Source organism: Paenibacillus anseongensis, assembly GCF_009757995.1.
Taxonomy (GTDB): Bacteria; Bacillota; Bacilli; order Paenibacillales; family NBRC-103111; genus Paenibacillus_E; species Paenibacillus_E chondroitinus.
Window position 1 is genome coordinate 169,313 of record NZ_WSEM01000023.1, and the last position, 57,671, is coordinate 226,983.

Genomic DNA, 57,671 nt, shown 5'->3' on the forward strand with positions numbered 1-57,671 from the left:
CCGCGGATAAATATGTTTTTGTGACGCCGATGTGGAACTTTTCCTTTCCTCCCATCATGAAAGCCTATCTCGACTCGATATGTACAGCGGGCAAAACCTTCAAATACACAGAAAGCGGACCCGTAGGCTTGCTGCCAGGCAAAAAAGCGCTGCACATCCAAGCCCGGGGCGGCGTGTATTCAGAAGGTCCGGCGGCAGCCATGGAGATGGGCCATCGTTATATTGGCATCATTATGTCTTTCTTCGGAATCACTGACTTCCAAGGGATTTTCGTTGAGGGAACCGCTCAGTTCGCTGATAAAGCAGAGCAAATTAAAGAAGAAGCGATTGCTAAGGCCAAGGATTTGGCGAAGAGCTTCTAAAGGGAAGATTGTCGGCGAAACTACTTTTTAGGTAAAAACACTTAAATAGAGGATCACAGTTCCCTCCAACACAAAAAAAGCTAAGTAAACCGGTATACGGTCTGCTTAGCTTTTTTGGCCTATGTTTTCTTCCGACCCCGGTATTGTCCCGTTCTCAGCTCCAGAATATAAGCATCCGCGTCCAGCATCTGCTCATCCTTGGCATGCTGTACAGCAAGCTCGATATCGTATGGAACCCTCACATGCTGAAGATTAAACGTACCAGGTTCTTTGCTGTGATAATGCCCCTCCAATAGGACATAGGAAGCCTGCGTCATATCCAGCGGATTGCCTACACTACCTGTATTGAAAAGCATCCGGCCCTTGAGAATTTGCAGAAAAGCATTATGGACATCGGCATAACCTGCTACATCCGCTTCCCTGGGGTCACCGCAAGCTTCAGAGGATTCGAACATCGACAACCGGCTCTCCATAGAATCCCACGGCTGAATGCGTTCGTAGACGCTTCTTGGCGAAGCGTGGAACAATCTTACAAATTTACCGCTCATCCAAAATTCATAGGAAAAAGGCAGCTGCTTTAGATACGTCGTCCGCTCTATCCCCAGCCGTTCCTGCTGCCAAAGTAAAACCGGATCCGTTACTTGGTTTCCGATGAAATCATCCCAATTTCCTTTGATCACTACATCGCAGGATTCCCGTACACGGTCCACGACCTGTTCGGAATGCGGTCCTTTGCCGACGAGATCGCCGAGACAAATGATTTGCGTCACATTCCGCTCCTGAATATCGTGCATGACCGCTTCATATGCAGGCATATTGCCATGGATATCTGAAATAAGGGCTAGTTTCTCCATCAAGCCGCACCTGCCTTTAGATTAAAATGATTCCTCCGCTGATTATGCCGTTACTGTCACTTCCGCCTTTTTCCCCGCCCTCCGAACTAGAAACGGATACAACAGGTATAGGCCAACGACATACAGCAGCACAGCTATGTAAACGGGAAGCAAATGAATGAAATCTGTATAGCCAATATGAAAATGGACCATCAACCCTGCTGCAAAGCCTGGTATTCCACCCCACAGGAACGTCCACCACAGCCAGCTTTCGCCTTGGTTCACTCCCCAGAGCGCGGAAGCCGCAATGGCTACAGCCAAAGAAAATAAGGCGCCCCCAAAACCAGCCCTGTCGTGCGCAATAAGCGGAATCAGATGCTCGTTCCAATCGGCAAGAAGCTCAGCGGTTACACCCAGATACGCTAAGTCGGTCGGTACGAACACCTGCGTAATCCCGACAAAAGAAATAGTCAGCCCGCCGATTGCCAGACCAAACCCAAGGACGACAAAGCAGCACTGCCCCCACTGGGCTCTGTACCAGACGGCGTCATTCCGTAAGCCCGGAGGCTTCCGTGAAGGATAATCCTTCAACCCTCGCAGAGTGAGCAGCAGCATAGGGAGAAGCACAGCAGCTGCAATTGCATGCAGCGGGTCGAAATAGCCATAACCAAGATACAGAAAAAAGCTGCTGAAACCTACTGTGCATGAAGTAAGCAGCGCGGTACGAGCCCAGTGCGAGCCAAACCGCAAACCATGTGAGGCCAGTTGGTAATAAAAGATGCCTAACGAGATCATGGTCCCCGCTAAAGTAATACGGTCATGAGACATGAAATGTATAATATGCCCATTAAATCGATTTATGACACTCCGGCTCACGCCAAGGAAGGTTTCATCATAGGGCAAAAGCACGCTGGTTGAAGCGATCAGCCAAGTCAGCACGCCGCCGATCATCATGCTGATGCCGAGCAAGCTCATCCAGCCCCAATTCGCCCAAAACGACGGCGGCTCGGGCTCCTCTGTGTCACGAATGCGCTCATACAGAATCGCTTCGTTGATCCGCTTTGGCAGCCCTGGCCCCGCGTATACGAACCCGCTGTGCAGCTGCACGCTGTTCGCGCCCGCGGCCAGCAGCTCCAGCGCATCCTGCGGCTGGCTCACCGCGCCAGCCGCAACGATCGTGGCCGCCCCAGCTGCGCGGAGACGGCGAACCAGGCTCAGCTGTGCGCTGAGGAGAGCATGGCCGCCAACGCAGATGCGGCGGCTGCCCTCCTCGCGCTGCGCTTCGCCGACGACGCCCCCGCTCCAGCTGGCCGGCTGGAGCTCGCGCAGCATGCCCTCCGGCAGCTGCGGTGGGATGTACAGCAGCGCCGGCTTGCCCGCTGCTGCTGCCAACTGGCGTACCTCACGGAGGTACGCCAAAGCTTCGTCCGGTGGCCAGCCTTCGGCGAGGCCATCGATGTAGAAGCCCGCCGCGTACGGCGCCAGCTTCTCCAGCAGCTCCTGCTGCTGAAGCAGCGCTTCGCGCGGCGTGCTGCCCGGCATCGGCCGGAGCCGCACGAAGTGCGGCAGGCGATGCCCCGTGCCTTTGCGCAGCCGCTCGGCGATAGCGTCTGCGCCAGCATTGGCGTAGCCATCAGGGTACACGATGGCTTCCTGCTCGGAAACGCGCTCGATAGGCGCGTCGCAGCGCACCTCGCGCACGGTGACGGGGCCAAGCTCGATGAAGCCGATCCCGAGCTGGGCCAGCGCTTTGTGCGCGATGCCTTCGGGATCGAGCGCTCCGCTTAAGCCGACGGGGCACGGAATCGGCACTCCGGCGATTTCGTCTTGCAGCACGGCCGACTGCTCGAAATGCCCCATCGTTTTGATCACGAAGGTACCGCCAGGCATGCGGCTTAATCCGCCCATCGTGTGTAATGTAAGGTCCCGCGCGATCTTGGACGTCAAACGAAACAAAAGTGGTTTAAATATCGAATGATAAGACCAGTCAGGCATCTATGCGCTCCTGTCTCTTATAATGATATGGAAATTTGTTCATTTCTAGTATAACGCGAAAAAGATTGAAATGAATACAGACACAGATTGTTGTCTTTTCATGTGATTACAATCACACCACACCTCTTTAGTTTTTACTATACTTACCTCATAACCACCAAAACTTTCTGAAGTGAGGCGAGTCCCTATGCTAAGTCAACAATCCATCGATATCATTAAATCCACAGCTCCCGTATTAGAGATACATGGTACATCCATTACGAAACGCTTCTATGAAATGTTATTCACTTCACACCCCGAACTGCTGAATATATTTAACCATGCTAATCAAAAACAGGGCAGACAGCAAACCGCTTTGGCGAATGCCGTTTACGCCGCTGCGCTTCATATTGACCGGCTCGAAGCCATTTTGCCCGTTGTGAAACAGATCGCTCATAAACACCGCAGCCTTGGTGTGAAGCCGGAGCATTACCCGATTGTCGGCCAACATTTGCTCGGCGCCATTCAAGAGGTGCTCGGAGAAGCGGCTACGCCGGAAATTTTGCAAGCATGGGCCGAAGCCTATGGCATCATCGCGGATGCTTTCATCGGAGTTGAAGCGGATATGTATCGCCAAACAGAAACGCAAGCGGGCGGTTGGTCGGATTTTAAACGTTTTCGAATTGCTCGGAAGGTGAAGGAAAGCGATGTGATTACTTCCTTTTATCTTATGCCTGAGGACGGGGCTCCACTCCCAACATTTGAACCGGGGCAATATATCAGCGTCAAACTCGAGATTCCAGGCGACACGTATACACATATCCGCCAGTACAGCCTCTCGGACGCTCCAGGAAAGCCTTATTACCGCATTTCGGTAAAACGAGAAAATCTCATGGCCGAACGACCTGACGGGAAAGTTTCGATGTTCCTGCACAATGAAACAAAGGAAGACGATGTTGTTCTAATCTCTGCGCCAGCGGGCGATTTCACCTTGAACCAGCAGGATACCCGTCCTGTCGTGCTCATCAGCGGCGGCGTAGGACTGACACCGATGGTTAGCATGCTGCAAACATTAGCCGCAACGAATCCCGAGCGTCAAGTGACGTTCATTCATGCCGCTCAGAACAGTCAGCATCATGCCTTCAAAGGGCATGTTGAGGAACTAGCTTCACTGCATCCGGCGCTGAGCTTTTATTGGTGCTACGATAAGCCTACGACATCAGATCGGGCAGAGAACTCTTTTCATCGAGAAGGTCACGTAAGTCTGGATTGGCTTAAAAGCATTGTGCCTACGTCCGCGGCAAGCTTCTATTTCTGCGGCCCCGTGCCTTTCATGAAAGCTGTAAACAACGCCCTTCGCGAGTGGGGGATCCCGGAAGAGGACCGACACTTTGAGTTCTTCGGCCCTGCCGGAAGCTTATAATTTCGCCACTTTCTCCCTTAGAAGCCGGTTCACGGTTTCACGGCGCAGCCCGATCAATTGACCGATCTCTTCCTGTGTTAGCACTTCCGTTAAAACCGTGGTGCCCAGGTAGCTGTGCATCCATTGTTCCAACTTTTGCAGCTTCACCGTTGGGGTTACTTCGGTCAATTGATCAATCCGCTGCTGCATCATTCTTAGCTTCTCTTGCAGCTGCTGCGCAATGATTCGGAAGCGCTCTGGGTTGTGATCCAGTTCACGATACCATTCCTCGGAAGATATGGTTTCAATTTCACTAGCTACCAGTGCGACCGCCGTCCCATAATAGGGCTTGGGGCTAATCAGAGAATGGTGAGGAATCGTCTCCTCCGGCACAATGATATTCACGAGTGTGGCATGGCCGTCTTCGTGTACACGGACAATTTTGAGCAGTCCGCTTTTGAGCCGATACAAGCCTCCCGATTCTCCTTGACGAAACAACGTCTCGCCTTTGTGAAGCTTCATCCTTCAGTCTCCTCTACGCGAAAAAGCGACAGCAGTTCTTATGCTGGTCGCTTTTATTTGTTTGGTTTAAAGTTCTTTTTTTATAGCCGTTGGGGTCGGCATCATCTTGCTGAGAAACTGCGAGAAGGCTTCCGACCATCTGGAGATGACCGGCACTTGCTCGACTTTCGCGATGAGCCACACAAATATGATGAGTCCAAGCAGAGAAACCAATACGGCTACCGGTAGAGCCCAAATCGAAGTCGTATGCGCAAAAAAAGGAATAAATGACACCGACAAGATCGGAGCAGCGTTCCATTTTAAAACCTGAATAAGTGAAATCGTAATAATAGCCGTTAGAAAAAAGGAGAGCGTGCCATGACTAATGCTGTACATGACGCTTCCAAGCGTGACCGCAATAATCGCACCTAGGGTGATTCGCCCGACATCTTTAATTTGATCAACACGATGCATGAAAAGGAAGCTGAAAGCACCGAGCGTGGGATAAAAGACCATCCGGAGCGATGGAAAATGATAGGATGCCCAGTAAGCACCCATTAAATAACAGCAAATGACGAGTGAACGTAAAAGCATCGATGAGTTCCGTCCTTTATTGTAAGTCATAGGAAGAGTCATAAGAGGCTCAAAACCCTTCTTATTTTACATAAGATCGGCTAGGATGGTCAAATCCAATTTTCGTATATATTAACCACGTTAATGATTAATTAATTACCATCTATAGACACCGTCGTTGAGGCAAAAAACTTCGATACTGCAAACGATGCCGCCCCCAGAACCGTCGAACGGTCGCTCAGTTGCGAGAACTCCACGTTCAGCAGCTTCCGTGGAAGCGGCAATGAGCGTTTCTCCAACAGTTGGAGCAGCGGCTTCATGAGCCACTTCTCCGCTCCGGCCAAGCGGCCTCCGAGAATGATGAACTCGGGATTATAACCATTAATGATGTTAACGACTCCAACGCCGAGATAATACCCGAGTCGCTCGAACAGTGCAATGACCTTCTGATCGCCGGCTTCCGCCTTGCTCAGCAGCATATCGAGCTGCGCGGGCTCTCCCAGTTCCAGGCGGGCTTGCTCCAGCAGCGCGTGTTCGGACGCATACAGCTCCCAGCAGCCTAAGCTCCCGCAGCGGCATTTCGGTCCGTCATGCTGGATCGAAATGTGCCCGATCTCACCGGAGAATCCGGTTGCTCCGCGGTACAGCTCTCCCTTAATGATAATGCCGGCGCCAATCCCGATCCCGATCGAGATATACACCAGATTCGCAGTGTCTTTCCCTGTTCCAAACTGCTTCTCTCCTACAGCTCCTGCATTCGCTTCATTATCAATAACGACAGGAATGCCGAACGCTTCCTCGATATCCTTTTGCAATGGAACGTTCTCCCAGCTTAGGTTAGGAGCGAACAGCAGATTGCCGTCATCGTCGCAGATGCCCGGCACTCCAATACCGATGCCAATGATGCCGTAAGTGCTCGCCGGCGCACTGTCGATCAGGTTACGGATCGTCAACTTCAAAAGCTGAATGACGGATTCAACGGATGCGTTGTCATGTTGAACTCTTTTTTCGCTGATTACCTTGCCGGTTAAATCAGTTAAAACAGCGAGTATATCATGGACGCCAAGATCGACGCCGATGGCATATCCTGCCGTTCCATTGAACAGCAGCATCATCGGCTTACGCCCGCCGCTGGACTCGCCAGCGCCGATTTCATCGACCAGGCTGCTTTCGATCAACTCGTTCACGAGGCTGGATACCGTCGCTTTCGTAAGCCCTGTAATCTCCGCGATCCGTGCGCGGGATATAGGCGAATCCGTGCGAATATGGTGCAGCACAATGGATTTATTTATTTTTTTCACTAAGTTCAAATCGCCTGTTTGTTTCATAACTAGCCCCCACACCGCTCCAATAGCTTGTCTTTTCTTGTAATTGAACTGATTTTAACACGAATGGCATCCTCACGCACTAACTAAGTTTGTTTAATGAATTTACAAACTTTGCGAATGATGCTATGATGACTTCATAAGCATTTATAAACTCATTTTGGAGGCTGAATTCATGAGCTACTTTGATAACATCCAACAAATCAAATACGAAGGTCGCACATCGACGAACCCGCTGGCATTTAAATTTTATAACCCTGACCAAGTGATTCTAGGCAAAACGATGCGTGAACATATGCGTTTTGCAATCGCTTACTGGCACTCCTTCTCTGCTAACGGTTCCGATCCGTTCGGCAGCGGTACAGCTGTTCGCGCTTGGGATCAATATTCCGGTCTTGAACTGGCGAAAGCGCGCGTTGACGCATGTTTCGAGCTGCTGCACATCCTTGATGTAGACTACTTCGCTTTCCATGACCGCGACATCGCGCCAGAAGGCAGCACGCTGCAAGAAACGAACCAATACCTGGACGAAATCGTTGGTCTGATCAAAGACAAGATGCAAGCTTCCGGCAAAAAATTGCTTTGGAACACAGCGAATATGTTCACGAACCCTCGTTTCGTGCACGGCGCTGCTACAACTAATAATGCTGACGTTTTTGCTTATGCTGCAGCACAAGTGAAAAAGGCTTTGGATCATGCCAAAGAACTCGGCGCTGAGAACTACGTTTTCTGGGGCGGCCGTGAAGGTTATGAGACGCTGCTGAACACGGACCTGGGTCTGGAACTCGACAACCTTGCCCGCTTCCTGCACATGGCTGTTGATTATGCTAAAGAAATCGGCTACACCGGCCAATTCCTGATCGAACCTAAGCCGAAAGAGCCTTCCAAACATCAGTACGATTTCGATGCGGCTACTACGCTTTCATTCTTGCAAAAATACGACTTGCTTCCGTATTTCAAATTAAACCTGGAAGCTAACCATGCTACGTTGGCTGGACACACTTTCGAGCATGAGCTTCGCGTTGCCCGTATTAACGGCGTTCTTGGTTCCATCGATGCGAACCAAGGTGATCTATTGCTCGGCTGGGATACCGACGAGTTCCCGACTGACCTATACGCGACGACACTTGCGATGTACGAAATCCTTCTTAACGAAGGCGGAATCGGCAGAGGCGGCGTGAACTTTGACGCTAAGGTTCGCCGTACGTCCTTCGAGCCTATTGATGTGGTGTATGCTCACATCGCAGGTATGGACTCCTTCGCACGTGGCTTGCAAGTCGCTGCCAAAATGATCGAAGACCGCGTATTCGATAACATTCTCGACACGCGCTACGCTTCCTTCAAATCCGGCATCGGCGCAGATATCGTGTCCGGCAAAGCAAACTTCAAGACACTTGAAGCTTATGCGCTTGAGAACAGCCACAACATTGTTAACCAATCCGGCCGTTTGGAATTGATTAAAGCTACGGTTAATCAGTATCTGATTAACGCTTAATTACCTGCTGATTAGGCGTGCGCTACTCGCGCCGAGCAAACCATGAGACTGTCTTCGAAGGCCAGAAATGGCCTGAGGGGCAGTCTTTTTTGTCTGCGCTGTGGCTGCTGGGCAGGTTGGTTGGCGTGTTAGCTTGTGCTGGTCGACTGCCTTGTCGAGCGCCAATGGAGCTGCAAGTACCCCTTATGTTATACTTTGAGGTAGCTAGCCTGGTTGCATGCGGCTTATCCACGGGGAAGTTAAGCTTGTTTTAGTGCTGTAAGTCCCCCTATGTTGTACATTGTGCAACGGAGTTAGGGGGTTTTGCGGTTTTATTTCGCCTTCATTGTACGAAGTGCAATGAGGGCGCTGGATTTGTGCTCAAACGGTAACTTTTGAGGGCAAATCGTTGCAGAAAGTGCAATGTAGCTTATCCGAACAAGCCAATTGTGGCCAAATGGTTGTAGAAAATACAACATAGGCACTCGGAGTCGTTGCCTCAGGCACAACTCAGCTGTTACGAGGTAGCTAGCTTGGTTGCATGCGGCTTATCCACGGGGAAGTTAAGCTGGTTTTAGTGCTGTAAGTCCCCTTATGTTGTACATTGTGCAATGGAGTTAGGGGATTTTGCGGTTTTATTTTCCCTTCATTGTACGAAGTGCAATGAGGGCGCTGGATTTGTGCTCAAACGGTAACTTTCGAGGGCATTTCGTTGCAGAAAGCGCAATGTAGCTTATCCGAACAAGCCAATTGTGGCCAAATGGTTGTAGAAAGTACAACATAGGCACTCGGAGTCGTTGCCTCAGGCAAGACTCGGCTGCTACGAAATAGCTAGCTTGGTTTCTTGCGGCTATCCACGGGATAGTTAAGCTTGTTTTAGTGCTGTAGGTCCCCCCTTATGTTGTACATTGTGCAACGGAGTTAGGGGGTTTTGCGGTTTTATTTCGCCTTCATTGTACGAAGTGCAATGAGGGCGCTGGATTTGTGCTCAAACGGTAACTTTTGAGGGCAAATCGTTGCAGAAAGTGCAATGTAGCTTATCCGAACTAGCTAATTTTGGCCAAATGGTTGTAGAAAATACAACATAGGCACTCGGAGCCGTTGCCACAGGCTAGACTTGGCAATTGGAAATAGCTAGCTTGGTTGCATGCGGCTTATCCACGGGAAAGTTAAGCTTGTATTAGTGCTTTAAGTCCCCCCTTATGTTGTACATTGTGCAACGGAGTTAGGGGGTTTTGCGGTTTTCTTTCGCCTTCATTGTACGAAGTGCAATGAGGGCGCTGGATTTGTGCTCAAACGGTAACTTTTGAGGGCATTTCGTTGCAGAAAGTGCAATGTAGCTTATCCGAACTAGCTAATTTTGGCCAAATGGTTGTAGAAAGTACAACATAGGCAGACGGAGCCGTTGTCTCAGGCAAGACTCAGCTGTTACGAAGTAGCGAGCTTCGTTTCATGCGGCTATCCATGGGATAATTAAGGTTGTTTTTCAATGTTAACGAGGAACTTCCGAGCGATGACCACACTTTCATGCTGATAAACAACGTTACAGCGAAAAACATGGCGGGATCGGCCTTCCCCGCAGCAGTTAAGCTTGTTTTTCAGTGTTAACGAGGAACTTCCGAGCGATGACCACACTTTCATGCTGATAAACAACTTTACAGCGAAAAACATGGCGGGATCGGCCTTCCCGCAGCAGTTAAGCTTGTTCTACAGCATTCCCGCATAACTTCCGAGCATTGACCACACTTTCATGCTGAAAAACAACGAGCGAGAATCACCGCGCGATTACGCTCCCCGCCACAAACACGCTGCTCTACAACACTACCGCTGCACCTCCGGCTGCTTCCCCCCATCATTACGCGCAAAAAACCAATGATTAAACACAAGGGATAGCTGCAGAGTCACCCATATGCTAATGAACGTCCAATACCAGCTCCAAGTATGATATTTGATCAGCTGGGTTTGCGATTCAAGGATAACCTCAATCACCGTAATCGCTGTTGGAAAGGCCAGCACGAAGAGAAAGCGAGCCCACCCCTTTTTCACCTTCGGATAATAAATATTCAAATAAACGGCAATGATCGGATAGCCGATAAATTCAAACGTCAAACTCGAATAATTGCGCTGAAGCTCTCTAACCGGATATTCCAGCCATTTGTGTTCCACAACGATAAGGCCCAGAATCCAGCTTAAAAATTGCTGAAATAGAAACGCAACATGCGCTTTACGACGGTCGCGTTTGGGCACAAGGAGCATTCCAATGGCAGAGATCACCCACACGGCTAAGATAATGAAATAGTCTACCTTAACATTCATAACCGTCGTTCTACCCTTCCTTCTGTATCTTCCTTTGATAAAACCACTCCACATACGTTCTTACCGCATTTAAGACCAGCCATAAGAGAACCGTATGAAGGACGATATTGAAATGTACATATTTCAGAATATCCGTAAAACTGGAAACCAAAGTTAAATAGATCGCCAAGAACAAAACGATGCGAAGATGATAAAAAAACTTGATTACGCCCGAGTTCCGGCTTGGATAATACAGCGCAAACAGCGTTGAGACCATTGGGAAAAAGATGTAGTTATTAGTGAAATTACTCCCGGAGGCAGCAGGAAATTCACGAATCGGATTAGCAATGGCCTGCCATTCGACTAACAGCAAGCTCATGATCCAAGCGACCATTTGTGTAGATAAGAATAACAGAACGGCTTCCCGAGTCCGATGTTTGGGTATCTTAATCGGTATGAGAATGATGCAAACGATCCAAATGGCGATCAAAATTACCCGTTCCACTGTCATGGTACTCAGCCTTTCTGCATGAAATCTCCTATTTCCCAATATGCCCGAATTGCTTCCATTTAACCCTGAGACAAGGAGGAACGACTTCGCCGTCCTTTTAGAAAAAACTCGTTTGTCCTACAGCTCTTCGGTAACTTTTTCTACAGCTTGCAGCGGCGCGTCGTCGTAGCTCCAGGCCAAGAAGGTGAAAGCCGATGTATTGCGTTTCCGGGAATCATAGCTGTCTTCCAAATTATCGCGAATAACCTTCTGCAGAACGAACGCCGACATCGTCAGGAATAAGGCGCAGACGGCAAAATAACCTTTTACACTTAGTGATTCCTCTAACGTATATATGCCGATAAACATGGCCAGAAAAGCGCCGATAAAAGATGCCCATGCCATAAATGTAAATGCCGTTGTATTCCGTTTGCGAGTGTTGAGTATCATCTCTGAAATCCTCCTGTGGCTGCTGCTGCAACCGTTTAGTATCTTGCTCTTGATACTTAGTATAGGAGAATGGAAGCATCCCAAAAAGTACTATTTACCAATAGTACCTATCAATCACAAACGGCCACACCCAACGCCATATGTTCCCAAAACATCGTCTGGATGTACTTGGCCTCCTCTTTGGTGCAGTTGACGAGAACGACCACTTCGGTCTTCTTGCCTGGTGCTGGATGTTTCACTCCTTTCTTCTTTTTATGCAAAATATCAATAATCACCCCTATCGTGAACCCCGCTGCTGCGCCAATCAGCCCCCAAAGAATCGCTCCTCCTTTTAACACAAAACCATAAGTGGAGCCTATAACCGTGAAGGCTGTTGCCAAGGCCGCGCCCGCATCAAATAAACTAATGCCGTCCGATCCATGGATGCTGTCGAACATCCCCGGCTTGCCGGGTCTCTCCTGCAGCGGGACCGCATAGATATTTTCCTTGAGAATACCCGCTTCTTCAACAGCCGTTATCGCCAGCTCCAAATAAATGGAATGTTCAAATGATGCTATGACATGCATGGTATCCTCCTTATTTTCGAAGCGGTGATTTAGGAAATGAAAACTGTGAGGGTTGGTAGCTGCTTTTTAACATCACAGCCTGTTCATGATCAAATAGCTTGTTATATTCGACCGTATTGACGTAAGCATCATAAACAGCAAACCCATAAATAGACGGCAGAAATAGAATCCAGTGCATATGTAGAACGCTGCTCGCTCTAGATAGGTCCCAATACAAGAGATAATGAATTCCTTCAAGTAAATGGGACCAATAGGATACAAGGATCCAATTCCCAAGAACAAAGAAGGCATTAATAATACGTTGGGTATAGAGCTGCCCCATTCCCGGCATCAGCAGCGACCAGACAACGGCTAGCCAAGGGGAGCGTTTATCTAAGTAGTTTATTTCCATGCCAGACATTTTGAAGGGTTCAATCGGCGCGTTTTCCCGCCTGGCAAGCAAATAGTGATGATTCATATCCACAGCGGTGCGATAGCTATCATAGATGGAAAATAAATAAACAGGAGCATAGAGAGACATCCACCGAATGTTTAACACCTCATTGGCTCTCTCGAATTGCCCCGTGAAGGTATACACAATAGCTTCGTTCAAATGCATTTGGCTGTTAATCAGCATCTCCCAACCAATCAGCATGAAGCCGCGAAAGTACTTGGATAGCAGCAAATGTCCGAAGCCCGGGAAAGCCGCAGACCACCAAGCAATAATATAGGGATTCCGCAAATGCAGCTGGGTAATGCCTAATAAACTGACGAAAGCGATTTGACGGCGGGGTTTCTGTGGCATGTGCAGCATCCTTATGAAGAATAAGTTTCCAGTTATTCTATTATCTTCGCTGGTGTGTAAGATATGCATGCCTTTACGACAATTGTTTGTGTGTAGACATACACCCACTCGCCCGATTTGGAATATGGTAAAGAAAAAAGTAGGCTCGGATCCGGTTCCTTGCTTACGTAAGAAAGTGAGGAATCCCCATGCAAATCCACGTTGTCCAAAGAGGACAGACGTTATATCGCATTTCGCAAACATACGGTGTGTCCGTGGATACGATTGCTGCAGCCAATGAGATGACGCCCAGCCAATCACTGGTCATCGGACAGGCATTGGTCATTCCAATCGTAGGCTCGTACTATTGGGTACAGCCCGGCGAAAGCCTCTATTCCATTGCTCATAAGCTCGGTCTTGACCTCCACGAACTTGCATCTATCAATGGACTCACCCTGTATCAGCCTTTACCCGTCGGCTTCCGAATATATATCCCTCCAGCTCCCCGCACACAAGCGGAAGTTAATGCTTACTTGGAAGCAAGGGGGAACGAAGTGTCACCAGCCCTGACGCAAGCCGCCAGGGAAGCAGTTCCACATCTTACTTACTTAGCCCCTTTCTCCTTCCGCATTCAGCGGGACGGGACTTTGCAGTCTCCTCCTCTCGACGATCTTGGCGGCATCGCCTCGCAGCATGGGGCCACCCTGATGATGGTCGTGACCAACCTGGAGAAGGATCAGTTCAGTGCGGAGCTTGGGCATGTGATTCTCAAGGACGAAACCGTTCAGAACCGCTTGCTCCAAACGATTTTATCCACGGCCAAGGAGCTTGGATTCAAAGATATTCACTTCGATATAGAGCATCTATATCCGAATGATCGGGATGCCTACAACCGCTTCCTGCGGAAGGCAGCCGATCTGATCCATCAGCAAGGCTACCTGATGTCGACGGCGCTCGCGCCCAAAACAAGCGCCACCCAAGCGGGCGAGTGGTACTCCGCACACGACTATAGAGCACATGGTCAAATCGCCGACTTTGTTATCATTATGACGTACGAATGGGGCTATAGCGGAGGTCCGCCTATGGCAGTCTCCCCCATTGGTCCCGTGCGTAAAGTACTTGAGTATGCCATAAGTGAAATGCCGGCATCCAAAGTCATGATGGGCCAGAACCTGTACGGCTATGACTGGACGCTGCCTTTCGTGAAAGGCGGTCCGTTCGCCAAAGCCGTCTCCCCGCAAGCTGCGATCGATTTGGCCCGCAAATACAACGCGCAGATTTTATACGATTACTCAGCGCAGGCTCCTCACTTCAACTATTGGGATGATGCCGGCAAAGAGCATACGGTCTGGTTTGAGGATGCCCGCTCCATACAGGCAAAGTTCCGTTTGCTGAAAGAACTGGGCTTACGCGGTATCAGTTATTGGAAGTTGGGGCTTAGATTCCCTCAAAACTGGCTGCTTCTGGAGGAAAATTTCAAAGTCGTCAAACGTGGATAACAGCAGCATGAAACAGTAAAAAACCGTCAGGGACCCCTGACGGTTTTGCTATAACGGCAATGTAGGATTAATCCTCCCATTGCTCCAAGCTATCGATGATTTGATGCTGACCAGATGGCACCCAGCTCATTCTTATCCAATTCGGTATTAGATGCATTTTGAGGCTCTGAGCATCTGTGGCGCTCTGCTGGATTACTGACTGCAGCAACTGGCTGTCAGCAGGTGAGTCCTCGTAAACCAACAAATAATCGGTGCCGAAGGCCGCCAAGCTCTCAGGCGTAACTTCCTTGTCTCTTAGGTTGCGAGGCACCCAACTGCCCGGCTGCAGCCCCAACTCGGTATACAGGAGGTTGTTCAAAGGGTGATCCGACTTCCCTTGGAGACGAATCTTCCCGTCTTGCAGCCGGATCAGGGAAATCGTTCGATTGCCGATTGTATGCGACAGTCGATCCCTCGCCGCCCTGACTCTGGCCGTAAGTTGAAGGGTGTTACACCTTGCCTCCGCTTCTCTGCCGATCAACTCGGCCAAATGCATATAGGCCATTCGCCAGTCCATACTGAGACGAACAACAACCGTAGGTGCAATCTGCTTCAACTGCTCATAAAAAGGCATGTGCCTGACATCGGTGAGGATGATATCCGGGCCATACTCCCGCATTTGCTCAAGCTTAAACTCCACATGTCTCTTATCTTCCACGGTTCGCATAGACAGATACCCGCCCAACTCAAAAGCGTCTTCAACGCCCAAGGAGTGCAAACACTCCTTATATCCAAAGCAGGTGGCAGTTGCAACCTTCAATTGCTTTCTTTTTATATAGAGGGTTGGCGATAAGCCCACAGATTTTTTAAACATCCGGCTAAAATAAAACTCGCTGCCCATACCAACGGCGCTTGCGGCTACTTTGACCGAGCATCTGGGATCCTCCAGGAGGCGTTTGGCGGTATCGATGCGGATTTGGTTGAGATATTCAACCGGAGACATATTTTTGGCTTTCTTAAAGCTCCTCGAAAACGAGGAAGGCGTAAGTCCTATGAGAGCAGACAACGTTTCCAGCTTAATCTTTTCATTGTAATGCTTATGCATATAATTAAGGGTTCGCTCGATGCCGACAGCAGTCTCTTCGACCTCACGCTGTGTGGCAAACCTCTCATTGATTTCACAGATCAGGTTCTGAAAGCGTCTTTGCAAACCAGGGTCATCTACGCTCGCGTTTCTGCTCTCCTCATAGAGGCGCTCTACGTCTTTCAGCAGCGGCCTCATCATGACGGAACTCAGCTTTTCTGAAGGCTTAGCGGCCTGTGGGGAACAACGCCAGTTCCTTTTGCTTCTAGCCACGATCAACTTCCGGACTGCAAGGAGATACACCTCTATAATGTCCGACTCCTGCAACACCTCGAACGTCTGGTTTGGCATTAGCCATATACATTGCCCCGGCTTGATGGGAATCAGTTGTTGCTCCGTATAGAGATTGCCCTTGCCCTCCACCACGATGACCAGTAGTTCACTCGGACTTTTCCTTGTCTGCAAGGTATTGCGGTTGTGATACCGGCGCTTACCAATAGAAGAGAAGTATACAAAAGCGAATTCGGAACCCGATGCCGGAAACATGCACAACTTCCCCCTTGCCAATTTAAGAATGAGAATGATTATCACACACTCTATTTTATATGCTCATTCCCGGCTTGAAAAGGGTTTTAATCGTTTATTTATCAATAATCGTCAGCAGCTCCTCTGCAGGCGTGCGCTTCTGTTCAGGCGGAATGATTTCTGGATAACCAATATGCAGGACACCAACAATCTTCTCCTCCGGCTGAATACCAATGGCTTCCCGAAAATTCGCTTCATAATTATAGTGGTTCGTTTTCCAAACGACGCCAAGACCTTGTTCCCATGCGGCGAGTTGGAAATTTTGAATAAGCGCGCAAGCGGCTGCGTAGTCTTCATCCCACTGCTTTTGACGCCTATCCTCTTTCAACACCACAATTAAATGGACCGGCACCTCCAGAAAATACTCGCGTTTGCGCTTCCCATACTGTTCCCGTTCCTCATCCGAGTAAGTTTCCAGCATCGCATCGGCCAGAGCCACCCGTCCCTCTCCTTTGTACAAAAGGAAACGCCAAGGCTGTCTGTTCTCATGATTCGGCGCCCAAATCGCCACATTCAGCAGCTCCAATAGCAATTCGTCTGAAACTGGAGTGTCCTTAAACGTCCTGATCGTTCTTCTGCTTTTAATGACCTTGGCAATTGGATTGCTTTGATTCCTTGTATATTCGGATAAGCTCATATGTATGTTCCTCTCGTTCCTCGGTTTGTTTCGTCAGGCATTTCGTTTGGTATAGAGCAAATAAATGAAAAATGGCGCACCGATGGCAGAAGTAAATACCCCTACCGGCACATCTAGCGGAAGGAAAAGCGTGCGCCCCACAAGATCTGCCAGCATGACTACCGTTCCGCCGAGCAAGGCAGCGACAGGCAGCACATTTTCAAAGCTGGAGCCAACCAGCTTCCGGGCCATGTGCGGCGCAATCAGGCCAACGAAGCCCACGCCGCCCGCCACGGAGACGGCCGAACCGGCAAGCGCCACACTGATCAGCAGCAAGATCAGGCGATTTCTCTCCACGGCGCTGCCGGCACTTGCCGCGAGATCATCGCCTAGCTGGCCGATATTGATATGCCGAGCCATGATGAACGAAAGCGGGAGCAGCAGTACCGTCCATGGCAGTACAGTTAAAACATTTTCCCAGTTCGACGCGTACACCGAACCTGTCAACCATAGATAAACTTGCGCCGGGTCATTCGTCGGGCTGAACACAAGCATCATCGTTGTCGCCGCTGACATCAAGGCGGCCATGCCGACACCGACCAGAACCAGTCGAACCGGTGTGATCCCCTTTTTCCAAGAAAGAGTATAAAGAATAATGGAAACAATAGCTGCGCCCAGCATTGCTGCAACTGGCAGCCAGCGGATGCTGAAGACGCCAATGAAATACGTCAGGAACGTCACCGCACCAACGGAGGCACCACCTGTTACGCCCATAATATCTGGCGAAGCTAGCGGATTGCGAATGATGCCTTGCAGAATAGCTCCTGCCGCCGCCAAGGAAGCACCGACCAGCAAGGCTATGATGATGCGGGGGAGACGGATTTTCTGAATCACCATAGCGTGATCCTCCGCCCCCATCCCGAAGATGCTGCGAAGCACATCCAATGGAGAAATGACCATTTCCCCAAGCCCCGTACTAATGATTGCTACTGCAAGACACGCAAATAGCAGAATGAGCATAATGCGCAGGGATTTCTTATGTACCAAATAAGAGATGGCTCCGCCCTTGAATCGAATTGTGTTGTACAGCTTCATGCTTTGGCCAGCCCCTTCCTCGCGATGTAGATGAAGAACGGAACGCCGATGATTGCTGTCATAACCCCAACTGGCATTTCCTCGGGAATCGCAATAAACCGAGCGCCTATATCAGCCATCATGAGCAAAATTGCACCGAGCACCCCGCAGTAGGGAATGACCCACCGGTGGTCCAAACCTCCGAAAAACCGTGAAATATGCGGGATGACAATACCGATGAAGCCGATCGGGCCGGCAACCGATACCGAGCAGCCCGCTAGAACAACGATAAAAATACCTGCTAATGATTTGATAAAGACCGTCTTTTGCCCTAGTCCCTTCGCTGCTTCTTCCCCCATCTGCAACAAATTCATGTCCTTGGAGAGCAGCCAGGCAGCTACCCAAGCGATAGCCATATACGGCAGCACGGCTATAAGAAAATCAGGGGAACGCCCTGCAACCGTGCCCGTCAGCCAGAAGAGCACCGTACCGATTCCCTGCTGATTCAATACGAGAACGGCTTGGGTGAAAGATGCGAACAGCGCCGTCATCGCAGAGCCGGCCAGCACGATCTTAAGTGGCGTCAGGCCGTCCCTCCCGATAGATCCCAGCATGTAAACCGTGACAGCGCCTACCGCCGCTCCGATAAAAGCAATCCACATCAACGCCTGCAGTGAGGACACTGAGAATGTAACCGCAGCCAGCACAACCAGAAAGGAGGCTCCCGCATTCACGCCCAGCACGCTTGGCGACGCAAGCGGATTGCGGGTTAGTGTCTGCATCAAGGCCCCGGCAATCGCCAAGCTGGCACCAACCGCTGAGGCAATGCAAGCTCTCGGCAATCTGGTCGTGCGCAATATAATTTGCTCATTCACACTCTCGTCATAGTGAAAAATGGAGGACCATGCCGTCGCCCAATCATAGCGCGTGGTGCCAAAAAGAATGCTCGCGACGAAGCAGCCAAGCATAACAAGAATAAAAATCAGCAACCAACCGGCTCTCCATAAACTTGTTTTATTAAGGTTCATCTTGAGAGTCTCCCTATGCTCGTAAAGGAATGGGCGATCAGATCGCTCATTCCTTTACGCATTTCATTATTTAATATCAAAGTATTTGTAGAGGTCGGCCAACATGGCTTGCGCAGCCATCGAGCCTCCCGCCAAGTTCCATGTAATCGCGTCAACTTTGAAGTACTTACCGTTCTTAACACCCTTCAGATTTTTCCAGAGCGGATGCGCGGTCCAATCGTTTTGGGATTTCTCAACCGCCGGCTCTTCAGCATTCAGCCTTGTGATGTCGAATATGTAATCCCCATCCAGCGACGGCATTTGTTCCTTCGTCGTCAAATTCAGAACTGCCTTGCCCGGTTCAAGAATTTGCGCTTTCGGACGCGCCAAGCCTAATTCTTTGAAGATTGTGCCGGCAAATCCTGTTGCATAGAAGCGTGCGCTGCCGTCTCTTTCAAACCGGACGATCGACACTTCCGTTTTCGCCAGTTTGTCGCCTGCTTTTTGCTTAAATTCGGCAACCTTCTTATCCCAATCCGCGAGGATTTTGTCCCCTTCTTCTTTCATGTACAAAGCGTCAGAGGCATACTTCAAATTTGCTTTCCAGTCGAAAATTTCTTCTGTAATAATCGTTGGCGCAATGCTGTTAAGCTGCGGGTAAAGCTTCTCATGACGGGCTTTCGTCCCGATGATCAGATCCGGCTTAAGCGCAATGATCGCCTCGACGTTCGGCTGCGTCTCTTCTCCAAGATCCTTCACACCATCCATTTTGGCGCGAAGATAGTTATACCAAGGCTTCTCTTCCCAAGACTGAACCGAACCTACCGGCTTCACACCCAGATGAGCGGTAATATCCGTCATGCCGTTGAACAAAACGACAACGCGCTCAGGCTTTTTCTTCAGCGTCACGGTACCCATCGCGTGCTTAATCGTTTTCTCTCCCGCAGTTGCTGCCGGAGCGGCAGGGCTGCTTGCGCTTTCCTTCGTTGTTGTTGCGGATGTGCCGCAGGCCGATAGTGCAAATGTCAGCACTAAGGCAAGTACAATTTGCAATGCTCTCATTTTCTTTCTTCCTCCTTGTTCTGCAAGGCAACCAAAGACGATGATCGAGTCATCTTTATTTGAATGCGAATGCTAGCCCCTTTTATTTAATTGATAATAATTATCATTATCATTATAATTGTATCATTTCGCATTGTACATATCCGATTTTATCTATTTTCTTGTCTTATTCTCTCTCGAGTGTCCCGGCGTGTGAGTGAGCAGCTCCAATTCAGGACTGCGCAAAAAATAAAGGACAGAATGCCAGTTAATAAACTGACGTTCTGCCCTTCTGCGCTCCGTTTATACACGGAAACGGCCAACTGCTTCCCGAAGCTGTCCTGCCATGTCGGACAACATCCTGGAGGAGGTGGAGATCTCCTCCATCATGGCGAGCTGCTCTTCATTAGCTGCAGCTGAATCCTGGCTCGCAGCCGCCCCTATGTTCGCAGACTCCGTAACGTGCTCCATATGCGTAACGACTTCGTCGCTGCGGGTTGTAACTTGGGCGATCGCTGCGCTCACATCCTCCACTTTCATTAAGACTCCGCCAAAAGCTTGTTTCATCGACAGCAGCGAGTCGTTCACCTGTTGTGAAGCGATCACGCCATCTTCCGTCAGCTTCATCCCTTGACACATCGCCGTATCCACCTCCCCGGCCTTGTCTTCAATCTCACGAAGAAGACTTGCAATCTGTTTCGCCGCATCATTCGTTTGTCCAGACAGCTTCTGCACCTCTCCCGCTACAATGCTGAATCCTTTGCCGGCCTCCCCTGCTCTGGCTGCCTCGATAGAAGCATTCAATGCCAGCATATTGGTTTGCTTCGCGATTTCCGTAATGACGCGAATGATGGAACCTATTTGGCCACAGCTGTCACGCAGTTCGTTCGCAATCGTCCCTGCCGCCGAAACTTTGTCAGAAACGAGCCCAATCCGCTCCCGCATTCTCCCTACAGCCTCCATTCCGGCTAATGACACCTGATCTGCCGATTCGGCCAACTGCGCCATATGACGGCTGTCCGCGCTAATAGCAGCCATTTCCTCCTTCACAACTTGAATGGTAAATAACGTCTCTGTAACAATAGCCACTTGCTCCTGAATGCCTTGCGACAAAGAGTCTGTTGAAACAGCGATCGTTTCCGCAGCCAGCTTGCTTTGCTCCGCATGGCTTGCGAACTGCTCCGCCTGCTGGGTGAGGACCTGTGCACCCTGCTGAACATTTCCAATAAACGCCCTCAGGCTGATTAACATGGATTGGAACGAGCGCTGCAAATTGCCAACCTCATCCTTCGAAACAGCCCCCTCAATGGACAGAGAAAGGTTCCCCGCCTCCGCTTCGGCCATGAGTCTCTGCATAACATGCATCGGTCTGACAATGAGTGCTGATAACCATCTTCCAATCACATAAAAGATGCCGATCGCACAAACCGAGGATATGATCAATGTCCAGATCAGATGTCGGTACTGCTGGTTGCGCTCTTTGTTTATCGCCTCCGATGTTTCCAAACGGTCGTTCAGCAAGCTCTCCACATAACCGTGGATGTCTTCCATCTTGCTTTTGATATGTGTTTTATAGTGTTGATAAGCCTCTTGAGTTTGCCCTGATGCCGACAGAGACTCCACTTTTCGCTGATCTTCCTCGTAAGAGATTAGCGCCTCTTTTAACTTGGATATCCATAAGATCCCTACAGGCTCCCCTTCCAAAGATGCTTCGTAATCTTTCAATAATTGATTGGTTTTGACACGCGTCTTGCTGATCTCATTATCTAGTACATCCTTGTAGTGGTTATCCGGTGTTAAGACATGCTCCAGGAGCCTGTCGTTTATGGTATGAACGTTACTCTCCACTTCATTGATCCAAGTTGTTGGCAAATAATCGCTTTGGTACATCTTTTCCGCTTTTTTGTTGATTTCACTGAGAAAAAAGAAGCTCGTCACCGTCAGAACGATGAGGAAAACTACAGCCAACACATTCAACGCCAATATTTTCATGCTAATTTTCAAGTTTCCAACGATGCTTATAAATCTGATCTTCTTCATTTTCTCATCTCCCCTGAGTAATCTGCTTTTAAATATACAGGTCATTCAAAAAGTAGACAATAAACACAACTAATTTTTATTTATTTTATTTTTATTAATTGTTTTAAGTTGTTTTATGAAAAAATGAAATTTCTTTTATCATCCCAAGGTTAAAATTCGGTAGATATTGTGACAGCTATTCATTTCGAGTCTTGATTATCCGATACTAATTAGGTTCCCAGTTTTTCATTCATAACTTAATTACGGAACGATATCGGAGGGATTATTAACGTGAGGTTTAGACACAGCAAGTGGTTATCCTTGGTATTCATTTTCATTTTAGCCAGTCAATCTTTAATCGCAGGAAACGCCTTTGCCGCTGATGAGATTTCCAAACTCGTCCTGAACAAGAATGAGCTTGCTTTGCAAGTTGGGGATACTGCGAATCTAACAGCAACCGCTATTTTCGTAAGTGGATCTACCGAGAATGCAACGGTCAAAACGGATTGGAATTCCGGTACGACAGACGTTGCTTCCGTTTATGCAGGTGTAGTAACAGCCAAAAAAGAAGGTAAAGCTGTAATTACCGCTACATATATGGGTAAAACCGAAATCGTGAATGTCACTGTAAGCAAAAAAGTAAAATCGTTAACGACAGACAAACGCTCTCTCGAGCTGCGTCTGAATGGCACAGATCAACTATTAATTACCGCTTATTACGATGACGGCACATCCGAGGATGTGACGAGTAAAGCAGACTACACGGTAGATACAAGCTCCATCGTTACGGTTACCAACGGTTTGGTCAAAGGACAAAATCCAGGCAGCGCAAACGTAACGGTCAAATATATGAATCAATCCCTGACGGTACCTGTTGATGTTGAGGTTGTCCGCCGTATTGACGCGGAGAGCTCAACCGTTTCCTTGCTTTTAAACGGAACAGCTGACATTAAAATAATGGCAACTTATCCAAACGGCGATATGGCCGACGTTTCAGAGAAAGTGGTTTGGACGACAGATAAACCTAATGTCGCCGACGCTATCAAAGGTAAAGTTACAGGCTACAGCGTGGGAACAGCCAACCTGACAGCAACTTACGGCACCAAATCTACGACAATTACGGTTGACGTGGATAGCACGCTCAAACTCGAATTAGATAAACAGAATTTGCTTCTGAAGAAAGATACTACTGGCGTATTGAAATTAACCGCTACGTATGCCGACGGCAAAACGGAAGATATCACAGATCGCGCCGAGTGGGCGTCCAGTGATGCGGATATCGTTCAAGTTTCAAAAGGTAAGCTCTCTGCAATCGCGATCGGCGAAGCGAAGATTTACGCGAAATACGGAGATAAAGCTGTTGTAGCCAATGTAGACGTGGAAGTTCCGCGCCGCTTGGTTGTAGATACCGATCTTGTTTCCTTACAGACAGGACAAGAGCAGCTTCTGGTCCTTCACGCTACCTATGCCGACGGCACAAGCGCAGTCGTTACGGATAACGCCGACTGGAGCGTAGATGATGAGAACGTAGCTTTCGTTATCAAAGGAAAAGTCACAACTTACAAACCTGGTGTCGCTACAATAACTGCGAAATACGGCGGCAAAACAACAACTACGAAAGTGGAAGTTGATATCCCTACAATTATCAAACCAAGCAAAAAAACCGTTAATCTACAAATCGGCGGTTCCGATAAAGTCACTTTGATGGCCTCTTTCAAGGACGGCCGCGAGGTGGATGTTACGAACAAAGCGGAGTGGACAACCAGCTCCAAGGACATTGCGGAAGCACAGAATGGCGAAATCTTCGGTCTTGCTACAGGCGCAGCGACCATTACGGCGAAATATGGAACGCGCACAGCGGTCATTCAAGTGTCTGTTGGCGTATTGAAAAGCCTTACGGTCAGCCAAGAGAAGCTGATTATGAAAAAAGGCGACACAGTGAACTTGAAAGCCGAAGCGCTTTACACGGATGAAACGAAAAAAGATGTGACTTCCGACGTGATCTGGACAAGCAGCAATGCGAAAACCGCGACGGTTGACGGCGGAGTCGTGAAAGCTATAGCTTCTGGGGAAGCTACATTGACAGCTCAACTAGACAGCAAAACAGTTACGATCCCGGTTCAAATCGATATGGCAAGTGATCTAACGGCGAATGTACCTAATCTTGTTTTTGACATGAATGAAACACGCACGATTGTTTTGACGGCTACCGATTCCTCAGGCGCATCGCGTACAGTTACTAATGATGCAGAGTGGAAAACAAGCAATAACGCAATTGTATCGGTATCCAAAGGGGTTGTAACTCCGGTATCACGAGGGAAAGCAACCATTACGGCAACTTACGGCGGCAAAAGCGTTTCGATTCCGGTTGAAATCGGCGTAGTTGCAGGACTCACGGCAGACAAGACGTTCATCGTCACAAAACGAGGCGATCAAGTCCAAATTAAATTGACAGCAACGCTGTCGAACGGCACAACGAAAGATGTCACAGAATCGGCGACATGGAAAGTTAGTGCCTATAAGCTGGGTACCGTGACAAATGGACTTTTCACACCTACAGCTTCTGGTAAAACAACGATTACCGGGTCCTTCGGTGGCAAAATGGTTGCGATTCCTGTGGAAATCGACTCCTTGAAATATTTGAAAACCGATGTGGTCAAAGTTGAGCTCAAAGAAGGCGGCACAGCCAACATTAACGCTCTAGCCACATACACGGACGGATCTGAAGAAGATGTAACGAAACCAGCTTTGTGGACATCGTCGAACATCATGATCGCAGATGTGAAAGACGGCATCATCAAAGCAACCGGTAAAGGAACAGCAAGAATTACGGTGACGTATTCCAACATGAGAACAACGGTTCAAGTGACGGTTACTAAATAGTACAAAGGGCTATCCTCAAGTAGATGTTTCTACTTCTGGGTAGCCTTTTTTTGCGTCATAACACTCGCCTGCTTTCCATATTTTGTACTATACTAAATAGGTACTTATTTGTTCATGAGAGGGTTGATATTATGTTTGGTAAAGTAGCGGCTGATATTCTGGGGTTAAGTGATGTAGGTTCCGTGATTAAGCCTGAAAATTACGATAAGGTCGATGCCGATGATTACGTTATGCATGAGGATAACGAGAAAATTTTCTTTTTGATTAAATCCAAATCGGATGAATACTGCTTCACGAACCAAGCATTAATTCATCTCGACGGCACTAGCGCCATAAGCAAGAAACGGGTGCTGAACCGCTACCCTTACAGCAAATATGCTCTTTCCCAAGTCTCTTTCGAAACAGCAGGTACGGTCGATCTCGATGTGGAGATCAAATTCGTGCTGGGTTCTGTCCATTTCTCGATTGATGTACACAAAAAGCATGTTGAAGAACTGAAAGACTTGTATAAAGCTCTGTTTAAAGTTTCCGAAATCACACAGGAAAACGAGCACTTCCTTGATTACGCGAAGCAAAGTATCGAGCTGGCTTCCGCCACATTAAACCGTACGACGAAAACCGAGGGGCAGAAGCTCTCTGAGGAATTTAAGCAGGTGAATCAAGGTGCTTTCGACTGGCTTGTGAGCACGCATAAGCAGTACAAAGTCAAGGATTTCGGCTTCGTTTTTGAGAAATTCATTAATCAATAAGATTGTTCTCATTTATTAAATACATATGTTTTCAGGCATTGGGGAAGCTAATCCTACCTGCATTAACAGGCCACTATTTAAGACGTGCTTGGAGGTATGGAACATGTTTCCCCGATTTATGAAACTGGCTTTGATTTCATTTTTGTGCATCACCGTCCTGCTTGGGGCTCATCATTATCGTAAGCATCCTCATAATCAGCAAATGATCTCATCTGCTGAAAGCTGGGAGGCGGCCAAGCAAGGTTCGCCCACTTTTTATCAGACCAATCCATTCGGTATGCCTGGGGCAGAGGCAAGACTGCATATGACTACGGATATGAAGCAACATGCCGCGGCATATGGACTTACACCGCCAACCTCAATGAAAGCATTAATGGTCCCTACCCAGGACAAAGCAAATAAGGGCTGGGGCGGATGGAGCTATATCGGCCTGTTGGGACTGCTGGGGCTGCTCGGTATCCGAAGCCGTTCGGAGTCTTCTTATTCGGAATAAGCCATTCTAGGAGCACTGTTCCCGGTTTCGGGAGGCAGGCTCTTTTTCATTTGCGAACACATTGCGGACAAATGTTTATGTGTTGGACTTTTGTCCTAAACTGATATAAACTAGAGATAGTCTACGATCGAAAGGAGTCATTTCATGGATCGTGAACAGCAAATTTTAGCGCTCATTCGTCAAAACCCATTCATCTCTCAGCATGAAATGGCCAGCATCATCGGCATTTCCCGATCCGCTGTCGCCGGCTACATCGCGGCCCTGACTAAGAAAGGGACGATCCGTGGGCGTGCATACGTGACCTCAGATGAGAATACGGTCATGTGTATCGGCGGTGCGAACCTAGACAGCAAAGCAACTAGCAAGCAAGCCATCCGTCTGGCCTCTTCGAATCCAGTCACGGTGACGGAGTCCTGCGGCGGCGTTGCGCGTAATATCGCGGAGACTCTGGCGGGACTAGCTTGCCAGGCGGCGCTGCTCACGGTTGTTGGCGATGATAAGGCCGGCCAATGGGTGTTAGAAGAAACGCGAAAGCGCGGCGTTGATGTCAGTCAAGCCATCGTACTCCAAGGTGAGAACACCGGGACGTACACGGCGCTGCTCGACGCGACAGGCGAGATGTTTCTCGCTTTTGCCAATATGGACATCTACGATAAATGTACACCTGCTTTGCTGCGTGACAAATGGCCGCATGTGGCTTCAGCCAAGCTCATCATTGCGGATACGAATTTGCCCGCCGAGACGCTTGCCGAGCTGATTGATCGATGCAAAGAAGAAAACCTTCCGCTATTTATCGATCCTGTGTCTTCGGAAAAGGCCAAAAAGCTCCCGCAAGATCTGCACGGCGTAACGGCTATTTTCCCTAATTGGGAAGAGGCTTGTCAGCTGGCAGGTATCGCGCCCGGCAGCAGCAGCAACAACTGCGATTACAGCACGATTGCAGGAGCGATCCGCGCTCGCGGCGTCCGCCATGTCTTTATTACGCTCGGCAGTCAAGGCGTCATATATGCTGGCGAGGAAGGCGAGCGGCACTTCCCCCCTATTCCCACCAAGGTTGTGGAGGTCACAGGTGCAGGTGATGCTTTTGTCGCCGGTATTGCTTACGGGGTCATGCGGCAATCCACCTATATGGAATCGTGTATGTATGGCCTTACTGCTTCACATATTACACTTCAAACCGATCAATCTGTCGCGAGCGAGCTAACGGAAGAACGACTGCAACAAACCCTACTTCACTTGACCAAAGGAGACGAATCCCAATGATGAATACAACTTACCTAACGTTTACTGATGAAGTGAAAGACGCTTTGGCGAATAATAAACCTGTTGTTGCCTTAGAAACTACAATTATTTCCCACGGGATGCCTTACCCGCAAAATATAGAAATGGCCAAAAAGGTCGAACAAATCATCCGCGATAACGGTGCCGTTCCGGCTACGATTGGCATCATGGACGGTAAAATCAAAATCGGCTTAAACGAGCAGGAGCTCGAAGCTTTCGCGACGAACCCTCACGTGGAAAAAGTCAGCCGCCGCGACTTCCCTTACATCCTCTCGTCGGGGCAAATCGGCGCGACAACCGTCGCAGCCACAATGATCGGCGCTGCGCTTGCGGGCATCGAAGTGTTCGCTACCGGCGGCATTGGCGGCGTACACCGCGAAGGCGAAGTGACGATGGACGTCTCCGCCGATTTGACTGAACTGGCACAGACGAACGTTGCCGTTGTCTGCGCAGGCGTGAAGTCCATTCTCGATATTGGGCGCACGCTTGAATATTTGGAAACCCACGGCGTTCCCGTAGTTGGCTACAAAACGAGCGAGTTCCCGTCCTTCTACGCCCGCGAAAGCGGCTACGGCGTAGACTTCCGCCTCGATGAGGCAGCCGACGTTGCGGCCATGCTTCGCACGAAGTGGGAGCTCGGCCTTGCCGGCGGCGCCATCATCGCCAACCCGGTCCCTGCGGAATCCGCCATGGACCATGTTGAGATCGAAAGCTTCATCCAGCAGGCGCTTGCTGAAGCCAAAGATCAGAACGTGACCGGCAAGAAGGTCACGCCTTTCCTGCTAGCGCGCATCAAGCAGCTGACCGAAGGTCGCAGCCTGGAGACGAACATCGCGCTCGTGTACCACAATGCAGAAACCGCTGCGAAGGTTGCGGTTGCCCTCAAGAGCAAATAAACAAAACCCTCCATGCCCACGATCATCGTGGACATGGAGGGTTTTCTATTTGTCAGCGAAGACTACTCGCTGACCCAAATCGTTTTCTGCTCGAACGGAGTACGCGCTGCCTTTGCCGACGGCGCCATGTCCGGGTAGCCAAGGTAGACGAACCCGACGAGCTCCTCTTTCGCGCCGAGGCCGAAAACTTCGCGCATCTTCGCATGATAGGTCGGCGCTCCCGTCCGCCAGATCGCACCCAGACCGAGTGCGTGCGCGGTCAGGAGCATATTTTGTACGGCGGAGTGTGCAGCAGCGTACTCTTCGATCTCCGGCACAACGGCTTGTGCCGAAGGCGTAACCGCCACGGCGATGACCACCGGCGCGCGGAAGGCTTTCTTCATCTGAGCGCCTTTCAGCGCAGCCAGCTCTTCCTCCGTCAATGCCGGGTCGGCTTCAGACGCCGCGACCTCCGCGTACCCTTTTCCCAGCAGCCCACGGCCTTCGCCCGTCATGACCCAAAACCGCCACGGTTCCGTATGGCCATGGTTTGGCGCCCAAGCGCCTGCTTCCAATATCTCTTCAATCAGCGCTTTGTCAACAGAGTCCATCTTGACTTTCCCGATACTTCGGCGATTGCGGATTGCTTCTTTCAATTCCATGTTTCTCCACTCCACTCTTAAAATTACACTTCATTAATGTACCTACTCTAAGTCTATTGTTATATGTACGATCCTGCAACAGCAAACATACAGGTCACTCAAAAATAATGAAATAGATAATAAGACAATAAGAAAACTAACGGATCGGGGAATCTCCCTCTCCACCAGGCTTGGGTATCTCGTGAGAATTTCTTTGGGAAGCTAAGCGTAACTACAGAAACTTTTTTAGCCATATTGACGTCTATGATAGAGGAAAGTGAAAAAAACAGCGGAATTTTCTTCACTTTTAGCACTCTCGTTCTTCGACTGCCAAGAATTTGACAATGACAATGGCTATCAGGCAAGCTATAGTTATAGCAACAGAACGAACAAGAATGCTTGCTAGAATCATATATTCATACCTAGGAGGTACTACATCTAAATGAAAAAATTAACGATGATTGCGACAGCTGCTATGGCTTTCTCTTTATTAACATCTTCTGTCCTAACACACCCTGCTTCTGCAGCTGGCAAAACGAGTGCTGACTTCACTGATTTAGCCAATGTTGATGCTTCATTAAAAGCAAAAATCGATGCTATGTTGGCATCCGATATATTCGAAGGCGTGTCCGACGACACGTTCGGTATTACGCAGAATATGACTCGCGCCCAATTTGCAAAAGTAGCAACGCTGATTTACGACATTCCTGTCGATCTTACTGTTAAGGTGTCCAGCTTTACTGATGTTCATGCGGACGATTCCGCTAACGGTTGGGCGATTCCTTACATCGAAGCTGCGAAAAAAGCTGGATTGATCGACGGTGTGACAGATACAACCTTCGTTCCTGGCGATTCCGTTACTGCGGGTCAACTCGACACATTGCTGCTTAAAGGACTAGGAAAAACCGTTTCCGTAACAGGCACGCCTTGGTACGCGGACGCTGTGAAACAGGCAACAGAACTTGGCATTCACCCAACTGGAAAATCCGGTGATCAAGCTGCTAACCGCGCTGACCTTGTTACTAGCTCTTACGTAGCACAGCAAGCTTTTGACACTGATAACCAAGCACTTATTTCGATTACAAAAGTTCAAGCTTCATCTGACAATAAACAGGTTCAGGTTACACTGAATAAAAAAGTGGACGCAGCGAAAGCAACATTCACACTTAAAAATAGTACAACAACAGTTCCTGCAACAACAACTTGGTCGACAGACGGTCTTACAGCAACGCTTGCGGTTGACACTGCGCTTGCTACGGGAGACTATACTGTAACACTAGGCGGACTTGACGCAGCTACGATTAAAACAGCTACTGGAAGCTTCAGCGTAGCGGCTCCTATTGACAATGGTAATATTACAATCGAAGATAAGTACACATTGGCAGCTGTCATCGATAGCGGTCTAACAGATTCCGCAACTGACCCGATCACGAAAGCAATTGCCGAGGATCCAACACAAAGTAAATTCGCTAAAGAAATTAAAATTCAAGTGAAAAACGCTAGCGGCGACATTGTTGCTGTTCCGGGGATTGTTCAATCCGTATTCTCATCTAACACGGGTATTGCTAAAGTAGGTCTTACTGCTGACCATCACGCCTACGTACTCGGCAACAAAGCTGGTACAGCGGATGTCACTGTGGTTGTCAAAATCGGGAACAACGATTCCAAACAATTGCACGTACCGGTTACGGTTACGAATGATTCGATTAGTGTGAAACAAATTAAAGCCGATGAAACTTCCATCAAGAAAACGATGACGGTTAGTAACGGCGTCTACACAGCTGACATTAATCCATATACAGAAATGGATCTTACTCTAACAGATAATTTTGGTATCGAATATGAAAAAAATGAGATTGCAGATTACAACTTTGGACTAGGCACACTTATTGTCGCTAAAGCTATTAAAGGTGACGGAGTTAACCCTGTAGGTACGGTAACGGTTGGCGACAATGGGCTCGTTCATGTTGAAGGAAACGTCGTTTCTTTTGAATTATCCATTGTAGCTCCATCCGGCCAACAAGCCGTAAGCTATGTAACACTAAAACGCAACTAATCATACGTTCAAAATGGGCTGCCCGAGTAGTTTAACTACTTTGTGGCTGCCTTTTTTTGCGTTCTGCGCCTCACATGCACCAACGCGCCCATTAAACATATATTGCTAATGCATGCGCAAGCTCAACTTCTGAAGAAAAGGGGTCCGTCCCATGTACAACTACCCTGCTTATTTCTTTCATCAACAGCCTTTATACCCGCATTCCGCGACTGTGTCCGCTTCGCCTTATACGCGACTATCTGGCCAATATGAACACCAAGATCAGTCGGAAGTTTGGACAGGTTGGGAGCAGCATTACCCACATTTCCTTACAAATCCGGTCATTCCTCGTGATTATCCAACGGTTGATTCTAAAATTTTATCCAACTCGATTGCCTCTTCTCATCATCTGCTGAAGGACGCTTCTCTTCTCATTCAAAAGCTATCTGAACCCGCCATCGCTCACGAGCTAATGACACATGCCCAACAGGGAAATCAAAAAGAAGTGGATCGTATTGTCCACTCCTTCGGCGTTAAATCTGCTATTGTGACTAGTTATTCACCAAGCTCCGTGAAGTTTACGATTGACCCGCAAACCCCTGACACCCCCTGCTGTGAAGTAACCTTAGCACTCAAATGGGGGCAATAGCCGACTTCCTTTATCGGACGTCGAAAGCATTCCAAATCGGCCATGCTGTCCCCGCCCAAAATGCGAATATAACAAGAAGCAGCCAGTACATCAGATAATAAATATCTAACTTGGAGTAGCTGGATTGATAATAATAAGTGCGTTTGGTTTGTGTGGAAAAACGCTTCGCTTCCATGGCCACAGCTGTCCGATGAGCGCGGCGGATACTCTGCGCAAGAAGCGGTATCGCATACATGCGCATCACTGTGTACCAGCCTGTCAGCCAGCTGCGTCTCTGCTTCCTGCCCCGCACCTTAAGCGCGTAGCGCAGCGTCTGGAACTCCTCGAGCATAAGCGGCAGCATGCGCAATGCGGCAAGGAAGCTGTAAGCGTACTTCGGCGCGACCTTCCACTGCTGCATCAGCGCATAAAACAGGGCAACAGGACGTGTCGTCAGGCTGAACAGCAAGCCGACAGCCGCCACCTGTAAGCCGCGGAAGCCCAGATGCAGACCGCGGTAAAAGCTTTCTTCCGTGATTCGGATGAATCCGAAACGAAACCACTCTGTGTCCCCGCTGCCGAACATCATCATCCCCGCAGCGGAGGAGATAAAGATGAGCAGGAACGGCGAAGCATACAGCAGCAGGCGCCGCATCGGCTGCCCTGAATAAACGAACAGCGGCACCAGCGCGCCCGCTGTTAAATACATCATCGTATTCAGATTATGCGTGAATACCACAAGAACAAAGAGAAGCAGGGATAGGACAAGCTTCACTCCCGGATTAACCCGATGCAGCCAGGTTTCACGATACGTGAACGTTATTTGCATACCATCGGCGCTCCTTCCTCGGTGTGTGCTGCGGAAGTCGCAGACTGCTCCGTCACACGACCGGCCTCAACCTGCCAAACGCGCGTGGCACAGCGTTGGACGATCTCCTCATCGTGCGTCACCATCACGATGACGGTCCCGCCTGCGCGCAGCCGTTCCAGCTGCTCCAGCATGCGCAGCGTACCGCGTGCGTCGAGCCCGAAGGTGGGCTCATCGAGCAGCAGGATACGCGGGCTGCGGACCATCGCCGAAGCTACGCTTAAGCGGCGCTTCTGGCCCATCGAGAGCTGGAAGGGATGCCGCTTGCGCAGCGCGAGCAGATCGTACTGCCGCAGCAGCTCCTCCAGAGCAGCCTGCTGGGCGTCCTTCCCTCCCTCCGCCTCCGGCAGGGAGTAGAGCAGTTCCTCTTCCACCGAATTCGTCACGAACTGGAATTCGGGGTTTTGGAACACGAAACCGACTTGCTCCGCAAGCTGCTCGATTTTGCTGCCCTTCACGCCGTCGATCCAGCAGCTGCCCTTGGTCGGGATGAGCCGCATGATGGCGAGCAGGAGCGAGCTTTTGCCCGCACCGTTGGCACCGATGATCGCGATCCAGTCACCGGGATAGACGCTCAAGTTATCCACAGAGGTCTTGATCTGTCCGCCGCGAAGCCCGGTAAAATCGCGAAAGGACATGATCGGCTGCCGGTTCTCAGCATCAGCTTCGACTTCCGCGGGCAACTTGCTCCTGCTTAAGCGTTCCATGTTGAGTTCGTTCCAAACGCCCGGATACCAAATCCCGTAGTCCGCAAGCTGCTTTTTGTACCTATTGAATACGGCTTGTGGTGAACCATCAGCCAGAATCTCTCCTTCCGGAGAGATGACTATCAGACGGTCGATGAGATCGAGAATACCACCGATTTTATGCTCCACAATGACCAAGGTTTTGTCCGCGCTAATGGACCGGATCGTTTCCCAAACAAGCCCCGTGCCCTCCTCATCCAATAACGCCGTAGGCTCATCTAGAAAAAGCACTTCTGGCTCCAAAGCAAGGACGCTTGCAATCGCCAACCGCTGCTTCATTCCCTGCGACAATTGGTTGATTAAGGTGTGATCGTCTTCCAACTGCAAACCCACTAAGCTCAGATAATGCGCGATCCGTTCCGGCATTTCCTCACGGGGGATTTGCCTATTTTCCAATACGAAAGCAATTTCCTCATCCACATATGGCATGCAAAACTGAGCGTCCGGATCTTGAAACACGTACCCCCAGCGGCTTGGTGTGACAAGCTTATCCGCTTTCAGCGGAATCTCGATAATATCGGGGACGATCCCACTCAGCACTTGGAGCAGTGTCGATTTCCCGCAACCGCTTGGCCCGAGCAGCAGCACTTTTTCCCCCGGCATCACCGAAAAGGAAACCCCTTGAAATAACAGGGGAACCTCGTTACCCGGATATTTTAAGCGCAGATTGGTAACCCCAATGCCCTCGCTCATAGGCATTACCCGAGTACATCGTAATCGTTCTTTGAAACCGGTCGAACCAAGTTCAACACGCCAGTGCGAGCTAATGCTTTAGCCAAGTAATAGGCGAATACACCAGCTATAATGGCGGAGCCTGCAAGACGAAGCCCAATAAATAAGCAATAATTCCAGAATGTTAGCTGATCGATATAGCCATAATACTTATCTACAAGCAAAGAAAGCGCTGCGGATGCGAAGGACGCTAGAACGGTTACACCCACATTCGCCCGGCGATACAAGAAAAACGCGAAGACCAGCTCTGCGCCAAGCCCTTGAAGAATGCCATACGCAAGCGTCGATACTCCCCATGATCCTCCAAAAAGAGCCTCAATCGTCGCGGCTGCAACTTCAGCTAATAAGGCGACGCCTGGTTTACGAATAACGAGGAAAGCAAATGTAGCCGCCATGAACCACATGCCGTAGCTTAACTGCTCCGCGTGCAGACCGATCGGTTTTAGAAGATCATACATAGGTCCCCATATGCGATAAATCACCCCAAATACCGCCGCGATCACGATGGTGACCAAAATATCGGTCAATTTTAACCCTTTTGCTCCTGTTCCTTTTTGTGCCATTTCTTCTTCCCACTCCTTTTCCTGGATACCTTTTTTGTTAAAATGAGATAGGCGAACACGACAAAAAAAGCCTACCGGGATGCGGCAGGCATAAAATTAGTGCAGAAAGAGGCACTCCAATTCTCTACGCTGGCATTACCCAGATCAGATTAACGGTCAGTGGCATAGGGCCACTATCTCAGCCTGACTTCATCAAGCACCCGTGTTGCTATTCATTTGGCTTAACTGTAGCGGATTACTCGATATTTGGCAATGCCTTTGGAGAAATTATTTATCCATCAAAAGTTTTAAATCCAGTGTTAATCCATATAACTGGCGGATGCTGTCAACAATATCTTCCACCCGTTTCTGCTGTACTTCCGCGCTAGCAAGCACTTGCTGCACGGATGCGGCGGACTCTTCCGTTATCGCTGCCACGGATGTCATCTCCTCGGCCACCTTCTGGGAAGACAATTGCAACTGCTGGTTCATGCGCTGCAAATTCTCCGCTTGCTCCATGACCTCAGCTGTATTCGTGTTAATAACCTCGAATAACTGATCAACACTTTCCGCTGATTTTCTGCCCGATTCTACTGCCAGTTTGCCGATGGCGACCTTCTCAACTGCGGTCTCCACTTTCTGCTGAATGGAGCCTAGAATCTCCGAGATATCCGTTGAAGCTACATGAGCGTTCATTGCAAGCTTCCGAATCTCACCGGCAACTACGGCAAACCCTTTGCCATGTTCCCCGGCTCGAGCTGCCTCGATGGACGCATTGAGCGACAGAAGATTCGTTTGATTCGCGATATCGGCAATCGTTGTCACGATATTTCCGATTTTCACATTTTCTTCGTTCACTTCATTCATGATGCTCGACGTTTCCGTTACGATCACAGTAATATCCTTGATTTTATGCGTCAGATCTTCCATCTGGCTCTTGCCTTCATTCGTCATGCGGGCTGTATCCCGGGATCTGCTGCTCATCGTGTTCGATGCGGAAGAGGTCATCTCCACCGTCTCATTTACATCTTGGATAGCCGTTGTAATGTCTGTAATGGAAGTGGCTTGAGATTCAATGCCGATGGAAATTTCCTGAAAAGCCGCAACGACTTCTTCTGTGATTCTGCCTGTCACGGAGGCATTTTCATGAAGCGTATTACTGGAAGTTCCCAGCGCCTCTGTTGTCGTACGGACGCCTGCCAGAACCTCTTCTGTCTTCATCCGTGATACCTCGGACTCCCTAGCACTCTGGGCTACACGGCTTAATAATCGGAATCCTATCTGGCCTTGACCTATTAGCGTAATGATGATTAGAACATAAAAAGCATTGATAGCAATATAGTCAATTGGACCCGACAACGTGGAACAGAAATAGTTCAAATTAACGATTCCGATAACGCCATTAAGCAATAACGGCTTATAATCCATATACAAGGAGACCAGCGCTAAACTTAAATACAAGATAAGCATGCTGGACAAAGCGTGATTATGCGTCATGAAGAAATATGAAATCACATTAAGGCCTATGGCAATGATATATTTGGTGTAAGTGACCCCGATTTTCCTCCAGATCAGCAGCGTGCAAATGACCGCAATAGGCGCTCCAAAAGTCAGCAGCGTCATAACAACTCCCATGGATCTATAGGAAGCCCCCATTCCTAACACCAAACAAGCCCATAACAGCTTCACCATTAACCCGTTTCTTTTATGTAGTTCCAGCATTTGTGCTGTCATTTGGTCATCCCCCCTCTTTTCTATAAATTTTTCTACAAAAATAGACATTTACTTACATGATTCAACAATTGAAAGGGAAAATCCTCCTTTTTTTATGCCCAAAACGGGATCTTTACAAAGAATTTGACTTCTTGCCACTATCGAAACTACAATATGTAGTGTATGACGGATTATTAACGTAAAGGAGCTCATATCAAATGGATACTACCACCATGCAGAACGGGTCAAATCTTACTGCAATTTTGCTTTATATAGGGGCAGCACTCTTCATTTTGGCCGTCATTGGTTACGCGCTTGCCGCGAAGACGAACAAAGCGAACACGAGCAAGCTGAAAAAAGCCGAGAAGCAGGCTCTGCACAAAAAGCACAAGACTTGGATGCTGCTGTCTCATGCTCTTATCATTTTAGCGGTTTGCTCTTTAGGAACTTCTCTGATCCAGACCTCATCCAACAAATATAGCGTCGAAAAACTTAATTACAATGCGCCTATCGAAGTTACGACGGATAAGGATTACGGGCGCAATCATGATGAAGGTATGCTGACCTACGAGATGAAAATCCCAACTTCAGGCACGCATAGCCCGCATGATTTAAAGTTTGGTTTTTACAAGGAAAGACCGACATATGCGATGCTTGTCCATAACCTGGAGCACGGCGACATCATCATCTACTACCATCCCGATGCGCCTCAAGAACTCAAGGATCGCCTCGACTATTTGAGCCATTTCAAACAAGCTGGCGCCGGTGTGCTAGCTGTACCTAACCCGGATGTGCCCAGCGATAAAGAGGTTGTCGTAACCGCCTGGACGAAAACGATGCAGCTTCCTAAGTTTGACGAAGCCAGCGTGGGAACCTTCATTTACCAGTATATCGATAAAGGTCCTGAGAAGATCCCGCCTGAAGTGCGCCGTGGCGGCGGAACGATGTAATCGATCCAAGTAGACGAGCTCCCGTTATTTACGGACGTTTTCGCGGTCGGAGACAAGATCCGTCGGCACGAGTCCGGTCAACCTTTTAAACACACGATAAAAATAGGACGCGTCATTGTACCCGATGAAATCGGATATTTCCGTCACCGTTAGCGCCGAATGCCTGAGCATGTAGACAGCGGTTTTGATCCTGGCTGCATGCACGAATTCACTGATCGTCTGTCCCGTCACTTTGCGAAAAAGGGTCGCCGCGTAGTTCGGCGATCTGCTAATGCAGGCACCCAGTTCCTCCTTGGTGACATGCTCCCGGTAGTGGTTCTGGATGTAGCTCTTCATCTGCTCGACTAGTTGCAGCGTAGCGCTTGTTGCAGCTTCTTGGTCCCACTCTCTATGCAAGTAAACGAACAGCTCTGTTAGCAGCGCTTCACACAGCGTCTGATAATAGGGCTGTTTGTCCTGCCATTGCTGATGGATATGTCGCAGCCGGTCTAGAATCAGTTCATATTTGCTCGTAAATCGACTCGTGGCGCTGGACAGCTTAAAAAGTGGAAATGACGCTTGAGCTTGAACGGCTCTCGGATCAAATCGAACGACATATTTTTCGTGCAGCATGGTTGGAACACTTCGTCCGTAAAAGGGAATACTGCTCGGGATGAGCAGCCATTGCCCTTTCTCCAGTACCTGCTTCTTTTCCTCGATCCAATAAACGCAGCGGCCGTATGTAACAAGTACAAGCGTCCAATCGTCGCATCCCTCCTGTGATTCCCCGTACCAATTGCTGCCTTTATCATACGTGTAACTTGTTACCTTCATTTTCCACCACCTGAATACTATTTTTCATATAGCATACTATATTTCATGGAATTTTGTCGAAATAAGGCATATAATGAAGCCAAAATTGATTCGTCCACAACGAAAGGAAGTCCTAAACAATGCGTAAAACGAAAATCATTTGTACCATGGGACCTGCTTGCGATTCCGTCCCGACTCTAAAGGAACTCATTCGCTCCGGTATGAGCGTTGCCCGACTTAATATGGCTCATGGCGATTTGGATGAGCACCGCGGACGCATTCAGCGCGTTCGTCAAGCGGCTCAGGAGTTAGGTGTTGTCGTTCCAATTCTGATGGATATCAAAGGACCGGAAATCCGCATCGGACAACTGAAAGATGCTTCCTATGATTTGAAAGCCGGCGATCGCATCGTCCTGACAACAGAACAAATCGTTGGCGACGGTAACCGCGTTTCCGTGAATTACCCTGGCCTCCCGCAGGACGTTAAGCCAGGCAACCTTGTGCTTATCGATGACGGCTCCATTGAGCTTCGCGTTGAATCCATCGATGGCACGGAAGTGATCTGCAGCGTCTTGAATCAAAGTGTTCTGAAGCAGCGTAAAGGCGTTAACTTGCCAGGTGTTCGCACCTCTCTGCCAGGTGTCACTGAGCGTGACGTGATGCACATCAAATTCGGTATCGAAGAGAACATCTCCATCGTCGCGATGTCGTTCGTTCGTAACGGGAACGATGTTCAGGAAGTTCGCGGCATTCTGGAGCAGCATGGCGCAGGCAATACGCCGATTATCTCCAAGATTGAGAATGAAGAAGGCATGACGAACTTCGCTTCGATCCTTGAGGCATCCGATGGCATCATGGTTGCCCGCGGTGATCTTGGGGTTGAAATTCCGACAGAAGAAGTACCTATCGCGCAAAAAGATATGATCCGTGCTTGTAACCTAGCCGGCAAACCGGTTATTACAGCAACGCAAATGCTGGATTCCATGCAGCGTAACCCGCGTCCGACACGCGCAGAAGTGAGCGATGTCGCGAACGCCGTGCTTGACGGCAGTGACATGGTCATGCTTTCCGGCGAAACCGCTGCAGGCAAATATCCCGTCGAGTCCGTGACGATGATGGCGACCATTGCCGAGCGCGTTGAGCAGACGATGGAGCGCAGCTCCATGATCGATGCACAGCTGCAATCGAACAACGAAGTGACGGAAGTGCTGTGCCAAGCGGTTGTATCTTCCGCGAATAAGCTGAAGGCAGCGGCGATTCTGACGCCGACAGAGAGCGGTTTTACCGCACGGATGATCGCCAAGTACCGTCCGGAGGCGCCGATTATTGCGGTAACGTCCAACGAGTACGCGATCAACCTGCTTAGCATGGTTCAGGGCGTAATCCCGATCCATGGCGAGTTCTGCGAGTCGACGGATGCGATGATTCGCTCCGCTATCGGACATGCCGAAACGCTTGGCTACGTGAAAAAAGGCGACCTTACCGTTGTTTCCGCAGGTGTTCCTGTGGGGAAATCGGGAACGACCAACCTGTTGAAGGTTGAGCGGGTTTAAGTGATCTATAATCAAGAAAAGACGCCTTATGGGTGTCTTTTCTTGCTTTTAATAACCTCAGCCAAGGGGCACATTAACGGTAACTTCATCATGCACTTTTAACGGGAGGCTCCATGATTATCCGACTTGGATTCGTATCGATTGCGCTCGCGATTTTTAATAATACACCTAGCTCGACGTTTACGTACAAGCTGTTCTCGCAGCGTCCGCGCGAGGAAGCCATTCAGCGTGCAATTGATATCGGACGCAAAAACCTCGAAGCCACGCAGCGCATCCTCTTTTACAATGCCGCTCATGGCATTCGTTTGTTTCGTCTCTCATCATCGCTCATTCCGCTCGCCACGCATCCGGATGTGCAAATAGACGTAGCCGGCGAATACCAAAAAGAGCTCAAAAGGCTCGGCGACTTCGCCAAGGCGCATGACATTCGCCTCAGCATGCATCCCAACCAGTTCACGCTGCTGAACGGGAGCGATTCGGTCGTAGCGGCGGCGATTCAGGACTTACGCTACCATGCTGCGATTCTCGACGGGATGGGACTGGATGAATCGGCCATCATCAACATCCACGTCGGAGGCGTGTACGGCGACAAAGCAGCCGCGACAGAGCGGCTGTTTGCGAAGGTCCCCGAGGTGCCGGATCATATTATGCGGCGGCTTACTTTTGAAAATGACGATAAAACCTACACCCTCGAGGAAACCCTCGCCGTGAGCCAGCGGCTGCAGCGTCCCTGCATGTTGGATTTGCATCATGATTGGTGCAACCCTTCGGAGGCCACACCTCAGGAACTGCTCCCGCAGATCGCGAAGACTTGGGGCGAGGTCCCCATGAAAATCCATATTTCTTCTCCGAAGTCCCCAAAGGATACGAAGGAGTTTCGCTCCCATGCTGACTACATAGAGCCGGAGCAGCTGATCGCTTTCCTCAAAAGCTGCAAGGAAGCAGGTCTGGAGCGAGTCGACGTCATGATAGAGGCGAAAATGAAGGATCTATCCTTATTCCGGCTGGCGGAGCAGCTCGGCAAGATCCGGGGGATTAAGCGGATTGATGGCGGCATTTTAGAGTGGTAGGTATGGCAGAGAAAACCGTAGAACAAAGAAAGACCGTAGAACGGGGCGGATTCCGCTTGGTTCTACGGTTTTTTGGGTTCGGTTGAGCCCTGGGTTTAGGCAACTGTGGCGCTCAACGCCGATTACTCCCGTTATTTTCCTCGTCTGATTCACTTTTTGCGCAGATAGATGGATTTTCTACCGCTAATTTGTTCGAAACCAACTATTTTCCGGAAAACCGACGTTTTACATGAAGCTTCTCTAGTTATTCCGTTTCCTGAGCTGATGCAGCTCGGATTAGAGGTAGATTGTCCAGTTATATCAGTTAGACTGCATCTCTGGGAGTCAAGGGTGTGGAGCTTCTCCCTAGAAGTCGGAGCGTTACCACACAGTCCTATCCTTCTTATCCTGCAAGTCCTGTTTATCCTGCCTCTCCGGTTTATCCTGCCTGTCCCGCTCCAACGGAACCATATGAACATGCTCCTGCATCTTCACATGCTTCAGGGCATTGATCTCCCCCCCGATAATGATGAGGAGCGCGGAAATGTAGAACCAAGTCATAAGGACAATAATTCCCCCGACACTGCCGTAAGTGGCGCTATAATTCGTAAAGTTATTCACGTAAAAGGAGAAGCCCAGACCTGTCCCCTGCCAGCCAAGGGAGGCGAATAACGCGCCGGGGAGCACACTTTTACACGTCAGACAAGTGTTCGGAGCTATGTAATAAATGCCTGTGAAAACAATGAACAGGATAATGAAGTTAAGTATCCAGCGAAGATTGTTCCAAACGTTAACCTTCGTTGCCGCCAGATGAACATGCGCCTGTACCCAGTCGCCGATCCAATGGCCGAAAACACTCAGAAGCAGCGCAGAAGCAATAACAATAAGCATGCCTAGCGTCAGCATAACTGCCAAAAAACGCGAGTGAATAAAGCTTTTGCGCTCAGGCAAGCCGTAGGCTTTATTCACGGCTATGACGATCGCGTTCATCGCTGCGCTGGCGCTCACCAAGGCCAGGATTAGTCCGAAGGACAGGGTCCCTCCTCTTTTTACATCGAGCAGATTGGTCAGAGTATCCTCAAGCCAGCTGGAAACGGCACCTGGTATGTAGTCTTTGATTAGCGCCACCACATCGTCAGAGGAGAATGGCAAGTACCCGAGCAAGCTCAGAATAAAGAGTAGAAACGGAAACAGCGACAGCAGGAAATAGTAGGCGCACTGTGCAGCCAGCCCTGTAGCATCGTGCTTTTGGAATTGGTGCCAGAGCAATTTTAAGTTAGATATAACCATTGGCGGAGTTATCCTTTCATTGCTCAAGAATTGTGATAAAATAGGTAGTTCAGTCCTGCAAGGAACAGGTGATTACCAATTAATGAACTCTCTTTCTATTTACCCTACTCCAATAAGCTCTAAACCGGCCGCTGAGCGAAAGATTCCGCATGCGCAGATGGCCCGGTTAACGAATAGCTCGGATTTTGTGCCCGACGAGGATCGGGATGCTTATTTTTTCCGCGATTTGGAACGCCATCGCATTTTGTTGAATGAAGCGCAGGTACAAGCTGTGCGCCATTTCAAGGGTCCTCTTCTCACGTTAGCGGGAGCAGGCTCTGGCAAAACAACCGTGCTGGTATGCCGAGTCGCTTATTTGCTGCGCGTTCACCGGGTGCATCCGTCGAATGTGCTGCTCATTACTTTTTCGAAAAAAGCCGCTGAAGAAATGCGGGAGCGCCTCGCTTCCCTGCCCGGCCTGGATGCGAGTATGACTCACTCGATGCAAGTGAGGACGTTTCATGCTTTCTGCCTCCGGTTGCTGCGAATGAATGGGTTCAATCAGGAGATTCTGAGCGACGGCCGTTATCAGCAGATTGTTTTCAAACGCATCATGCTGAGCATGGGACTCCAGGATACCTACCAACCCGAGGTTCTCATCTCCATCCTCTCCTCCTACAAAATGCAGCTGATCAACGTCAGCGACCTTCCCGAAGAGACGGAAGAAGATCAGGAGATGAAGCGAATTTTTCTGCAATATGAACAGTGGAAAATGGAGCAGATGAAGATCGATTTCGACGATATTTTGATTCTCGCGTACCAACTGCTGAAGGACAATGGAGATATCCTGCGCTCGCTGGAGCGGAAGTTTTCCTATATCAGCGTCGATGAGTTTCAAGATACAAATACCGTACAGTATGAAATTATTAAAATGATTGCTCGAAATCATCAAAATTTGATGGTTGTCGGAGATGATGATCAGACCATTTATTCGTTTAATGGAGCTCGGAATGAATTTATTTTGCAATTCCATGAACAGTATCCTACTGCGACGACCGTCACGCTCGATATTAACTATCGATCCACTTCGAGTATCGTGGGACTGGGCAATGCCATTATTCGGCATAACGTTCAGCGCAAGAGCAAGACACTGCTTGCCACCAAACAAAGTGAAACGAAACCGTTGTATGTGAGGCCTGCCAGCAGCGATGACGAAGCCGATTGGCTGATCAACGATATCCGCGTTAAGGTCGCTGAAGGTGGCTGCGCGTTTGGGGATTTTGCCATTCTGTACCGCACGCAAAGCAATAGCAGGGCCATTATTGAGCAGTTGATTCTGCATAATCTGCCTTTTGTCGACTATGGCAGCAGCGATTCTTTCTATGAACAATGGATGGTCAAGCCGATTATCGATCATCTTCGGATCGCTCATGAACGCCGCAATTTTGAAGCGATAGAGGGTGTCCTACCTTCATTATATATAGGGCGTGACCAAGGCATGCGGATTATTCAGGAGCAGGAGGCGATGCAGGCTAAAAAGTGGCCGCTGATCCACCTGCTGGGCTTACCGCAGCTGAAGGATTTTCAGAAAGAAAAGCTTAAAAGCCGCATCCGTCTGATCAAGTCGCTTGCCGAAATGAAGCCGCTGGAAGCCATCCAGGCGATCCGCAAAGACTTCTACGACGCCTTCCTGGAGACGAATAAGCGCAGCAAGCTGACGCATCACCGGGAAATGCTGAAGGAGACGCTCGACGAGCTCGAGTCCTCTGCCAAGCGTTTCGATTCGGTGGAGCAGTTCCTTTATTTTATCCATGAAGTCGCAGAAAAACGCACGGAAATGAGCGCACTGCCAAAAGACCATGCCGCGAACAAAATTTCGCTCATGACGATTCACAAATCGAAAGGCCTAGAGTTCAAGGTGGTCTACTTGCTCTGTGCGATCGAGGGCAACATGCCGCATAGCTCGGCACTGGAAGCAAACCAGCTGAACGATGTTCAGCTGGCCGGCGTCACCGCGCGCGACAAAACCGCCGCTGCGCTGGAGGAAGAACGGCGACTCGCCTACGTCGCCGTCACGCGCGCCAAGGCCGAGCTGCTGATCAGCTCGCCGGCGTATTATCGCGGGAAGAAGGCGGAGCTTTCCCGCTTCCTGCTGTCCGCGTTCCCTGACGCGGACGGGATGGTCAGCCGCAAGCCTGTGGCGGCGGCTGTGACGAAGGCAGCCGCGCCGCGGACGGCGGCTGCGAAGCCAACCGCGACGGAGTCGGTCGCGGCGTGGGTTTGCGGCCAGGCCGGCTGCAAGGCCTGGTCGCGCATTTCTTCGCCGCAGGAATCGCGGCGAACGGCGAAGGCGTGCCCATTGTGCGGCGCGGCCATGGTCAAGGGCAGCAGGCTCGTCCCGCTCGCCCGCTAGCCCGTGGCGGCTTGCATGATATGCCCCCTGCTTGGTTAGAATACATCCGTATCTGACCAGTTGGAGGGGATCATTTTGATCAAAAGATTCAATCGCTTGGCTATTGAACTGCCGCAGCCGACAACAGCCGATCCAAACGCAGCCGCCGCTGTACAAGAGCTGCTTGGCGGTAAATTCGGAGAAATGTCCACGCTGAACAATTACATGTTTCAGTCGTTTAATTTCAAGAATAAGACAAAGTTGAAACCCTTCTACGACCTTATTTCCAGCATTACTGCTGAGGAATTCGGCCATGTTGAGCTTGTTTCACACACGATTAACCTGTGTTTGGCCGGTGCAACGAAACCCGGTGATCCGGATTCAACACCTTTGGCCGCTGCCAAGGATGTGCGCAATACGCAGCATTTCATCTTTGCCGGTCAAAATGCGCTTCCCGTGGACTCCATGGGCAAAGCATGGACTGGCGAGAATGTGTTCAACAGCGGCAATCTCATCCTCGATTTGCTGCACAACTTTTTCTTGGAGTGCGGAGCCCGCACACACAAGATGCGCGTCTACGAAATGACCACGCACCCCGTCGCTCGCGCGATGATCGGCTACTTGCTGGTTCGGGGAGGCGTTCACGTTGTCGCTTACGCCAAAGCGCTTGAAGTGGCTACCGGTGCTGACGTGACCAAGCTCATCCCCATTCCGAGCCTGGATAACAGAGCGTTCAACGAAACTCGCAAGTATGAGGAAAAAGGGGTTCACCGGGTCTTGTACCGCTTCAGCGATGAGGACTACCGCGACCTGGAACAGATCTGGAAAGGCACACACCCTGAAGACGGTGGCGATTTGATCGTCAAAGAGGGCATCCCGGAAGGCGGCCCGATTCCAGAGTATGCAGATACCCCGGAAGAGTTCGCCCCTGGCATATTCCCGGAGGACTTCATGAAAATTGCTGCAAGACTTCAGCAGTCTGCTGGCATTCACGTATAAACGGGGACGATACAGCTTGAGGAACTACAGGCCACTATTCTAGCAAATTCAGCCCGTTTCCGCGTTCAGCGGAACTACCGGGCCTTATTTGACCGCCTCAGCCCGTTTTCTTTAAGAAAACGGATAAATAACGGCCCACAGTTCCCCTCCACGCGAAAAAGAGCCTATTTCGATGAAATAGTGCCCTGTAGTTCCCCTCGTTGGGGTGGAAGGAACCATCATTCGAGCTTTCGCCGATGCGCTTTTACGGACAGACTTCCCCGTCCCCTTGGCCCTCCCTTGGTTGGGCTTTCACCAACTAGATAATACGTGCTGCTGGGCATGCCAAACTGAATCAAAGGTAAGCTTCGCTTACCCCAGAATATAATAAAAAGGACGAAGCAGGAATCAGCCTGCCTCGTCCTTTTATTTTATTTAAACAAGCTCTCTCAAAGCTTGAAGCGCCGCATCATAATTCGGATGCTCTTTCATTTCAGTTAAATATTCAACATAACGAACTGTATTGTCAGCATCTACAAGGAAGATGGCCCGTTGATCAAGCTGGATCTCTTTAATCAATACGCCATACGCTTGGCCGAAGTTACGATGTTTGTAATCGGACAGTGTGATGACTTTATCAATTCCGGCAGCCCCGCAGAAACGGCTTTGCGCAAAAGGAAGATCCACAGAAATCGTCAGGATGACAACATTATCCCCCAGTTTATCTGCTTCCACATTGAATCGGCGCGTCTGCGCATCGCAAGTTGCCGTGTCTACGGAAGGAACAACGGAAATCAGCTTGATTTTACCCGCATAATCCGAGAGGCTCACCTCTGTCATAAGATCCTTATTCACCGTAAAATCAGGTGCTTTATCGCCAACTTTAATCTCCGGCCCTATTAGAGTGACTGGGTTTCCTCCAACTGTTGCTACTCCTGTGCGCTCTTGTACTTGTGTCATGATAGTTCCTCCTGGTTGGTTGGTGTAGTTTATATGTTTTGATGCTGGAAAAAGGGATTAAGCTTGCTCAATGACAGCTTTAAGTTTCTCTTTGGGTTGCACGCCTACCAGCTGATCCACCACTTGCCCATCTTTGAAAACCAGCAAAGTTGGAATGCTCATGACGTTATATTTAGCAGCGGACTCCGGATTATCGTCCACGTTGATTTTTACAATTTTGGCTTTGTCGCCAACCTCGTTAGAGAGTTCATCCAAGATCGGAGCGATCATTTTACAAGGGCCGCACCATGGTGCCCAGAAATCGACGAGTACAGTTCCACTACTTGTTTCACTTTGAAAGGTTGCATCGGAAATTTGATTAACTGACATGGTTAATTCCTCCTAGGATTTAAGTTGTTTGATGGTTATTTGCTGCTGACAAGAGCAGCAGCATGTTCAGAAATATATCGCTCAGCATCGAGGGCCGCCATAGCACCGCTGCCTGCTGAAGTGATAGCTTGTCGGTAAATGTGATCTTGCACGTCGCCGCAGGCAAATACGCCTGGTATTGCTGTTTTGGAAGTTCCCGGGATGACCTGCAGATAACCCAGTTCGTCGGTTGGCAGTTGCCCACCTAAGAATCCTGTATTCGGCGTATGCCCGATTGCAAGGAAAATGCCATCTGCTTCAAGCAATTCTTCTTCGCCTGTTTCGTTGTTGCGCACTTTAAGTCCTTTGACCCCAAGCGGTCCTGCCTCTACTTCCAGTGGGGTGCGGTTCAGGCTCCAGACCACTTTCTCATTGCCGCGGGCGTGATCCTGCATGATTTTCGACGCCTTCAGATCATCACGACGATGCACAACGCGTACTTCGGAAGCGAATCTGGTCAAAAATTGTGCCTCTTCCATAGCGGTATCCCCGCCGCCAATCACGATAATTTTCTTATTCCTGAAGAAAAATCCGTCACAAGTTGCGCAAGTGCTGACACCTTTTCCGATGTTCTCGGATTCGCCAGGGATGCCCAGCTTCTTAGCCGAAGCGCCTGTAGAGATAATGATAGAATCCGCAGTCAGTTGACCCCCACCTTCTAAAAATAACGTGAATGGCCGTTTCGACATATCCACTTCTGTTACGCGCCCCGATTGAATCTTAGCGCCGAAGCGCAGCGCCTGCTTCCTCATGTTGTCCATCAGTTCAGGACCCATAATACCGTCCGGGAACCCTGGGAAGTTATCCACTTCCGTTGTAGTGGTTAGTTGACCGCCAGGCTGTATGCCTTCGATGACAAGCGGCTCAATGCTCGCTCTCGCTAAATAGATCGCAGCCGTTAATCCGGCCGGGCCTGTTCCGATGATGATCGCTTTGTGGTGCATACAAAATGCCTCCTTTTATTGATCGATATTGGTTGAATGCATATTGTTGATTGTGCTTGTTGTCGATTTCGTATTTCTTGCCTCTTAATTCTTACTTCTTATTTCTAATTTCTCACCGTTGTTTTGTTAGCAAATTAATTTGATGCAAACCTTATGAACAGATCATATCAATTTCATTTAAATTTGTCAACAATTAAATTGCATGCAAATTAAATTCAAAATAGAAACCTTTTCTCCTTCCAGAAACCGGTTAAGCCTTCATAAAACATTCAGTTAGACTTCATGTGGGCTTCAGATTCCATAGGCATAATAGAAGCATGTCATCCAGAGACACACATTGAAGGGAGCAATTATGAATAAAACACAAATTAGATCTAATCGCACATGGAAATGGGTATCAGCTGTCCTGCTGATCTGCCTTATCGCATATATCGCTTTCTACCCACCAACTAAGCACGCTGCGGGCAGCGCGGGGACAGTAGAGCCCGTCGCCAAAGTCAATGGCGTCAGCATCAATTCCGAACAGTTATATCAAGCTATGCTCGCTAGCGGCGGTCAGCAGACTCTTGATTCCATGATTTCCGAGGAGCTCATTAATCAAGAAGGTCAAAAAGCAGGCATCACCGTCACCGACGAAGATGTTGATAAAGAAGTTGCCAATGTAAAAGGCTCTTATGGTTCTGACGCTGAGTTCCAGCAAGCACTCACTTCTTACGGTATGACCATCGACGATCTCAAGAAAAGCATGAAGTCGCAGGTCCTTTTGAAAAAAATATTAACGCCTCAAATCACAATCACAGATGATGAAATCAAAAAATATTACGATGAAAACCTCGAAACCTTGAAGGTTCCTGAGCAAGTTCAAGCCTCTCATATCTCCGTAGCGACGAAAGAAGAGGCAGATGCTATTGTAGCCGATTTGAAAAATGGGGCCGACTTTGCCACGATAGCTAAAAGCAAATCTTTAGACACAGCTACCAAAGATAATGGCGGATCTCTTGGCTACATCTCTAGCGGCAATATGGACGAAGCTTTCGATACCGCGGCCTTTGCTTTAAAAGTTGGCGAAACCAGCGGCGCTGTTAAGACAAGCACGGGTTACGACATCATTAAAGTAACAGACCATAAAGCAGCTTCTACCCCTACCATGGAGGAGAAAAGAGAGGATATTAAGTCGGCGATCACGACTCAGAAACTGGCTTCCCTCTCCACCACATGGCTGCAGGATAAAAAATCGCAGTCGACGGTAGAGAACTATTTAAGCAAGCCTGCAGGAGCTTAATGGATTCTTCCATCTATTCCACTGAACGTGGAGCCAGAGGCGGCTGCCTCCACGAACAGCAGCAAAAAAGGATGCCCAAGGGGCATCCTTTTTCATTTTACGGTGTACGAGTTTTCATCTCGTCCAAGCTCTTGAACTGATAGCCTTGACTTCTGGCGTCGTCAATGATTTTGGCGAGTGCCTCCGTGTTATCTTTGGATACGGAATGCAGCAAAATCACCGCGCCAGGATGCAGCTGCGCCATCACATTTCTATACGCATACTCCCAGCCCTTTTGCTGCTTGGGCTCCCAGTCGCGGTACGCAATGGACCAGAACACGTTCGTGTAGCCCATCTGCTGGCTGACGGCTAGCGACTGACCGTTGAAGATGCCCCGCGGCGTGCGCAAATAATGCATCTCCTTCTGCCCAGTGACCGCGCTCACGCCATCCCTCACTTGATCGAGCTCTTTCTTGATCCGCTCAGCGGAAATTTGGCTCATGTCGGGATGGCTCCAAGAATGGTTGCCAATCAAGTGGCCCTCTTGCGCCATGCGCTTAAGCAGCTCCGGCTCGGTTTTGATATAATGGCCGGTCACAAAAAAGATCGCTGGCACTTGCTTTTCTTTTAGCACGTCCAGAATTTTGCCTGTATACCCCTGCTCATAACCATTATCAAACGTCAGGTACAATTCTTTGACCGTTAGATCACCTGTAAAAATAGCTCCATGCTGCTTCAACAGATTCTTGAAGCCTTCTTCATCAATGGAGGGACGTTGTCCTTTGGTGCTTTTTTTGAAGCCGAAATGATAAGACCCGTCAGCGGATACGAGCATGGCCTGTCCGAACAGCATCGCCATCACGACGGTAAGGATACGGATGTAATTCACGGGTGCAGATTCACTCCTTGCCTTCTGTGGTTGAGTTCAGCCTTCATAGACTGTTACTAATATTCCACAGAAAAGGCTGGAGTAGGCGTGATTCGAGCAGGGTAATATTGGATATTAGGTACGAAAGAGCTAATCGATTCAATCAATGATTTCCCCAAAAATCTCCACGATATCCGCGCGGAACGAATGCCCCACCAGCTTTTGAATTTCGGCATAGGCTTCACGTTGGGACATCTCTTGCCTGTAGGAACGCGGCGTCGTTAGCGCCAGGAATACTTCCACTAATCCTAGCATCTGCGATAGCAGCGGGATTTGGTCCCCAGCAAGCTGATACGGGTAGCCGGTGCCGTCCACTTTTTCATGATGATACAGGAATGCCTTCTCCACCTCTTGAAAGTCAGGGATGCCTTCGCATAATTCCTTGGCCATGTAGCAGTGCTCCTGGACAACTTCGAATTCGAATTCGGACAACTTGCCTTCCTTCTCGAACATATAATCCGGCAGTTTGACCCTGCTAACAAAATGCAGAAGCGACAGCAGATCAATTTCCCATTCCTGCACGCGCAATCCCCCATAAGCCTTCACCAGTGATTTGAGCAGCATGCTCATCTCTCCGATTTCTTTCCGCGACGTCTGGGTTTTCCGCTCGCCAACGGGAATAAAACTTTGCAGAAGGTTAATCACCTGCTGTTTCTGCTGCTGGAAAGCCAAAGCTTCGACACGTTTTTTGAACTGGTTGCGTGAAACAAGGATGACTCCTCCCAAGATCGCACTTCCAAATGTATACACACCTCTGGTTATGGCAGCAATAATCGGTGAAATGTCTCCAACTATAACAGAAGTTGGCCCGAATATAGTGAGAAGCACGACGTACATCATAACAATGAGGCAGCCGTATACATATATTTTGGAATCTACCAGCAAACTAAGCAAAATGGGACAAAAGGCAATCGCCACCCACATGTGCCACAAGGACAAAGGGTTGTACAGCGTAGTCACGACAACAACAACGAAGATGATCAATGGAGATATGAGCTTTGTATACACATTCTCTTTGGGCAAGTTCTTTTGAATGACAAGAATTCCCCAACAGAAAAGCGACGCCGTGAGCGAAGTTACCATATAAAGATATGATTCCGAGTCTCGGATAACAAGCCAGTAGAGCATCCCGCCAATCGTGCATAACGAAGCCATACTTGCAATGATGAACATCATCAGTTGATCGACGGGCTGATTCCCGAGGCGCTGCAAGTTCATATAAGCGAACTCCTTTTGGAGACTGGATAGGTTCCGAACTCTTTGCATTGGAAATAAGAAATTCCTTTCATAACCTCATCAATGGTCGACAATATGACCTCTGGGCTCGTATCCTTCATTAAATAACCGTCCACACCGGCTTGGAAGGCACGATAAATATCCTCACTTTCATCAAATGCGGTCAGGATAATGATTTTCATCTGCGGATAGATGCTCTTAAGCGCCTTCGCACCATCAATAATCGGTATGCCTGGCATTTTGAGATCCGTCAGCAGCAGATCCGGCACGAATGAGAGGGCGTGCTCAATCGCTTCACTGCCATTGGCAGCTTCGCCCATTACCGTGTAAGCACCACAGCTGCCCAGCAGCATGCGGAGACCTGCCCTTACGATGGAACTGTCATCGGCAATAATGACTTTATGCATAAGCTGTGCTCCTTTCGCGCGGTATATATGCGGTAACTGTTGTTCCCATAGCTTCCTCAGATTGGAATGTAATTGAGCCATTCAAAGCCCTAATCCGGCTCTCCATACCGCCTAATCCAAACCTTCCCTCTTGATGCCTGTCCACGGACTTCATTCCGATTCCGTCATCCTTAATCATTACCGTCCATTGCACGCTCGTAACCTCAATCGTAACGTGGAGATGCTTCGCTTTTGCGTGTTTGATGACGTTATTGGCCGCTTCTTCCACCAAGTGATAAATCGCGCCTTCAACGTCCACCTGTTCTTGCGAAACCCAACCGATATGTTCAAAAATTGGCTTTACCCCCGTGTGTTCTGTGATGCGCTGCAGCATTTTTTCAATCGCGTAATGGAGATTCAGCGTTCTCTTTTCATCCTTAAGCTCGGTAATGAATTGCCGGATATCGCGGTGGCTTTCCTTCACCTTCTTCTCGATCTCGGTTACGTAAGGAAGCATTTCATCACGCGCATGCGCAGGTAGGGCATTCTTCAACTGAAACAGCTGAATAGAGATGAAGAACAGCTCTTGTGTGATGCCGTCATGAATGTTTTGTGCAATCGTATTGCGCTCTATCGCGACCGCGGCTTCCTCTGCTTCCAGCAGCTCCTCGTCGCTGAAATGAATGGCTTCCAGCCTTATAAGAAGGAACTGGATGTACATTTTGTGCAGGATAGATAATTCATTTTTCTCCGCCTTCACCAACAGCCAGCCATAGGATTTCCCGCCCCGATCGAGCAGCGTCTGGATGTACAGCGACTCTAATTCACCTGTAGGAGATGGTAATTGGGCATACATCCTCTGACCGTGCAGCGACGTATTTTGCTTCATATAGTTCGTGAAATAGGTATGTTTCCAGCTCAGCGCTTTCTCGTTCTGTCTATCGCTTTCCATACAGAGAATGACTTCACGCTCATCCAAAATTTTCTTGAGCAGCCCTTCTAAATAAAGAATGCCCCCCTGCTTCCTCGGCTGTCGAGCCATAAAACGAGAGGAATAAATCATCACCAGCTTGCGGTATTGTTTACGTACTGCTTGGATGGTGTAATGTGCAAAACTTATCAAACAAAAGTAACCGAGAACAACAAAGCTATAATCAAAATGGTTCAGCAGATAGATGTACGCAGCCCTCTCAGAAGTCAGCGCAAAGATGAACGGGAGTAAAAGCGCATAACAAAAAGAGATCCGGTAATACCCCCGCCATGTCACAAACCGTTTGACCATTAATAGACCGGTAAAACAGTAGATTAAGAACGGTGAGGACAACCCTCCTGTTAGCCAAAGCAGGTAAATTCCAAAACCGATATCAACAGCAGATGCTGCAATCGCGGCTTTTTTACCCATTTTAAAAAGATATAACAGACTGTAGGCCGTGTGAAAAAGAACCGCCGCCAACAACAATCCCGGCGTCACGTTCCCCGATTTGGTATAAATCAGGAGCCCCATCAACAGCAGCACCCATCTGCCTCCAAAAAATACATACAAGCTCGATTTGGTAGTTAGAAACATCGACAAATACTCCTAAACTTTATCAATTCTTAATGGTCTTTCGACTACATTTGTTATACAATGAAGCAGTCAACAACAATCATAGGTAAAAAGCACTAGGAAATTATACCTAGTTTCAGTATAGCATAGATCGCATCAATTTGGAGGGAAACCAATCGATGAATATGATTATCCTTGATGACCATCCGCTTGTTCGCAAAGGTATTTGCACCATTGTTTCATCTGGTCAGTTCATGAATATTGTTGGGGAAGCAGCGAATACGACGGAGGCTTTACGACTTCTGGATCAGACGAACCCCGATCTTGTGCTCGTAGATTTGAATCTGGGGAATGAGAACGGCATCGACTTCATACAAGAGGCACGCAGGGCTGGACATGCTTGTAAATATATCATTTTAACTTCATCCATCACGCAAAGTGAGCTTCAGCTCGCACAGTCTATGCAAATTGAAGGCGTCTGTTTAAAGGAAGCGTTTCCAGAAGATTTGTTATACGGTATTGAAGTTGTCGCTCGCGGTCGTAAGTACTATGATCCGGTATTAATGGGGTCGATTATGGAGCATAAATCAGGCAGAGAAAAGCAAGAGTTGTCTGAACTGACTCCCAAAGAACTTGAAGTGTTGATGTCGCTCGGTAAAGGCCGCTCGAACAAGGAAATTGCTAACGCCCTCTATATCACGGAGTTCACCGTCAAGAAGCACGTGAGCCAGGTTCTGGCCAAGTTAGAGCTAGCGGATCGGACGCAAGCCGCCTTATATGCCTTGTCCAAAGGGTTAGTTCAATTCGAAATGCAGCGTTAATTACCTATACATAAAGGAAGATCCGCCGGGATAACCCGCCGGATCTTTTTTTGGCTTTACAGGTCAAGAGGCTCCGCAATCCGATGCATCGGCAGCAGCGAGAAGATGGCATAACCTTTCACATCTTTGATGTGTACAGGACCCAGCGAGGGGTCACGGCTATCCTTGCTTTCTCCCAAGTTGCGATTGTCTCCAACTACGAACAGGTAGCCGCTTGGAATCGTCTGTACGTCCATATTTTCCGATTTGCCGGCTGTATACAGCTCAGGCAGCGGTGTTTCGTTAACGTAGATGACGCCATCTCGAATGAATATGCGATCGCCTTGAACGGCAATGACACGTTTTATAATGCTGAATTCTAAGCGGTCATCCTTGATAACGACCACATCGCCGTACTTTGGCGTTTTAAAAAATAGCGATACTTTATTCATTAGCAGAACATTGCCGCTTTGCAGCGTTGGATTCATGGAATTACCGGAAACCCTCGTCAGTCCTATCATGTTATTAATCAATATAAAGGCTAGAGAGAGCAGTAAAATGAATCGAACCCAACCCCAGAATTCACTTTTATGCCTAGTCGCTGCCGGCTTCTTACGTGCCAAAACTTCATCTGCCATGATGCTTTCCCACCCTCGCTAACTTTCTTGCTAAATTATGATCGATTGTACGCGACATGATTTACACTTGCATCTTACTTCTGCTGCTGCCCATAGACATCCGAAATGACAGTCGGAGGTTGGATCTCCGGTTGTGCCGCAGGTGGTACTGAAGGTGGTACTGAAGGTGGTACTACTGACGGCGGTACTACAGGCGGTGCTGCAGGCGGTATCGCTGGTGCGCTAGGTGGCGGCGCTACCAAAATGATAGGCGGGCTCTGCGTGAAAACCACAGCCGGCGGTACATAGCTGCCTGCTAATGAGTCCATGGCATCTTTAGCGCTGTCGAGAATGGTTTGCAGCTTATCCAAAATTTGTTTGCGGTCCTGCTCCGTTTTGACCTCCGTGCCGGCAAGCAGGCTTTGTGCATGCTGCTCGAGTGCCTGCAGATGAAGCTGTTTCTGCGTATCTGTGAAAGATTGAAGACTTCTAGTGGATGCTTCAAGTCGAAGCTGCAATTCTTTCTTTAACATTTCCTTCTGCGCATCCGTCTCTGATTTCATGGATTGATCCAATCCTTGGATGACCTGCTCCGTCTTCTTGTTAAACCAAGAAGCCATTGCACCGGCAATATCCATATCCGCATAGGAAATTCCAGCGGACGCCGTGAGAACGACAGTTAAAGAAACAATTCCGGCTGCGACAATTCGCTTGGACTTCATCTTACGCTTCTTCTCATTTCTGCTCATCATGTCCATTCCTCCCTTTTCTCAAAGTAAGCGTATGGCCCCGAAACCGGGGCCCGTCCGCTTAAGGCATTTTATTATTTCAAACCGTTAAGTACGATGTTCTCCAGAGCTGTTTTACCAGAAGCTTCAAGAGCGTCGCCTTTATCCGTAATTGTTTTAATGTTAGCTGCTTCCAGATCATCAGCAAGCTTTTGAAGTTCTGCCAATTTAGCTGCAATTTTAGCTGTTAAGTTATCTTTAATTTCTTTGGATGCTGCTGTTCTTTCTTGGCTCAGCAAGTTGTTAAGCTCTGTTTTTGTCGTTTCAATTTTTGTAGTCAATGTCGCCGCCGCTTGCGTTTGCGTTGTTGCAACGCCAGCTTCCAGAGCATTCAAGGATTTTTTGCCTTGCTCGTTTACATCGTGGATGATGTCTAGTTTGCCGGCAAATCCAAGGCCATCGATAACACCATTGTTAAAGTTGTTGGCATCACTTACGACTTTGTCGTACTCGCCAGGCATGTTAGCTACAATGCTTCCTTTTTTCGCGTCAATGGCATTGGAGTACGTCGTTACTTGACCGTTGATAGCGCCTTGCGTTTGTGTCGTTTCTGTTGTGCCTGCTGTTTTTACATCATTCACAGCACCATTGTTGATCGCTTTATAATCCGAAACCATCTTGTCGTTATTGGAAGCAACGAAGCTTGCAACGTCTCCAGCTACTAAAGCTTTTGTTACTTTAGTGGCGCTGTTATACCAGCTTTGAAGCTGACCGCCAGCGTCTGTTGCTGCAAAAGCTGTTCCCATACCCGCTACTAATCCTGTTGCGATAACCCCAACTGCTAATTTACTTTTCAATGCTTTCATCGTTCATCAATCTCCCTTGGCATCATTTTATTTGTTGAATCATAATTCACAAAGATGGTCTACTTCCCTGATGTTAACGTTAATTCCCGAAGCACCTGAACAGCCAACTCATCTACTTCACGGTCCAGCTTCTCATTCGAAGCAAGGACATACTTGTCAAATTGCGCCGGCCCTTCGGTCTTCGTCAGCTCTTCCGCTATGCTTTCAATTTGACTTGCGTAGTCTTGGCTAACCGCCTCTACGCGGTTCCTCGCTTGTTGGCTCCGAGCGCCCTGAACCTGCCTCAGTCTGGCGGCATTGCTTGAGAGCATCTCATCTACCCCTGCTTGCATGGCTTGTCTGCTTTCGTTCAAAGCACGCATAGCTTTGCTGTCCACTTCGCTCTTGCCCGTCTGAAAACTCGCCTTATACCAGTTTTGCAGCGGCAAACTTGCATCGGAGTAGGCATAGGCCGTACTCATGATGAGGAAAGTCGAGAGGCTCAATGAACCGATCATCACTTTTCGTTTAAAACGGATCATCGCGCTGCCCTGCCTCCTTCGTGTTCTGCACTTGCTTACAAATTTATTGTAGCTCAGCATACACTTTGCGCCTTCCCACACAAGAGTAATTTATTACTGCTACATTGGTGGGGGGTCGATGGTATACTTTCGTACCAGATCGAAGAGAAACTTCATTTACAAGAATGAAGCGCCACGATGGGCACTGAAACCACTTGGGTATCCGGACTTGCGGTCGGCGCGTTGATCGGACTGAGTATCTCTCTGAAAATCGGCATGAATTACCTATTCGAAAACGCGAAGCTCCCTCTATACTTCATCACCGTCGGCTACCACCTGGTGGCCTATGTCATCGGCGGCATCATTATAGGTGCTTGGCAAGGGTAGAAAAAACGATAAAGAGCCATCCCTTCGTGATCTTGCTTGCAAGATTGGGGGATAGCTTTTTTTTTCTTTTTCCGTGATTCAATCACGATCAATTGGTGTAATAAGGTAAGTCCCCAAGCCATATCGCGAACCCCTGCATATACTGGAGCAGGACCCTTTTGGGAACACAACCTCCAGCTGAATCCAACAGCTGGACTATAACCTGTCTACGGTGGTATCTATGATGGAAAAACAACTTTTAGCCGCAAAATATGACCTGCTCCACGTTCTTGGGCTAGCTTCCGAGGAAGACATCTACAATGCCCAATATAATGGGCTGTCACTGGCCGATATCGCTGAGGCGAATAAGGTCGATGTGCAAAAAGTAATTGATCTTCAGCTCGCTGAGCTCATCGAACAGCTCAACGAGCGCCTGTCCAGCGGCAGTATCACACCTGAGCAGTACTACGCTCAACAAGCCGAACTGCCCGAAATTATTATTAGAAGCGTCTACGCCTTATAATCACGCGAGAGCCGTCTCGAAAGTAGAGATTTCTACTTTTGAGACGGTTTTTTTCATGTTTACTGGCTCGCCAAGGTTAAAATGCCACAAACCCCACCCATAGCAGCTCATTCGCTAGTCCCCCAAGTAGCCACCTTTCGACAGATTCAGCCGGAACTCGCCCTCATTTGCAAATTTTCTCCACTTGTTGCAAGCCCCTTTCTGTGTCACTATCAAAGAAAGCATTTTCTAGGATTGGAAAGGATTCCGAATATGAATTTTCAACAGCTTATCCCCCTCGTCCCGCTCATTGAGCAGATCGAGACGTGCAGCACCTCCCTTACACTCGGATGTCCAGCTGGCATGTACCAGCTTATTATTGTTCGTCGCGGTCATATAACGCTGCATCAGAATAACCAGGAACCATCGGTTTGTTCGCAAGCCTATGCCTGCCATCCCGAGCATGGTCCCTACACTATACAAGTTCCCAAAACCAAAACCGCCGAATACATCGTTATCACCTACAGGATGATACCTGACGG

Annotated in this window: 56 protein-coding genes, 1 pseudogene and 1 riboswitch (2 of these 58 running past the window's edge); of the genes and pseudogenes, 22 read left to right on the plus strand and 35 right to left on the minus strand. The window is 49.0% G+C overall.

The genetic code is table 11. The features are described from left to right. On the plus strand, window positions 1–362 hold the 3' portion of the coding sequence (locus GON05_RS27140; protein WP_157323603.1) for an FMN-dependent NADH-azoreductase. The gene continues 274 nt to the left of window position 1, outside the view; 362 of the gene's 636 nt are visible here — the last part of the coding sequence; its start codon lies off the left edge, out of view; the stop codon is at window positions 360–362. A gap of 119 nt (window positions 363–481) precedes the next feature. Here the strand turns inward: GON05_RS27140 and GON05_RS27145 are convergent, their stop codons facing one another. Next, a complete protein-coding gene (locus tag GON05_RS27145) occupies window positions 482–1,216 on the minus strand; it encodes a metallophosphoesterase family protein (RefSeq protein WP_157323789.1) in 735 nt (244 codons plus the stop codon). Window positions 1,217–1,258: 42 nt separating this feature from the next. Continuing rightward, window positions 1,259–2,752, minus strand: a complete 1,494-nt coding sequence (locus GON05_RS27150; protein ID WP_338114198.1) for a beta/alpha barrel domain-containing protein — start codon at window positions 2,750–2,752, stop codon at window positions 1,259–1,261. A 3-nt stretch (window positions 2,753–2,755) separates the two neighbouring features. Between GON05_RS27150 and GON05_RS39475 the strand changes: the two genes are divergently transcribed. Together GON05_RS39475 and hmpA are read left to right on the plus strand one after the other, a co-directional pair. Next, window positions 2,756–2,983: a hypothetical protein gene (locus GON05_RS39475; RefSeq protein WP_246239496.1), complete on the plus strand. Its 228-nt coding sequence runs from the start codon at window positions 2,756–2,758 to the stop codon at window positions 2,981–2,983. A gap of 394 nt (window positions 2,984–3,377) precedes the next feature. After that, window positions 3,378–4,592, plus strand: a complete 1,215-nt coding sequence (gene hmpA / locus GON05_RS27155) for an NO-inducible flavohemoprotein (protein ID WP_157323606.1) — start codon at window positions 3,378–3,380, stop codon at window positions 4,590–4,592. Here the strand turns inward: hmpA and GON05_RS27160 are convergent. From GON05_RS27160 to GON05_RS27170, 3 genes are all read right to left on the minus strand, one after another. Further along, window positions 4,587–5,093 carry a Crp/Fnr family transcriptional regulator gene (locus GON05_RS27160; RefSeq protein ID WP_157323608.1) on the minus strand — a complete coding sequence of 169 codons (507 nt, stop codon included), beginning with the start codon at window positions 5,091–5,093 and terminating at the stop codon, window positions 4,587–4,589. The genes hmpA and GON05_RS27160 overlap by 6 nt on opposite strands. Window positions 5,094–5,159: 66 nt before the next feature. Continuing rightward, window positions 5,160–5,666 carry a hypothetical protein gene (locus GON05_RS27165; RefSeq protein ID WP_181646603.1) on the minus strand — a complete coding sequence of 169 codons (507 nt, stop codon included), beginning with the start codon at window positions 5,664–5,666 and terminating at the stop codon, window positions 5,160–5,162. Window positions 5,667–5,797: 131 nt separating this feature from the next. Beyond that, window positions 5,798–6,973: an ROK family transcriptional regulator gene (locus tag GON05_RS27170; RefSeq protein ID WP_157323612.1), complete on the minus strand. Its 1,176-nt coding sequence runs from the start codon at window positions 6,971–6,973 to the stop codon at window positions 5,798–5,800. A gap of 172 nt (window positions 6,974–7,145) precedes the next feature. On the opposite strand from GON05_RS27170, the gene xylA reads away from it, so the two are divergent. Then, window positions 7,146–8,465 carry a xylose isomerase gene (gene xylA, locus GON05_RS27175; protein ID WP_157323614.1) on the plus strand — a complete coding sequence of 440 codons (1,320 nt, stop codon included), beginning with the start codon at window positions 7,146–7,148 and terminating at the stop codon, window positions 8,463–8,465. A 1,800-nt stretch (window positions 8,466–10,265) separates the two neighbouring features. Here the strand turns inward: xylA and GON05_RS27180 are convergent. The 5 genes from GON05_RS27180 to GON05_RS39085 form a co-directional block, all read right to left on the minus strand. Continuing rightward, a complete protein-coding gene (locus GON05_RS27180) occupies window positions 10,266–10,760 on the minus strand; it encodes a CBO0543 family protein (protein ID WP_157323616.1) in 495 nt (164 codons plus the stop codon). Between the two features lie 10 nt (window positions 10,761–10,770). Continuing rightward, window positions 10,771–11,250 carry a CBO0543 family protein gene (locus GON05_RS27185; protein ID WP_157323618.1) on the minus strand — a complete coding sequence of 160 codons (480 nt, stop codon included), beginning with the start codon at window positions 11,248–11,250 and terminating at the stop codon, window positions 10,771–10,773. A 117-nt stretch (window positions 11,251–11,367) separates the two neighbouring features. Next, entirely contained in the window at window positions 11,368–11,679 is a 312-nt protein-coding gene (locus GON05_RS27190) for a YiaA/YiaB family inner membrane protein (protein WP_157323620.1), read from the minus strand. A 110-nt stretch (window positions 11,680–11,789) separates the two neighbouring features. Continuing rightward, complete coding sequence (locus GON05_RS39080) at window positions 11,790–12,245, minus strand: hypothetical protein (RefSeq protein ID WP_220138884.1); 456 nt, start codon at window positions 12,243–12,245, stop codon at window positions 11,790–11,792. 10 nt (window positions 12,246–12,255) lie between these two features. Beyond that, window positions 12,256–13,029: a hypothetical protein gene (locus tag GON05_RS39085; RefSeq protein ID WP_246239505.1), complete on the minus strand. Its 774-nt coding sequence runs from the start codon at window positions 13,027–13,029 to the stop codon at window positions 12,256–12,258. Between the two features lie 188 nt (window positions 13,030–13,217). Here GON05_RS39085 and GON05_RS27200 point away from each other — a divergent pair, with 188 nt between their 5' ends. Further along, window positions 13,218–14,507, plus strand: coding sequence for a glycoside hydrolase family 18 protein (locus tag GON05_RS27200; RefSeq protein ID WP_157323622.1), 1,290 nt, complete (start codon window positions 13,218–13,220; stop codon window positions 14,505–14,507). 67 nt (window positions 14,508–14,574) lie between these two features. Here GON05_RS27200 and GON05_RS27205 read toward each other — a convergent pair whose 3' ends face one another. The 6 genes from GON05_RS27205 to GON05_RS27230 all read right to left on the minus strand — a co-directional run bounded on the left by GON05_RS27205 (window position 14,575) and on the right by GON05_RS27230 (window position 21,933). After that, window positions 14,575–16,116 carry a helix-turn-helix domain-containing protein gene (locus GON05_RS27205; protein WP_157323624.1) on the minus strand — a complete coding sequence of 514 codons (1,542 nt, stop codon included), beginning with the start codon at window positions 16,114–16,116 and terminating at the stop codon, window positions 14,575–14,577. 94 nt (window positions 16,117–16,210) lie between these two features. After that, window positions 16,211–16,792, minus strand: coding sequence for a nitroreductase family protein (locus tag GON05_RS27210; protein ID WP_157323626.1), 582 nt, complete (start codon window positions 16,790–16,792; stop codon window positions 16,211–16,213). A 33-nt stretch (window positions 16,793–16,825) separates the two neighbouring features. Continuing rightward, the gene (locus tag GON05_RS27215; RefSeq protein ID WP_157323628.1) at window positions 16,826–17,866 is read right to left on the minus strand and encodes a FecCD family ABC transporter permease; all 1,041 of its coding nucleotides are present in this window, start codon (window positions 17,864–17,866) and stop codon (window positions 16,826–16,828) included. After that, a complete protein-coding gene (locus GON05_RS27220; protein WP_157323629.1) occupies window positions 17,863–18,873 on the minus strand; it encodes a FecCD family ABC transporter permease in 1,011 nt (336 codons plus the stop codon). Before GON05_RS27220 ends, GON05_RS27215 begins: the two co-directional genes overlap by 4 nt. Before the next feature lie 66 nt (window positions 18,874–18,939). Next, window positions 18,940–19,914 carry an ABC transporter substrate-binding protein gene (locus tag GON05_RS27225; protein ID WP_157323631.1) on the minus strand — a complete coding sequence of 325 codons (975 nt, stop codon included), beginning with the start codon at window positions 19,912–19,914 and terminating at the stop codon, window positions 18,940–18,942. 282 nt (window positions 19,915–20,196) lie between these two features. Next, entirely contained in the window at window positions 20,197–21,933 is a 1,737-nt protein-coding gene (locus tag GON05_RS27230; RefSeq protein WP_181646604.1) for a methyl-accepting chemotaxis protein, read from the minus strand. A 270-nt stretch (window positions 21,934–22,203) separates the two neighbouring features. Here GON05_RS27230 and GON05_RS27235 point away from each other — a divergent pair, with 270 nt between their 5' ends. The 5 genes from GON05_RS27235 (at window position 22,204) to GON05_RS27255 (ending at window position 28,214) form a co-directional block, all read left to right on the plus strand. After that, complete coding sequence (locus tag GON05_RS27235; RefSeq protein ID WP_181646605.1) at window positions 22,204–24,795, plus strand: Ig-like domain-containing protein; 2,592 nt, start codon at window positions 22,204–22,206, stop codon at window positions 24,793–24,795. Between the two features lie 131 nt (window positions 24,796–24,926). Next, window positions 24,927–25,544: a PH domain-containing protein gene (locus GON05_RS27240; protein WP_157323636.1), complete on the plus strand. Its 618-nt coding sequence runs from the start codon at window positions 24,927–24,929 to the stop codon at window positions 25,542–25,544. A gap of 103 nt (window positions 25,545–25,647) precedes the next feature. Further along, window positions 25,648–26,037, plus strand: a complete 390-nt coding sequence (locus tag GON05_RS27245; protein ID WP_127457053.1) for a hypothetical protein — start codon at window positions 25,648–25,650, stop codon at window positions 26,035–26,037. Window positions 26,038–26,181: 144 nt separating this feature from the next. Beyond that, complete coding sequence (locus GON05_RS27250; protein ID WP_157323638.1) at window positions 26,182–27,300, plus strand: carbohydrate kinase; 1,119 nt, start codon at window positions 26,182–26,184, stop codon at window positions 27,298–27,300. After that, window positions 27,300–28,214, plus strand: coding sequence for a pseudouridine-5'-phosphate glycosidase (locus tag GON05_RS27255; RefSeq protein WP_127457108.1), 915 nt, complete (start codon window positions 27,300–27,302; stop codon window positions 28,212–28,214). Before GON05_RS27250 ends, GON05_RS27255 begins: the two co-directional genes overlap by 1 nt. Before the next feature lie 62 nt (window positions 28,215–28,276). Here GON05_RS27255 and GON05_RS27260 read toward each other — a convergent pair whose 3' ends face one another. Further along, entirely contained in the window at window positions 28,277–28,855 is a 579-nt protein-coding gene (locus tag GON05_RS27260; protein WP_157323639.1) for a nitroreductase family protein, read from the minus strand. A 421-nt stretch (window positions 28,856–29,276) separates the two neighbouring features. On the opposite strand from GON05_RS27260, the gene GON05_RS27265 reads away from it, so the two are divergent. Both GON05_RS27265 and GON05_RS27270 read left to right on the plus strand, forming a co-directional pair. Further along, complete coding sequence (locus GON05_RS27265; RefSeq protein WP_157323640.1) at window positions 29,277–30,890, plus strand: S-layer homology domain-containing protein; 1,614 nt, start codon at window positions 29,277–29,279, stop codon at window positions 30,888–30,890. A gap of 151 nt (window positions 30,891–31,041) precedes the next feature. Next, complete coding sequence (locus GON05_RS27270; RefSeq protein WP_157323642.1) at window positions 31,042–31,518, plus strand: YuzC family spore coat inner layer protein; 477 nt, start codon at window positions 31,042–31,044, stop codon at window positions 31,516–31,518. 10 nt (window positions 31,519–31,528) lie between these two features. On the opposite strand, the gene GON05_RS27275 is transcribed toward GON05_RS27270, so the two are convergent. From GON05_RS27275 to GON05_RS27290, 5 genes and pseudogenes are all read right to left on the minus strand, one after another. Beyond that, window positions 31,529–32,326, minus strand: coding sequence for an energy-coupling factor transporter transmembrane component T family protein (locus tag GON05_RS27275; RefSeq protein WP_157323644.1), 798 nt, complete (start codon window positions 32,324–32,326; stop codon window positions 31,529–31,531). Next, a complete protein-coding gene (locus GON05_RS40135; protein WP_420819860.1) occupies window positions 32,317–33,072 on the minus strand; it encodes an ABC transporter ATP-binding protein in 756 nt (251 codons plus the stop codon). The genes GON05_RS27275 and GON05_RS40135 overlap by 10 nt, the downstream gene beginning before the upstream one ends. A gap of 255 nt (window positions 33,073–33,327) precedes the next feature. Next, window positions 33,328–33,726, minus strand: a pseudogene (locus GON05_RS40140) (ABC transporter ATP-binding protein); the annotation flags it as partial. Between the two features lie 83 nt (window positions 33,727–33,809). Next, a complete protein-coding gene (locus GON05_RS27285; RefSeq protein WP_127457059.1) occupies window positions 33,810–34,406 on the minus strand; it encodes an ECF transporter S component in 597 nt (198 codons plus the stop codon). A gap of 104 nt (window positions 34,407–34,510) precedes the next feature. Further along, window positions 34,511–34,620, minus strand: a riboswitch (TPP riboswitch). A 53-nt stretch (window positions 34,621–34,673) separates the two neighbouring features. Continuing rightward, window positions 34,674–36,119 (minus strand): methyl-accepting chemotaxis protein, encoded by a 1,446-nt coding sequence (locus tag GON05_RS27290; protein ID WP_157323646.1) that lies wholly within the window; start codon window positions 36,117–36,119, stop codon window positions 34,674–34,676. Window positions 36,120–36,316: 197 nt separating this feature from the next. Here GON05_RS27290 and GON05_RS27295 point away from each other — a divergent pair, with 197 nt between their 5' ends. Next, window positions 36,317–37,048: a DUF3105 domain-containing protein gene (locus tag GON05_RS27295; RefSeq protein WP_157323648.1), complete on the plus strand. Its 732-nt coding sequence runs from the start codon at window positions 36,317–36,319 to the stop codon at window positions 37,046–37,048. A 24-nt stretch (window positions 37,049–37,072) separates the two neighbouring features. Here GON05_RS27295 and GON05_RS27300 read toward each other — a convergent pair whose 3' ends face one another. Further along, the gene (locus GON05_RS27300; protein ID WP_157323650.1) at window positions 37,073–37,861 is read right to left on the minus strand and encodes an AraC family transcriptional regulator; all 789 of its coding nucleotides are present in this window, start codon (window positions 37,859–37,861) and stop codon (window positions 37,073–37,075) included. Window positions 37,862–37,980: 119 nt separating this feature from the next. Between GON05_RS27300 and pyk the strand changes: the two genes are divergently transcribed. Together pyk and uvsE are read left to right on the plus strand one after the other, a co-directional pair. Further along, window positions 37,981–39,393 carry a pyruvate kinase gene (gene pyk, locus GON05_RS27305; RefSeq protein WP_157323652.1) on the plus strand — a complete coding sequence of 471 codons (1,413 nt, stop codon included), beginning with the start codon at window positions 37,981–37,983 and terminating at the stop codon, window positions 39,391–39,393. A 113-nt stretch (window positions 39,394–39,506) separates the two neighbouring features. Next, a complete protein-coding gene (uvsE, locus tag GON05_RS27310; protein WP_157323654.1) occupies window positions 39,507–40,463 on the plus strand; it encodes a UV DNA damage repair endonuclease UvsE in 957 nt (318 codons plus the stop codon). Between the two features lie 360 nt (window positions 40,464–40,823). Here the strand turns inward: uvsE and GON05_RS27315 are convergent, their stop codons facing one another. Then, window positions 40,824–41,732, minus strand: coding sequence for a YihY/virulence factor BrkB family protein (locus GON05_RS27315; protein ID WP_157323656.1), 909 nt, complete (start codon window positions 41,730–41,732; stop codon window positions 40,824–40,826). Window positions 41,733–41,751: 19 nt separating this feature from the next. Here GON05_RS27315 and GON05_RS27320 point away from each other — a divergent pair, with 19 nt between their 5' ends. Further along, window positions 41,752–44,124, plus strand: coding sequence for a UvrD-helicase domain-containing protein (locus tag GON05_RS27320; RefSeq protein WP_246239507.1), 2,373 nt, complete (start codon window positions 41,752–41,754; stop codon window positions 44,122–44,124). A gap of 75 nt (window positions 44,125–44,199) precedes the next feature. Continuing rightward, window positions 44,200–45,102, plus strand: a complete 903-nt coding sequence (locus GON05_RS27325; RefSeq protein WP_157323658.1) for a manganese catalase family protein — start codon at window positions 44,200–44,202, stop codon at window positions 45,100–45,102. A gap of 414 nt (window positions 45,103–45,516) precedes the next feature. Here the strand turns inward: GON05_RS27325 and tpx are convergent, their stop codons facing one another. The 3 genes from tpx to trxB are packed head-to-tail and all read right to left on the minus strand — an operon-like array spanning window position 45,517 to window position 47,393. Further along, window positions 45,517–46,041, minus strand: coding sequence for a thiol peroxidase (gene tpx, locus GON05_RS27330; RefSeq protein WP_127457067.1), 525 nt, complete (start codon window positions 46,039–46,041; stop codon window positions 45,517–45,519). Between the two features lie 57 nt (window positions 46,042–46,098). Next, a complete protein-coding gene (gene trxA, locus GON05_RS27335; RefSeq protein ID WP_127457068.1) occupies window positions 46,099–46,410 on the minus strand; it encodes a thioredoxin in 312 nt (103 codons plus the stop codon). Between the two features lie 35 nt (window positions 46,411–46,445). Then, complete coding sequence (gene trxB, locus GON05_RS27340) at window positions 46,446–47,393, minus strand: thioredoxin-disulfide reductase (protein WP_157323660.1); 948 nt, start codon at window positions 47,391–47,393, stop codon at window positions 46,446–46,448. 352 nt (window positions 47,394–47,745) lie between these two features. Between trxB and GON05_RS27345 the strand changes: the two genes are divergently transcribed. Further along, window positions 47,746–48,675, plus strand: a complete 930-nt coding sequence (locus GON05_RS27345) for a peptidyl-prolyl cis-trans isomerase (RefSeq protein ID WP_157323662.1) — start codon at window positions 47,746–47,748, stop codon at window positions 48,673–48,675. A 97-nt stretch (window positions 48,676–48,772) separates the two neighbouring features. On the opposite strand, the gene pdaA is transcribed toward GON05_RS27345, so the two are convergent. The 4 genes from pdaA to GON05_RS27365 form a co-directional block, all read right to left on the minus strand. Further along, window positions 48,773–49,513 carry a delta-lactam-biosynthetic de-N-acetylase gene (gene pdaA, locus GON05_RS27350; protein WP_157323793.1) on the minus strand — a complete coding sequence of 247 codons (741 nt, stop codon included), beginning with the start codon at window positions 49,511–49,513 and terminating at the stop codon, window positions 48,773–48,775. A 168-nt stretch (window positions 49,514–49,681) separates the two neighbouring features. Then, complete coding sequence (locus GON05_RS27355; RefSeq protein WP_157323664.1) at window positions 49,682–50,800, minus strand: HD-GYP domain-containing protein; 1,119 nt, start codon at window positions 50,798–50,800, stop codon at window positions 49,682–49,684. Then, complete coding sequence (locus GON05_RS27360) at window positions 50,797–51,225, minus strand: response regulator (RefSeq protein WP_157323665.1); 429 nt, start codon at window positions 51,223–51,225, stop codon at window positions 50,797–50,799. Before GON05_RS27360 ends, GON05_RS27355 begins: the two co-directional genes overlap by 4 nt. Further along, window positions 51,218–52,771, minus strand: a complete 1,554-nt coding sequence (locus GON05_RS27365) for a sensor histidine kinase (RefSeq protein WP_157323667.1) — start codon at window positions 52,769–52,771, stop codon at window positions 51,218–51,220. Before GON05_RS27365 ends, GON05_RS27360 begins: the two co-directional genes overlap by 8 nt. Window positions 52,772–52,929: 158 nt before the next feature. On the opposite strand from GON05_RS27365, the gene GON05_RS27370 reads away from it, so the two are divergent. Further along, entirely contained in the window at window positions 52,930–53,571 is a 642-nt protein-coding gene (locus tag GON05_RS27370) for a response regulator (protein WP_127457074.1), read from the plus strand. A 56-nt stretch (window positions 53,572–53,627) separates the two neighbouring features. Here GON05_RS27370 and lepB read toward each other — a convergent pair whose 3' ends face one another. The 4 genes from lepB to GON05_RS27390 form a co-directional block, all read right to left on the minus strand. Then, on the minus strand, window positions 53,628–54,188 hold the full coding sequence (lepB, locus tag GON05_RS27375; RefSeq protein ID WP_157323669.1) for a signal peptidase I: 561 nt from the start codon (window positions 54,186–54,188) through the stop codon (window positions 53,628–53,630). A gap of 74 nt (window positions 54,189–54,262) precedes the next feature. Further along, the gene (locus GON05_RS27380; RefSeq protein ID WP_157323671.1) at window positions 54,263–54,919 is read right to left on the minus strand and encodes a hypothetical protein; all 657 of its coding nucleotides are present in this window, start codon (window positions 54,917–54,919) and stop codon (window positions 54,263–54,265) included. A gap of 71 nt (window positions 54,920–54,990) precedes the next feature. Then, window positions 54,991–55,761: a hypothetical protein gene (locus tag GON05_RS27385; protein WP_157323673.1), complete on the minus strand. Its 771-nt coding sequence runs from the start codon at window positions 55,759–55,761 to the stop codon at window positions 54,991–54,993. Window positions 55,762–55,820: 59 nt separating this feature from the next. Then, window positions 55,821–56,282 carry a hypothetical protein gene (locus tag GON05_RS27390; protein WP_157323675.1) on the minus strand — a complete coding sequence of 154 codons (462 nt, stop codon included), beginning with the start codon at window positions 56,280–56,282 and terminating at the stop codon, window positions 55,821–55,823. A gap of 177 nt (window positions 56,283–56,459) precedes the next feature. On the opposite strand from GON05_RS27390, the gene GON05_RS27395 reads away from it, so the two are divergent. From GON05_RS27395 to GON05_RS27405, 3 genes are all read left to right on the plus strand, one after another. Next, window positions 56,460–56,648 carry a DUF1761 family protein gene (locus GON05_RS27395; RefSeq protein WP_157323677.1) on the plus strand — a complete coding sequence of 63 codons (189 nt, stop codon included), beginning with the start codon at window positions 56,460–56,462 and terminating at the stop codon, window positions 56,646–56,648. A gap of 223 nt (window positions 56,649–56,871) precedes the next feature. Beyond that, on the plus strand, window positions 56,872–57,150 hold the full coding sequence (locus GON05_RS27400; protein ID WP_157323679.1) for a hypothetical protein: 279 nt from the start codon (window positions 56,872–56,874) through the stop codon (window positions 57,148–57,150). 252 nt (window positions 57,151–57,402) lie between these two features. Further along, on the plus strand, window positions 57,403–57,671 hold the 5' end (the start) of the coding sequence (locus tag GON05_RS27405) for an AraC family transcriptional regulator (protein WP_157323681.1). Its footprint extends 529 nt past the window's final position; 269 of the gene's 798 nt are visible here — the first part of the coding sequence; it begins with the start codon at window positions 57,403–57,405; its stop codon lies beyond the right edge, outside the window.

Coding starts and splice junctions, on each gene's coding strand:
- GON05_RS27190 (WP_157323620.1), bottom strand. CDS start 11,679: ATGATACTCAACACTCGCAAACGGAATACAACGGCATTTACATTTATG.
- GON05_RS27205 (WP_157323624.1), bottom strand. CDS start 16,116: ATGTTTCCGGCATCGGGTTCCGAATTCGCTTTTGTATACTTCTCTTCT.
- GON05_RS27275 (WP_157323644.1), bottom strand. CDS start 32,326: ATGCAAATAACGTTCACGTATCGTGAAACCTGGCTGCATCGGGTTAAT.
- GON05_RS27160 (WP_157323608.1), bottom strand. CDS start 5,093: ATGAAGCTTCACAAAGGCGAGACGTTGTTTCGTCAAGGAGAATCGGGA.
- GON05_RS27225 (WP_157323631.1), bottom strand. CDS start 19,914: ATGAGAGCATTGCAAATTGTACTTGCCTTAGTGCTGACATTTGCACTA.
- pyk (WP_157323652.1), top strand. CDS start 37,981: ATGCGTAAAACGAAAATCATTTGTACCATGGGACCTGCTTGCGATTCC.
- GON05_RS27355 (WP_157323664.1), bottom strand. CDS start 50,800: ATGAACTTGCAGCGCCTCGGGAATCAGCCCGTCGATCAACTGATGATG.
- GON05_RS27210 (WP_157323626.1), bottom strand. CDS start 16,792: ATGAGCTTATCCGAATATACAAGGAATCAAAGCAATCCAATTGCCAAG.
- hmpA (WP_157323606.1), top strand. CDS start 3,378: ATGCTAAGTCAACAATCCATCGATATCATTAAATCCACAGCTCCCGTA.
- GON05_RS27380 (WP_157323671.1), bottom strand. CDS start 54,919: ATGATGAGCAGAAATGAGAAGAAGCGTAAGATGAAGTCCAAGCGAATT.
- GON05_RS27240 (WP_157323636.1), top strand. CDS start 24,927: ATGTTTGGTAAAGTAGCGGCTGATATTCTGGGGTTAAGTGATGTAGGT.
- GON05_RS27315 (WP_157323656.1), bottom strand. CDS start 41,732: ATGGTTATATCTAACTTAAAATTGCTCTGGCACCAATTCCAAAAGCAC.
- GON05_RS27180 (WP_157323616.1), bottom strand. CDS start 10,760: ATGAATGTTAAGGTAGACTATTTCATTATCTTAGCCGTGTGGGTGATC.
- GON05_RS27400 (WP_157323679.1), top strand. CDS start 56,872: ATGGAAAAACAACTTTTAGCCGCAAAATATGACCTGCTCCACGTTCTT.
- GON05_RS27360 (WP_157323665.1), bottom strand. CDS start 51,225: ATGCATAAAGTCATTATTGCCGATGACAGTTCCATCGTAAGGGCAGGT.
- GON05_RS27265 (WP_157323640.1), top strand. CDS start 29,277: ATGAAAAAATTAACGATGATTGCGACAGCTGCTATGGCTTTCTCTTTA.
- GON05_RS27220 (WP_157323629.1), bottom strand. CDS start 18,873: ATGAACCTTAATAAAACAAGTTTATGGAGAGCCGGTTGGTTGCTGATT.
- GON05_RS27170 (WP_157323612.1), bottom strand. CDS start 6,973: ATGAAACAAACAGGCGATTTGAACTTAGTGAAAAAAATAAATAAATCC.
- GON05_RS27395 (WP_157323677.1), top strand. CDS start 56,460: ATGGGCACTGAAACCACTTGGGTATCCGGACTTGCGGTCGGCGCGTTG.
- xylA (WP_157323614.1), top strand. CDS start 7,146: ATGAGCTACTTTGATAACATCCAACAAATCAAATACGAAGGTCGCACA.
- GON05_RS27230 (WP_181646604.1), bottom strand. CDS start 21,933: ATGAAGAAGATCAGATTTATAAGCATCGTTGGAAACTTGAAAATTAGC.
- GON05_RS27255 (WP_127457108.1), top strand. CDS start 27,300: ATGAATACAACTTACCTAACGTTTACTGATGAAGTGAAAGACGCTTTG.
- GON05_RS27390 (WP_157323675.1), bottom strand. CDS start 56,282: ATGATCCGTTTTAAACGAAAAGTGATGATCGGTTCATTGAGCCTCTCG.
- GON05_RS39080 (WP_220138884.1), bottom strand. CDS start 12,245: ATGCATGTCATAGCATCATTTGAACATTCCATTTATTTGGAGCTGGCG.
- trxA (WP_127457068.1), bottom strand. CDS start 46,410: ATGTCAGTTAATCAAATTTCCGATGCAACCTTTCAAAGTGAAACAAGT.
- GON05_RS27365 (WP_157323667.1), bottom strand. CDS start 52,771: ATGTTTCTAACTACCAAATCGAGCTTGTATGTATTTTTTGGAGGCAGA.
- tpx (WP_127457067.1), bottom strand. CDS start 46,041: ATGACACAAGTACAAGAGCGCACAGGAGTAGCAACAGTTGGAGGAAAC.
- GON05_RS27370 (WP_127457074.1), top strand. CDS start 52,930: ATGAATATGATTATCCTTGATGACCATCCGCTTGTTCGCAAAGGTATT.
- GON05_RS27145 (WP_157323789.1), bottom strand. CDS start 1,216: ATGGAGAAACTAGCCCTTATTTCAGATATCCATGGCAATATGCCTGCA.
- GON05_RS27200 (WP_157323622.1), top strand. CDS start 13,218: ATGCAAATCCACGTTGTCCAAAGAGGACAGACGTTATATCGCATTTCG.
- GON05_RS27215 (WP_157323628.1), bottom strand. CDS start 17,866: ATGAAGCTGTACAACACAATTCGATTCAAGGGCGGAGCCATCTCTTAT.
- GON05_RS27185 (WP_157323618.1), bottom strand. CDS start 11,250: ATGACAGTGGAACGGGTAATTTTGATCGCCATTTGGATCGTTTGCATC.
- GON05_RS27270 (WP_157323642.1), top strand. CDS start 31,042: ATGTACAACTACCCTGCTTATTTCTTTCATCAACAGCCTTTATACCCG.
- GON05_RS27260 (WP_157323639.1), bottom strand. CDS start 28,855: ATGGAATTGAAAGAAGCAATCCGCAATCGCCGAAGTATCGGGAAAGTC.
- lepB (WP_157323669.1), bottom strand. CDS start 54,188: ATGGCAGATGAAGTTTTGGCACGTAAGAAGCCGGCAGCGACTAGGCAT.
- GON05_RS27285 (WP_127457059.1), bottom strand. CDS start 34,406: ATGGCACAAAAAGGAACAGGAGCAAAAGGGTTAAAATTGACCGATATT.
- GON05_RS40135 (WP_420819860.1), bottom strand. CDS start 33,072: ATGGAACGCTTAAGCAGGAGCAAGTTGCCCGCGGAAGTCGAAGCTGAT.
- GON05_RS27250 (WP_157323638.1), top strand. CDS start 26,182: ATGGATCGTGAACAGCAAATTTTAGCGCTCATTCGTCAAAACCCATTC.
- GON05_RS27245 (WP_127457053.1), top strand. CDS start 25,648: ATGTTTCCCCGATTTATGAAACTGGCTTTGATTTCATTTTTGTGCATC.
- GON05_RS27295 (WP_157323648.1), top strand. CDS start 36,317: ATGGATACTACCACCATGCAGAACGGGTCAAATCTTACTGCAATTTTG.
- GON05_RS27290 (WP_157323646.1), bottom strand. CDS start 36,119: ATGACAGCACAAATGCTGGAACTACATAAAAGAAACGGGTTAATGGTG.
- GON05_RS27300 (WP_157323650.1), bottom strand. CDS start 37,861: ATGAAGGTAACAAGTTACACGTATGATAAAGGCAGCAATTGGTACGGG.
- GON05_RS39085 (WP_246239505.1), bottom strand. CDS start 13,029: ATGCCACAGAAACCCCGCCGTCAAATCGCTTTCGTCAGTTTATTAGGC.
- trxB (WP_157323660.1), bottom strand. CDS start 47,393: ATGCACCACAAAGCGATCATCATCGGAACAGGCCCGGCCGGATTAACG.
- uvsE (WP_157323654.1), top strand. CDS start 39,507: ATGATTATCCGACTTGGATTCGTATCGATTGCGCTCGCGATTTTTAAT.
- GON05_RS27345 (WP_157323662.1), top strand. CDS start 47,746: ATGAATAAAACACAAATTAGATCTAATCGCACATGGAAATGGGTATCA.
- GON05_RS27165 (WP_181646603.1), bottom strand. CDS start 5,666: ATGCTTTTACGTTCACTCGTCATTTGCTGTTATTTAATGGGTGCTTAC.
- pdaA (WP_157323793.1), bottom strand. CDS start 49,513: ATGGCGATGCTGTTCGGACAGGCCATGCTCGTATCCGCTGACGGGTCT.
- GON05_RS27385 (WP_157323673.1), bottom strand. CDS start 55,761: ATGAAAGCATTGAAAAGTAAATTAGCAGTTGGGGTTATCGCAACAGGA.